General features: G+C 62.3%; 61 protein-coding genes and 1 pseudogene (2 of these 62 running past the window's edge). 25 read left to right on the forward strand and 37 right to left on the reverse strand.

Going from position 1 to position 55305, the window contains the following annotated elements:
• Positions 1-301 carry the 3' end of an FAD/NAD(P)-binding protein gene (locus tag ABRP84_RS08510; RefSeq protein WP_349853338.1) on the forward strand. The gene continues 1679 nt to the left of window position 1, outside the view, so 301 of the gene's 1980 nt are visible here — the last part of the coding sequence; the start codon falls outside the window, past its left edge; the stop codon is at positions 299-301.
• 68 nt (positions 302-369) lie between these two features.
• On the opposite strand, the gene ABRP84_RS08515 is transcribed toward ABRP84_RS08510, so the two are convergent.
• Genes ABRP84_RS08515 through ABRP84_RS08525 form a run of 3 tightly spaced genes read right to left on the reverse strand, consistent with a single transcriptional unit; the run spans position 370 to position 3189 of the window.
• On the reverse strand, positions 370-1134 hold the full coding sequence (locus ABRP84_RS08515) for an ABC transporter ATP-binding protein (RefSeq protein WP_349853339.1): 765 nt from the start codon (positions 1132-1134) through the stop codon (positions 370-372).
• Positions 1127-2005, reverse strand: a complete 879-nt coding sequence (locus tag ABRP84_RS08520; protein ID WP_349853340.1) for an ABC transporter permease — start codon at positions 2003-2005, stop codon at positions 1127-1129. The genes ABRP84_RS08515 and ABRP84_RS08520 overlap by 8 nt, the downstream gene beginning before the upstream one ends.
• A 14-nt stretch (positions 2006-2019) precedes the next feature.
• A complete protein-coding gene (locus tag ABRP84_RS08525; RefSeq protein WP_349853341.1) occupies positions 2020-3189 on the reverse strand; it encodes an ABC transporter substrate-binding protein in 1170 nt (389 codons plus the stop codon).
• Positions 3190-3416: 227 nt separating this feature from the next.
• On the opposite strand from ABRP84_RS08525, the gene ABRP84_RS08530 reads away from it, so the two are divergent.
• A complete protein-coding gene (locus ABRP84_RS08530) occupies positions 3417-3962 on the forward strand; it encodes an OsmC family protein (protein ID WP_349853342.1) in 546 nt (181 codons plus the stop codon).
• 61 nt (positions 3963-4023) lie between these two features.
• Here the strand turns inward: ABRP84_RS08530 and ABRP84_RS08535 are convergent, their stop codons facing one another.
• On the reverse strand, positions 4024-5034 hold the full coding sequence (locus ABRP84_RS08535) for an o-succinylbenzoate synthase (RefSeq protein WP_349853343.1): 1011 nt from the start codon (positions 5032-5034) through the stop codon (positions 4024-4026).
• A gap of 105 nt (positions 5035-5139) precedes the next feature.
• On the opposite strand from ABRP84_RS08535, the gene ABRP84_RS08540 reads away from it, so the two are divergent.
• The 5 genes from ABRP84_RS08540 (at position 5140) to ABRP84_RS08560 (ending at position 9199) form a co-directional block, all read left to right on the forward strand.
• Complete coding sequence (locus ABRP84_RS08540; protein WP_126318209.1) at positions 5140-5601, forward strand: DIP1984 family protein; 462 nt, start codon at positions 5140-5142, stop codon at positions 5599-5601.
• Positions 5602-5904: 303 nt separating this feature from the next.
• On the forward strand, positions 5905-6873 hold the full coding sequence (locus tag ABRP84_RS08545; RefSeq protein ID WP_349853344.1) for a 1,4-dihydroxy-2-naphthoyl-CoA synthase: 969 nt from the start codon (positions 5905-5907) through the stop codon (positions 6871-6873).
• 15 nt (positions 6874-6888) lie between these two features.
• Positions 6889-7029: a hypothetical protein gene (locus ABRP84_RS08550; protein ID WP_023028231.1), complete on the forward strand. Its 141-nt coding sequence runs from the start codon at positions 6889-6891 to the stop codon at positions 7027-7029.
• A gap of 66 nt (positions 7030-7095) precedes the next feature.
• Entirely contained in the window at positions 7096-8232 is a 1137-nt protein-coding gene (menE, locus tag ABRP84_RS08555; RefSeq protein ID WP_349853346.1) for an o-succinylbenzoate--CoA ligase, read from the forward strand.
• A 61-nt stretch (positions 8233-8293) separates the two neighbouring features.
• Complete coding sequence (locus ABRP84_RS08560) at positions 8294-9199, forward strand: 1,4-dihydroxy-2-naphthoate polyprenyltransferase (RefSeq protein WP_349853348.1); 906 nt, start codon at positions 8294-8296, stop codon at positions 9197-9199.
• Between the two features lie 7 nt (positions 9200-9206).
• Here ABRP84_RS08560 and ABRP84_RS08565 read toward each other — a convergent pair whose 3' ends face one another.
• Positions 9207-9530, reverse strand: coding sequence for a DUF4229 domain-containing protein (locus ABRP84_RS08565; RefSeq protein WP_298693946.1), 324 nt, complete (start codon positions 9528-9530; stop codon positions 9207-9209).
• A 38-nt stretch (positions 9531-9568) separates the two neighbouring features.
• Here ABRP84_RS08565 and ABRP84_RS08570 point away from each other — a divergent pair, with 38 nt between their 5' ends.
• Entirely contained in the window at positions 9569-9844 is a 276-nt protein-coding gene (locus ABRP84_RS08570) for a hypothetical protein (RefSeq protein ID WP_349853350.1), read from the forward strand.
• Here the strand turns inward: ABRP84_RS08570 and ABRP84_RS08575 are convergent.
• From ABRP84_RS08575 to hemL, 7 genes are all read right to left on the reverse strand, one after another.
• Positions 9841-10098 carry a helix-turn-helix domain-containing protein gene (locus ABRP84_RS08575; protein ID WP_239268805.1) on the reverse strand — a complete coding sequence of 86 codons (258 nt, stop codon included), beginning with the start codon at positions 10096-10098 and terminating at the stop codon, positions 9841-9843. The genes ABRP84_RS08570 and ABRP84_RS08575 overlap by 4 nt on opposite strands.
• Positions 10099-11193 (reverse strand): c-type cytochrome biogenesis protein CcsB, encoded by a 1095-nt coding sequence (ccsB, locus tag ABRP84_RS08580; RefSeq protein WP_298693952.1) that lies wholly within the window; start codon positions 11191-11193, stop codon positions 10099-10101.
• 82 nt (positions 11194-11275) lie between these two features.
• The gene (locus ABRP84_RS08585; RefSeq protein ID WP_349853352.1) at positions 11276-12907 is read right to left on the reverse strand and encodes a cytochrome c biogenesis protein ResB; all 1632 of its coding nucleotides are present in this window, start codon (positions 12905-12907) and stop codon (positions 11276-11278) included.
• 7 nt (positions 12908-12914) lie between these two features.
• Positions 12915-13718: a cytochrome c biogenesis CcdA family protein gene (locus ABRP84_RS08590; RefSeq protein WP_349853353.1), complete on the reverse strand. Its 804-nt coding sequence runs from the start codon at positions 13716-13718 to the stop codon at positions 12915-12917.
• Positions 13719-14336: a TlpA disulfide reductase family protein gene (locus ABRP84_RS08595; protein ID WP_005276751.1), complete on the reverse strand. Its 618-nt coding sequence runs from the start codon at positions 14334-14336 to the stop codon at positions 13719-13721.
• Complete coding sequence (locus ABRP84_RS08600) at positions 14336-14944, reverse strand: histidine phosphatase family protein (protein WP_349853355.1); 609 nt, start codon at positions 14942-14944, stop codon at positions 14336-14338. The genes ABRP84_RS08595 and ABRP84_RS08600 overlap by 1 nt, the downstream gene beginning before the upstream one ends.
• 64 nt (positions 14945-15008) lie before the next feature.
• On the reverse strand, positions 15009-16319 hold the full coding sequence (hemL, locus tag ABRP84_RS08605) for a glutamate-1-semialdehyde 2,1-aminomutase (protein WP_349853357.1): 1311 nt from the start codon (positions 16317-16319) through the stop codon (positions 15009-15011).
• A 135-nt stretch (positions 16320-16454) separates the two neighbouring features.
• On the opposite strand from hemL, the gene ABRP84_RS08610 reads away from it, so the two are divergent.
• Positions 16455-17294, forward strand: coding sequence for an NAD(P)-dependent oxidoreductase (locus tag ABRP84_RS08610; RefSeq protein ID WP_349853359.1), 840 nt, complete (start codon positions 16455-16457; stop codon positions 17292-17294).
• Between the two features lie 115 nt (positions 17295-17409).
• Positions 17410-18450 carry an HNH endonuclease signature motif containing protein gene (locus ABRP84_RS08615; RefSeq protein ID WP_239268822.1) on the forward strand — a complete coding sequence of 347 codons (1041 nt, stop codon included), beginning with the start codon at positions 17410-17412 and terminating at the stop codon, positions 18448-18450.
• Positions 18451-18882: 432 nt separating this feature from the next.
• Here the strand turns inward: ABRP84_RS08615 and ABRP84_RS08620 are convergent, their stop codons facing one another.
• The 9 genes from ABRP84_RS08620 to ABRP84_RS08660 all read right to left on the reverse strand — a co-directional run bounded on the left by ABRP84_RS08620 (position 18883) and on the right by ABRP84_RS08660 (position 28283).
• Complete coding sequence (locus tag ABRP84_RS08620; RefSeq protein ID WP_349853361.1) at positions 18883-20265, reverse strand: protoporphyrinogen oxidase; 1383 nt, start codon at positions 20263-20265, stop codon at positions 18883-18885.
• The gene (hemE, locus tag ABRP84_RS08625) at positions 20266-21300 is read right to left on the reverse strand and encodes a uroporphyrinogen decarboxylase (protein ID WP_349853363.1); all 1035 of its coding nucleotides are present in this window, start codon (positions 21298-21300) and stop codon (positions 20266-20268) included. It abuts the gene before it with no gap.
• A gap of 85 nt (positions 21301-21385) precedes the next feature.
• Positions 21386-21940: a tellurium resistance protein TerC gene (locus tag ABRP84_RS08630; protein ID WP_349853365.1), complete on the reverse strand. Its 555-nt coding sequence runs from the start codon at positions 21938-21940 to the stop codon at positions 21386-21388.
• Entirely contained in the window at positions 21937-22836 is a 900-nt protein-coding gene (locus ABRP84_RS08635) for a hypothetical protein (protein ID WP_349853367.1), read from the reverse strand. The genes ABRP84_RS08630 and ABRP84_RS08635 overlap by 4 nt, the downstream gene beginning before the upstream one ends.
• A gap of 9 nt (positions 22837-22845) precedes the next feature.
• Positions 22846-23829: a porphobilinogen synthase gene (hemB, locus tag ABRP84_RS08640; protein ID WP_349853369.1), complete on the reverse strand. Its 984-nt coding sequence runs from the start codon at positions 23827-23829 to the stop codon at positions 22846-22848.
• Between the two features lie 29 nt (positions 23830-23858).
• Positions 23859-25535: a bifunctional uroporphyrinogen-III C-methyltransferase/uroporphyrinogen-III synthase gene (locus tag ABRP84_RS08645; RefSeq protein ID WP_232208540.1), complete on the reverse strand. Its 1677-nt coding sequence runs from the start codon at positions 25533-25535 to the stop codon at positions 23859-23861.
• A 209-nt stretch (positions 25536-25744) separates the two neighbouring features.
• A complete protein-coding gene (hemC, locus tag ABRP84_RS08650) occupies positions 25745-26632 on the reverse strand; it encodes a hydroxymethylbilane synthase (protein WP_023025101.1) in 888 nt (295 codons plus the stop codon).
• Positions 26633-27967, reverse strand: a complete 1335-nt coding sequence (locus ABRP84_RS08655; RefSeq protein WP_023025100.1) for a glutamyl-tRNA reductase — start codon at positions 27965-27967, stop codon at positions 26633-26635.
• Positions 27968-28043: 76 nt separating this feature from the next.
• Positions 28044-28283, reverse strand: coding sequence for a glutaredoxin family protein (locus tag ABRP84_RS08660; RefSeq protein ID WP_023025099.1), 240 nt, complete (start codon positions 28281-28283; stop codon positions 28044-28046).
• A gap of 97 nt (positions 28284-28380) precedes the next feature.
• On the opposite strand from ABRP84_RS08660, the gene ABRP84_RS08665 reads away from it, so the two are divergent.
• On the forward strand, positions 28381-29418 hold the full coding sequence (locus ABRP84_RS08665) for an HAD family hydrolase (RefSeq protein WP_349853372.1): 1038 nt from the start codon (positions 28381-28383) through the stop codon (positions 29416-29418).
• Positions 29419-29528: 110 nt separating this feature from the next.
• Here ABRP84_RS08665 and ABRP84_RS08670 read toward each other — a convergent pair whose 3' ends face one another.
• The 5 genes from ABRP84_RS08670 to ABRP84_RS08690 form a co-directional block, all read right to left on the reverse strand.
• The gene (locus ABRP84_RS08670) at positions 29529-29630 is read right to left on the reverse strand and encodes a 30S ribosomal protein bS22 (RefSeq protein ID WP_003855542.1); all 102 of its coding nucleotides are present in this window, start codon (positions 29628-29630) and stop codon (positions 29529-29531) included.
• A 276-nt stretch (positions 29631-29906) separates the two neighbouring features.
• Positions 29907-30095: a helix-turn-helix domain-containing protein gene (locus ABRP84_RS08675; RefSeq protein WP_005276651.1), complete on the reverse strand. Its 189-nt coding sequence runs from the start codon at positions 30093-30095 to the stop codon at positions 29907-29909.
• A gap of 251 nt (positions 30096-30346) precedes the next feature.
• Positions 30347-31138 carry a pyrroline-5-carboxylate reductase gene (proC, locus tag ABRP84_RS08680; RefSeq protein ID WP_023025097.1) on the reverse strand — a complete coding sequence of 264 codons (792 nt, stop codon included), beginning with the start codon at positions 31136-31138 and terminating at the stop codon, positions 30347-30349.
• Between the two features lie 81 nt (positions 31139-31219).
• Positions 31220-32548 (reverse strand): Rv0497 family membrane protein, encoded by a 1329-nt coding sequence (locus ABRP84_RS08685; protein ID WP_349853375.1) that lies wholly within the window; start codon positions 32546-32548, stop codon positions 31220-31222.
• A 9-nt stretch (positions 32549-32557) separates the two neighbouring features.
• Entirely contained in the window at positions 32558-33487 is a 930-nt protein-coding gene (locus ABRP84_RS08690; RefSeq protein ID WP_349853376.1) for a Ppx/GppA family phosphatase, read from the reverse strand.
• A gap of 33 nt (positions 33488-33520) precedes the next feature.
• On the opposite strand from ABRP84_RS08690, the gene ABRP84_RS08695 reads away from it, so the two are divergent.
• A complete protein-coding gene (locus tag ABRP84_RS08695; RefSeq protein WP_349853378.1) occupies positions 33521-34420 on the forward strand; it encodes a DUF3109 family protein in 900 nt (299 codons plus the stop codon).
• Here ABRP84_RS08695 and ABRP84_RS08700 read toward each other — a convergent pair.
• The 4 genes from ABRP84_RS08700 to mshA form a co-directional block, all read right to left on the reverse strand.
• Positions 34417-35127, reverse strand: a complete 711-nt coding sequence (locus tag ABRP84_RS08700; protein ID WP_349853379.1) for a response regulator transcription factor — start codon at positions 35125-35127, stop codon at positions 34417-34419. The genes ABRP84_RS08695 and ABRP84_RS08700 overlap by 4 nt on opposite strands.
• Positions 35124-36386 (reverse strand): sensor histidine kinase, encoded by a 1263-nt coding sequence (locus tag ABRP84_RS08705; RefSeq protein WP_411702844.1) that lies wholly within the window; start codon positions 36384-36386, stop codon positions 35124-35126. The genes ABRP84_RS08700 and ABRP84_RS08705 overlap by 4 nt, the downstream gene beginning before the upstream one ends.
• A 68-nt stretch (positions 36387-36454) precedes the next feature.
• Positions 36455-37201 (reverse strand): phosphoglyceromutase, encoded by a 747-nt coding sequence (locus tag ABRP84_RS08710; RefSeq protein ID WP_349853382.1) that lies wholly within the window; start codon positions 37199-37201, stop codon positions 36455-36457.
• Between the two features lie 41 nt (positions 37202-37242).
• Positions 37243-38508: a D-inositol-3-phosphate glycosyltransferase gene (gene mshA, locus ABRP84_RS08715; protein WP_349853384.1), complete on the reverse strand. Its 1266-nt coding sequence runs from the start codon at positions 38506-38508 to the stop codon at positions 37243-37245.
• A 66-nt stretch (positions 38509-38574) separates the two neighbouring features.
• Between mshA and ABRP84_RS08720 the strand changes: the two genes are divergently transcribed.
• The 4 genes from ABRP84_RS08720 to ABRP84_RS08735 all read left to right on the forward strand — a co-directional run bounded on the left by ABRP84_RS08720 (position 38575) and on the right by ABRP84_RS08735 (position 44188).
• Positions 38575-40293, forward strand: coding sequence for a long-chain-fatty-acid--CoA ligase (locus tag ABRP84_RS08720; protein ID WP_349853385.1), 1719 nt, complete (start codon positions 38575-38577; stop codon positions 40291-40293).
• A 22-nt stretch (positions 40294-40315) separates the two neighbouring features.
• On the forward strand, positions 40316-40843 hold the full coding sequence (locus ABRP84_RS08725; protein ID WP_349853386.1) for a methylated-DNA--[protein]-cysteine S-methyltransferase: 528 nt from the start codon (positions 40316-40318) through the stop codon (positions 40841-40843).
• A gap of 70 nt (positions 40844-40913) precedes the next feature.
• Complete coding sequence (locus ABRP84_RS08730) at positions 40914-42623, forward strand: long-chain-fatty-acid--CoA ligase (RefSeq protein ID WP_349853388.1); 1710 nt, start codon at positions 40914-40916, stop codon at positions 42621-42623.
• 11 nt (positions 42624-42634) lie between these two features.
• Positions 42635-44188 (forward strand): AMP-binding protein, encoded by a 1554-nt coding sequence (locus ABRP84_RS08735; protein ID WP_349853390.1) that lies wholly within the window; start codon positions 42635-42637, stop codon positions 44186-44188.
• A 65-nt stretch (positions 44189-44253) separates the two neighbouring features.
• Here ABRP84_RS08735 and ABRP84_RS08740 read toward each other — a convergent pair whose 3' ends face one another.
• On the reverse strand, positions 44254-45423 hold the full coding sequence (locus tag ABRP84_RS08740) for a YihY/virulence factor BrkB family protein (RefSeq protein WP_349853392.1): 1170 nt from the start codon (positions 45421-45423) through the stop codon (positions 44254-44256).
• 70 nt (positions 45424-45493) lie between these two features.
• Here ABRP84_RS08740 and ABRP84_RS08745 point away from each other — a divergent pair, with 70 nt between their 5' ends.
• Entirely contained in the window at positions 45494-45970 is a 477-nt protein-coding gene (locus tag ABRP84_RS08745) for an S-ribosylhomocysteine lyase (RefSeq protein WP_023025084.1), read from the forward strand.
• Between the two features lie 160 nt (positions 45971-46130).
• On the opposite strand, the gene ABRP84_RS08750 is transcribed toward ABRP84_RS08745, so the two are convergent.
• Positions 46131-47252 (reverse strand): UDP-N-acetylmuramate dehydrogenase, encoded by a 1122-nt coding sequence (locus ABRP84_RS08750; protein WP_349853393.1) that lies wholly within the window; start codon positions 47250-47252, stop codon positions 46131-46133.
• 24 nt (positions 47253-47276) lie between these two features.
• On the opposite strand from ABRP84_RS08750, the gene ABRP84_RS08755 reads away from it, so the two are divergent.
• From ABRP84_RS08755 to ABRP84_RS08765, 3 genes are read left to right on the forward strand one after another with little or no spacing between them, the layout of a single operon-like run.
• Positions 47277-47768 carry a DUF2505 domain-containing protein gene (locus ABRP84_RS08755; protein WP_284853626.1) on the forward strand — a complete coding sequence of 164 codons (492 nt, stop codon included), beginning with the start codon at positions 47277-47279 and terminating at the stop codon, positions 47766-47768.
• Between the two features lie 32 nt (positions 47769-47800).
• The gene (locus tag ABRP84_RS08760) at positions 47801-48610 is read left to right on the forward strand and encodes a class I SAM-dependent methyltransferase (protein ID WP_349853394.1); all 810 of its coding nucleotides are present in this window, start codon (positions 47801-47803) and stop codon (positions 48608-48610) included.
• A 49-nt stretch (positions 48611-48659) separates the two neighbouring features.
• Positions 48660-49463: an LmeA family phospholipid-binding protein gene (locus ABRP84_RS08765; RefSeq protein WP_349853395.1), complete on the forward strand. Its 804-nt coding sequence runs from the start codon at positions 48660-48662 to the stop codon at positions 49461-49463.
• A 69-nt stretch (positions 49464-49532) separates the two neighbouring features.
• Here ABRP84_RS08765 and ABRP84_RS08770 read toward each other — a convergent pair whose 3' ends face one another.
• The 4 genes from ABRP84_RS08770 to ABRP84_RS08785 are packed head-to-tail and all read right to left on the reverse strand — an operon-like array spanning position 49533 to position 52074.
• On the reverse strand, positions 49533-49976 hold the full coding sequence (locus ABRP84_RS08770) for a deoxyribose-phosphate aldolase (protein WP_349853396.1): 444 nt from the start codon (positions 49974-49976) through the stop codon (positions 49533-49535).
• Positions 49977-49978: 2 nt separating this feature from the next.
• On the reverse strand, positions 49979-50269 hold the full coding sequence (locus ABRP84_RS08775; RefSeq protein ID WP_005280977.1) for a DUF2516 family protein: 291 nt from the start codon (positions 50267-50269) through the stop codon (positions 49979-49981).
• 5 nt (positions 50270-50274) lie between these two features.
• A complete protein-coding gene (locus ABRP84_RS08780) occupies positions 50275-50709 on the reverse strand; it encodes a CGLAU_01105 family protein (RefSeq protein WP_349853397.1) in 435 nt (144 codons plus the stop codon).
• Between the two features lie 33 nt (positions 50710-50742).
• Complete coding sequence (locus ABRP84_RS08785) at positions 50743-52074, reverse strand: DUF445 domain-containing protein (RefSeq protein ID WP_349853398.1); 1332 nt, start codon at positions 52072-52074, stop codon at positions 50743-50745.
• A 212-nt stretch (positions 52075-52286) separates the two neighbouring features.
• Between ABRP84_RS08785 and ABRP84_RS08790 the strand changes: the two are divergent.
• From ABRP84_RS08790 to ABRP84_RS08810, 5 genes and pseudogenes are all read left to right on the forward strand, one after another.
• Positions 52287-52506, forward strand: a pseudogene (locus ABRP84_RS08790) (hypothetical protein).
• A 338-nt stretch (positions 52507-52844) separates the two neighbouring features.
• Complete coding sequence (locus ABRP84_RS08795) at positions 52845-53006, forward strand: hypothetical protein (protein ID WP_349853399.1); 162 nt, start codon at positions 52845-52847, stop codon at positions 53004-53006.
• Positions 53003-53278: a DDE-type integrase/transposase/recombinase gene (locus ABRP84_RS08800; protein ID WP_349853400.1), complete on the forward strand. Its 276-nt coding sequence runs from the start codon at positions 53003-53005 to the stop codon at positions 53276-53278. The genes ABRP84_RS08795 and ABRP84_RS08800 overlap by 4 nt, the downstream gene beginning before the upstream one ends.
• Positions 53279-53370: 92 nt before the next feature.
• Positions 53371-53553, forward strand: coding sequence for an integrase core domain-containing protein (locus tag ABRP84_RS08805; protein ID WP_349853405.1), 183 nt, complete (start codon positions 53371-53373; stop codon positions 53551-53553).
• Between the two features lie 109 nt (positions 53554-53662).
• Positions 53663-54331, forward strand: coding sequence for a hypothetical protein (locus tag ABRP84_RS08810; RefSeq protein WP_349853401.1), 669 nt, complete (start codon positions 53663-53665; stop codon positions 54329-54331).
• A 52-nt stretch (positions 54332-54383) separates the two neighbouring features.
• Here ABRP84_RS08810 and ABRP84_RS08815 read toward each other — a convergent pair whose 3' ends face one another.
• A protein-coding gene (locus ABRP84_RS08815; protein ID WP_349853403.1) for a DNA methyltransferase crosses the window boundary here: on the reverse strand, positions 54384-55305 show its 3' portion. It continues 1925 nt past the right edge of the window; 922 of the gene's 2847 nt are visible here — the last part of the coding sequence; its start codon lies off the right edge, out of view; the stop codon is at positions 54384-54386.

Genomic DNA, 55305 nt, shown 5'->3' on the forward strand with positions numbered 1-55305 from the left:
GCACGATTCCTTCATGCACTCCCTCGTGGAATCCGGGCGCGTGCGCGCCTTTACGGAAACCGCCAGCGATGGCATCGAGGTACCCACCGGCTCGCCCGCCGAGGACCCCGATACCCGCCAGGTCCACAACGCCGACGGCACCGTGGATGAGCGCCTGCACCTCGTGGGAATCCCCGCCCACGCCGAGTACCCGGATACCACCCTGGCCCCGCCGATTCCCGGCACCGATTCGTGGTTTATCCAGGAAGCCGATAAGGCCGCCGTGCACGCGGCCCAGGTAGCGCTCGGGGCCGCCGGATAACCGGCATCCGGGCAGCTAACAGCCCGGGCGGGCAAAGCCAAGAAGCGGGGCAGCCAGCCTGCCCCGCTTTAGCCGTTTTCTAGCAGCCCGAGTAACCTCTCGCGCAGCTCATTCTTCCGCTCCACCACAGCGGAGTCATCGCTGCCGCTGCGCGGGCGCGGCAACCCCACCTCGATGTCCTCGATGATGGTGGCTTCTGGCCCTGGCGACATCACCAAGATGCGGTCCGAGAGCAATACCGCCTCATCCACGTCGTGGGTGACCATGACCACCGTGCGGCGGTTTTCTTCCCACACGCTTAGCAATAGCGACTGCAGCTGACGGCGGGTGAGCGCATCCAGTGCGCCGAAGGGCTCATCGAGCAATAAAATATCCGAGCCGATGGCAAAGGCGCGCGCCAACCCGACGCGCTGCTGCATGCCACCGGATAGCCGCGACGGGCGCCTATCTGCAGCATGGCCCAGGCTAACCTCGTCAAGGAAGTCCTGCGCAATCTGGGTTCGCTCTGCCTTGGATAGCTCGGGGCGGGCTGAACGCAGCCCGAATTCGATATTCCCGCGCGCCGTCATCCACGGCAGGAGCGCGTGATTTTGAAATACCACGCCGCGGTCTGGACCTGGGCCGGTCACGGCCTCGCCTCGCGCGCGCACCTCACCGGTAGAGGGACATGCCAGGCCCGCGATCATATTCAGCATGGTGGACTTGCCGGAACCCGAGGGCCCCAGCAGGGATACGAACTCGCCTTCCCCAATGGAAACTGAGGTATCCCCAATGATCTTGGTTGGGCCGTAGCTTTTGGTAATACCAGCAAATTCGATATGGGCATTAGTCATAGCGCACCACTTTCTGCAGGGAAGCAACGAGGTAATCCAGGGCCAATCCGATGACACCGATAAGTACGATGACCACGACGATGGCGTCAATATCGAGGCGGTTCCACATATTCCAGACAAAGAAACCGACGCCTTGGCCGCCGACGAGCATTTCCGCGGCAACGATGACCAACCAGGCGGTCGATAGTGATTGCCGCATGCCGGTGATAATCCCTGGAAGCGCAGCCGGCCCGACGATATAGAGGAGCTGCTGCATCCGGTTCGTCCCGAGTGTGGCCGCCAAGTTCTTATACGTGGGGTGAATCCCGCGGACGGCCTCGATGGTATTGAGCAGCGTCGGCCATAAAGCGGAGAGGATGATGACGAAGACGGCGGTATTCTCGGCATCGCGAAGCAGCGCCAATCCTAGTGGCAGCCATGCCAGCGGGGAGACGGGGCGCAGGATCTGGACAAAGGGATCCGTCGCGCGGCGGAAGGTAGCAGAAGACCCCAGCCAAAAGCCCAGCGGAATGGCTATCACCATGGCGATGGCAAAGCCAATGAGCACGCGGCGCAGGGAGGCCACCATATGCCAAAAGATACCCACCGAGGCCGGCCCATCCCGGTAGAAGGGATCCGAAAGGATTTCTACGGCCCTATCCCAGGTGCGCGCGGGGGTGGGGGCGATATCGGAAAGCCAGCCAGCAGCCACGACCGCCTGCCATATGGCGATGAAGGCAATAAAAAGCGCAATACCCAGGCCCATCGCCTTCCACGGGCTCTCCCGCCGTTTCTTCCGGCCGGCGGTTCGGCCTCGGTGGGGCGCTGCGGTGTGGGTGCCAGTGGAGTGCGCTGTGCTGGTGCTAGCGCTCTGATTTTTCAGTGTGGTCATAAGCGTGGAAATCCTTAACGCTGGTATCCGGCGGTGGGGTGCAGGGGATCGAAGGTATGGCCGTTGATCTCCACTGGGTCAGTTGCGAGATCTGCCTCGCGCGGCAAGACGGAATTCGTGACGTCTATGAGCGCTTGATCATCCATCGGCATTGCCTTTCCGCCTAGATCCCAGCGGGCCATTTGGGCTGCCATCCACGTAATTGCGGTGGCGGAGGTGCGGCCGCCGAACTTAATCATCTGTGGATCCACCATGTCCTTGCCGTCCCAGGTGGTGTAATTTCCGGCCAAGGCGCGCGAAATCAGCTCTTCCTTCTGGTTCAGGTACTTCTCCTTGGCCAGCATGGAGGCCGATTCGTGGACGTGGTGCGGGCTATCGACGTACTGGGCGCCTTCGTGCAACGCCGCGACCACGCGGTCGCGCACGCCCCGGTCCACTTCCTTCGCCACGGCCACCGAGCAGCACGGATGGTTATCCCACATCTGGCGGGTAGGCACAAAGGCCCGGCCCGAGCCGGTAGTCAGGGCGCGCTGGTTGAAGGGCTCTGGGCCAATGAAACCGTCGATGGTACCGACTGAAAGTTGCGCCACCATATCGGCTGGGCGCAACAGGCGCAGCTCCACATCGGAAACCGGGTCAACCCCGCCGGCCACGAGGTAATCGCGCAGCAAGAGGGCATGCACGGAGTATTCAAAAGGAATTCCCAGCACCATGCCCTTCAGATCCGCGGGCCGCGACACGGTATCCAAGTGGGAAGTGGACAAGGTCAGTGCCTGCCCATTGGTGTTTTGCGTAAAGGCCAACTCGGTAGGCCGGGAGGCATTGGTGGCACCGGCATCGATGGCTAGCGGCATGGGCGAGAGCATGTGCGCTACGTCTAAGGCGCCGGTGGCATAGGCGGTCCAGAGATCCGCCCATCCCGCGAATTTGCGCAGCTCAACGTTGAGTCCCTGCTTTGTAAAGGCGCCCAGGCCGTCGGCCGCGACCAATGGTGACGCGCACGCGATGGGCACGAATCCGATGGTGAGGGATTCCCCGCCCTGCCCGGATTTCCCGGACTGAGCGTTGTCCTCCTGTCGCGCCGAGGAGCATGCAGATAGCACCTGCGAGCCGAGTGCTACCCCGCCCATTGCCATCGCGCTGCGCAGTATCTGCCGTCGCGACAGGTTCCGGTTATGCACCATACGTTCTTTCTTAACTAGACCAAGTGGTTTGTTCAGAATGAACCTAGGCTAGGTGTACCAAGGTGTCAATTTCTAAATTCACAGGTCAGCAAATGCGGTGCACACATTTATATTCACTCTAGACCTGCCTTTCTCCACAAAATAGACCCCTTGTTCTAGATTTATATGTGCCTTCGCGTTACGATGGCGCCATCAGTTAATAAACATCTGATACAAGGAGCAATTTAATGTCTGATCTCACCCCGAACCACAAAGAAGGCGACGCTCTCGAGCCCATCGACGGCGAGAAGCTCAACGACCTAGCACAGAAGAACATCGACAACCCTGAGGGTGCTAAGAAGCACGTCCGCACCCACACCGAGGCTGACGGTTTCTTCCGCAATAACACCACCGTGCGCGACCACACCATCAAGGTGGGCGAGCCTTTGCCGCTGCTTGGCGATGACTCCGCACCCAACCCCACCGAGGTCGCCCAGGCTGGTCTTGGCGCCTGCATTAACGTTGGTATCCAGGCCATCGCCCAGCACCGCGGCGTTACCCTGACCAAGCTGGAGCTCGACATCGTTGGCGACATCGACCTCTCCCCAACCTGGGGCGTTGGTGACTTGGGCGAGGACAAGCGCCCGGGCGTTTCTGACGTCAACGTTAAGGTCAACATCGACGGCGACGCCGACAAGGAGACCCTACAGAAGATCGTGGACGACGCCATCAAGTGGTCCCCGGTTGTTAATACCTACACCCGCCCGGCCAACCTCACCCACGAGTTGGTCTAAGGTTTAGATAGATAAAAGCGCCTGGCAAGTGCCAGGCGCTTTTCTTATGCTTTAGGCGCAACTACAGGAATTGCCACGATTCCCGCAGGCGCTCGAACCACCAGTCGCGGCGGTTGGCCGGGGCGGCCAAGGCGGACAGGCGGTCCGGTTCAGGGGCGAGGATCTCGGCGCGCAGGTGCCCGTCGTGTAGCTGACGCGGCGCGGTGACGTCTTCCTCGAAAAGGCTTCCCGTGGCCAGGCCCGCCGCAGCCGGGGTGACGTCGATGTCCTCGTCATCATAGATTTGCGGCAACGCCGCCACCGCCGCCAAACCCATATTGATGCCAATGGAAGTATCCAGTGCCGATGCTACCGTAATATCCATGTGCCGTTCGCGCAGGTGCTGTGCCACCTTGAGGACGCGGCGCACCCCGCCTAGCGGAGCGGGTTTAACCACCGCTACATCTGCCGCCTGCAGATCCGCCACGCGGTACGGATCCTCAACCTTGCGAATGGATTCATCTGCGGCCACGCGCACAAAAAGCCCGTTGCGCATGAGCTGCCTGCGCACCTCCACGAGTTCCTCCGCGCTGGCGCAGGGTTGCTCCATATAGTCCAGCGGCATGAGTGCCTGGGCGGCCTCTACCGCCTCGGCTACGCTCCAGCCGCCATTGGCATCCACGCGCAGCACCGGGATAACGCCCCGGGCACTCACGTGTTCGCGGACGGCATGGACGCGCGCGATGTCATCGGCAAGCGTCTGGCCCTTCTCCGCCACCTTGATCTTGAACGTCCGGCAGCCTGGATAGCGATCCACGATCGCGGGTACCTCGCTGGCGGGAACGGCGGGAATGGTGGCGTTGACCTCTACCCACTCTCGGACCGGCTCCGGAAATCCCTCGTAAGCGGCCTCCAGCCCGGCGCGCAGCCACGCGGCCGATTCCGCGGGCCCGTATTCCAGGAACGGCGCAAATTCACCCCAACCGGCAGGCCCATCAATGAGCAACGCCTCCCGCGTGGTGATGCCGCGAAACTTCACGGCCAGCGGGAGGGAGACTACGTGGGCGCGGTCGACAACGTCATCGATGTTCATAGGCTCATGGTAGCTGGCACGCCGCTCGCGCTGCGGACCACAACCCATTGACCCCAGCCCCCGGCCCCGGCTACGTTGGTTCCTACCTACCATGAAGGAGGAACCATGTTACTGGCAGAGGCATTAGCAGAGCGCGCGCAGGCGCAGGACCGGCTCAATGAGCTGCGCGAGCGCCTGCTTTCCGTCGTGCGCGTGCAGGAGGGCGATACCCCGGATGAGGATCCGGCCGAGCTTTTGCGCGAGTTGGAGGGCATTACCGGGCGCATCGATAAGCTCGTGCAGGCCATCAATGCCACGAACGTGGCCACCGATTTTGATGGCGAGAAGAACCTGATGCAGGCACTTGCGCTTCGCGATGGCCTCGTGCGCACCCGCCGCATCTACCACGACCTCGCCCAGGCCGCGGGCGCGCGGCAGGATCGCTACTCCCGCGCGGAGATTAAGTTCGTGGCCACGCTGCCGGTAGCAGAGCTGCGCAAGCGGGTTGATGACCTGTCCAAGCAGTACCGGGAGCTTGATACCCGCATCCAGCAGTTGAACTGGAATACGGAACTAATAACTCCATAGCGAAGCTTTAGTCATGCCACGCCGCGCGCGTGGCGGTAGCCTTTATGCACTTGCAGCGAGTATGCCCCCCGCCTTCGAGGGGAAATTCGAGGATATCTAGGCACCCTTTGGCGTTAAAGGGTTGAGGAAGTTCGAGTCTTCCCACCGTATTGATGACCGCGCCGGCATAGGGTACACGGGTACATTGCGGGATAACCCCTCGCAGTTATTGAGTATCGATTATTACCAGCATACTGGGCAGTGCGTAGAGGTGAGGGTTGGGAATGGGGACTAAACTTTGTCGCGCCCACTATGCTGGGCGCTATGAGCGAGCAAAAGAAAAACAGCACCGAAAATCCGTTCCGCGAGGAATTGTGGCGCCCGGTTGAGGGCTTTGGGGATCTCACGGACGTCACCTATCACCGGCTGGCGGCGGACGGTCGGAAGAATGGCATCGTGCGCATCGCCATCGACAGGCCGGGGGTGCGCAATGCCTTCCGGCCGCACACCGTGGATGAGCTGTATCGCACCTTGGATCACGCCCGCCGCACCCCGGACGTGGGCACGATCTTGCTCACCGGCAATGGGCCTTCGCAAAAGGATGGCGGCTGGGCGTTTTGTTCCGGCGGCGACCAGCGCATTCGCGGCCGTTCCGGATACCGTTACGCCACCGAGCACGCCCACGATGATGCGACGGCGGATGAATCCAGCGTCGATGAGGCCCGCGCCAAGGTCGAAGGCGGTCGCCTGCACATCCTGGAGGTCCAGCGCCTCATCCGCACCATGCCCAAGGTGGTTATCGCCGTGGTCAATGGATGGGCCGCCGGCGGTGGGCACTCGCTGCACGTGGTCTGCGACATGACCGTGGCCTCCCGCCAGGAGGCGCGCTTTAAGCAGACGGATGCGGACGTCGGATCCTTCGATGCGGGCTATGGCTCGGCCTACCTGGCCAAGATGGTGGGCCAGAAATTTGCCCGCGAGATCTTCTTTTTGGGCCGCACCTACGATGCCCAGCGCATGTATGAGATGGGCGCGGTCAATGAGGTGGCAGACCACGGCGAGCTCGAGGACGCCGCCATCCGCATGGGCCAGGAAATCAATATGAAGTCCCCCACTGCCCAGCGCATGCTGAAATTCGCGTTCAATCTCACCGATGATGGCCTGATGGGCCAGCAGGTCTTCGCCGGCGAGGCCACCCGCCTGGCCTATATGACCGACGAGGCCGTCGAGGGCAAGCAGTCCTTCCTGGACAAGCGCGAGCCTAACTGGGACGAGTTCCCTTACTACTACTAAGGAGTACCCCGCACCGTGCTCATCGCATTTTGTATCCTGCTCGCGGTCCTCGCCGTCGCGGGCGTTCTCGGCTCCCGCGTGTGGATGCTGCGCCGCATTAAAGAGGCCGAGGCCAATAACGAGCGGCCCTTTGATCAGGAGGACACGTACCGCTGATTCCTGCATCGACTCACCCCGGCCGCAACCGGGGTTTGTCCCGCTGTGGCCTTAAGATCTAGTACCGTGACTATCCTCGCCCCCTTGCCCGTCGACCCGCACGATCCCGCGGCCATCCTGCCGGACCTCGAATCCGCCATTGCCGGTAGGTCCTGCTTTTTGCCGCTGCCGCTTGCCGATGCCACCCGCGCCACCCTCCTGCGCAATTCCCAACGCGCCGGTGAACCCATCGCCGAGGACATCGCGCTCGTGGTCTCCACCTCCGGGTCCACCGGCACCCCAAAGGGTGCGCAATTAACGCCGGCCAACCTGGTGGCCAGCGCCGATGCCACCCACCAGGTCCTCGGCGGCCCTGGGCAATGGCTCTTGGCGATGCCCGCCCACCATATCGCCGGCATCCAAGTCCTCGTCCGATCCCTTGTGGCCGGGGTGGATCCGCTCTGCCTCGATCTCAGCGCGGGCTTTAATATCTCTGCCTTCGCCCGCGCCGCCGCGGAGCTTTCCCGCACTGGCGACCGCACCTACACTGCGCTGACCCCGCTGCAGCTGGCCAAGGCCATGGATGTGGCGGAGGGCATCGATGCGCTCCAGAGTTTCGATGCCATCTTGGTGGGCGGTGCCGCCATCCACCCGCGCCTGCACGCCGCGGCCACGGACCGGGGCATTCATATCACCACCACCTACGGTTCCTCCGAGACCGCCGGCGGCTGCGTCTACGATGGCCGCCCCCTGCCCGGTACGACGGCCCGCGTCCAGGACGGCCGCATTTTACTGGGCGGGCCCACCATCGCGCGGGGCTACCGCAATGCCCCGAGCCACGAGGCGTTTCCCGGAAACGGGTGGTTTGCCACTTCCGATGCCGGCGTCATCAAAGACGGCATCCTCACCGTCACCGGGCGCCTCGATAATGTCATCGACTCCGGCGGGCTGAAGCTGCACCCAGAGGTCTTGGAACGCGAGATCCTTCGGGTGCCCGGTGTTGCCGAGGCGTGCGTCGTCGGCATCCCGCACCCGCGGCTGGGCCAGGCCATCGTGGCCGCCTATACCGGTGATGCCGAGCTTGGCGATATCTTCGAGGCCCTCGAAGACGCCGAGCTCCCCCGCTGGCAGCTACCTAAAGACTTAAAGCACCTTGCGGAATTTCCCACCATCGGCCCCGGCAAGGTCGACCGCCAGGCCGTCGCCACCCTCTTTAACGCCTAAGCCCACCGCGGGCCCCAGCCTCGGCTTCCTGATTGCTGCACGCCCACTACGCAGTGGCACAATGGTGGCTATGACTTCATCAGCCGGTAATTATTCCGCTACCGCACAGGATTGGATCAATGGCGCCCGCCCGCATACGTGGGCCAATGCCTTCGCACCCGTAATCGCAGGTACGGGCGCGGCCTTCGGCATTAATAGCGGGCATATCGGCCGCGCGCTGCTCGCACTCATCGTGGCGTGGACGCTAATCATCGGCGTGAACTATGCCAACGACTATTCCGATGGCATCCGCGGCACCGATGCTGACCGCACCGGCCCGCAACGGCTGACCGGCAGCGGCCTCGCGCAGCCTAGCCACGTGAAATACGCCGCCTTTGGCTGCTTCGCCGTCGCTGGCTTGGCCGGAATCATCCTGTCCCTGGCCGCTGGTGCCTGGTGGCTCATCCTCATCGGTGCGCTGTGCATCGCCGGCGCGTGGTTTTATACCGGCGGCAAGAACCCCTACGGTTACCGCGGCCTGGGCGAGGTCGCCGTCTTCGTCTTCTTTGGCCTCGTCGCCGTGCTCGGCACCGAATTTACCCAAGCCGGCCACATTTCCTGGACGGGCCTAGCCCTGGCCATCGGCATCGGCGCCATGAGCTCCGGGGTGAACCTGGTCAATAATATCCGCGATATCCCCTCCGATGCCGAGGCCGGCAAGATCACCCTCGCGGTGCGGCTGGGCAATAAGAACGCCCGCCTGCTCTTTACCGGCCTGCTGCTTTTGCCCTTCATGCTCACCATCGCGGTTGCCTTCGGCAGCTGGCTCGCGCTCGCCGGTCTGGTCTACTTCCCGTTTGCACTCCGCGCGGTGCGCACCGTCAATCGCGGCGCCACTGGGCCCCAGCTCATCCCCGTGCTGGGGCTGACCGGGCGCGCCATGCTCATCTGGGCAGTGATCGAAGCCATCGCCGTCGCCCTGGTCTAGTCCGCGCCTAGGCCTCCGCGCGGCCTTCCAATTCGGCCTGCACCCACCGCTTGTGCGCCTTGCGCTGCGCGGAGTATTCCGCCAGCGTCTGCGTGGCCTCGATGCGCCAGTTTTTAAAGATCAGCATCGATAGCGGCAGGGCGACAAAGAGCGCCAGGAGCGCTGCCATGAGGATAGGGATGGGGAAACCAATCGCTACCGCCAGCAGCTCGATGACCGCGGTGAGCGCGATAAAAAGCACCACGCGCGCGAGCCCGTATTTCCATAGCGCCTTGCGGGAGCGACGGCGCAGTTCGGGGTCCGGTTTCGGTGGCTCAGGGTTGTGCGTCATGGGGGTCGATTGTACGCCGTACAGGTAGAATAATCTGCATGGGTCGACTAATCCTCCTACTGCTTTTTGTCCTCGCCGCCTACCTGGTGTGGAAGGCCTTTGGGCCATCATCCTGGAAGTCCCGCCAGGTTGAAGAACAACCGCGTTCCATCAAGGGCCCCGATGATGACGAGGAATTCCTGTGGAACCTGGAAAAGGAGCGCTTCAAGCAGCGCCGCAGGCAGGAGGCCGAGGAAGAAAAACGCCGCCAGCGCCGCACTCGCGACGCCGACGGCAACAATGGTTCAAAGGGCCCGAACGACAACCAGGATTAATCCTTTGGCACGAAACGCATCTCAAGTCCCAGCGCTTCTGCCACGGCGGTAACCTTTTCCCACCGCACGCCTGCCCCACCGTGTTCGATGGTGTGGAGGGTGGAGCGGGAGATGTGGGCGGCATCGGCAAGCTGCTGCTGGACGATGCCCAACTCACGCCGCCGCTGCGCAATCTGCGCGCCCAAGCCCAGGATGAGCTCGTTATCGCCGGCGGGCTTACCCTGCTTATTGCGCGGGCTATGGTTCGTGGCCATTTAGTTCAGCCCCGCATAGGAGTGCAGGCCGGAGACCACCATATTGATGAAGAAGAGGTTGAATACCATCGCCGCCATGGCCAAAACGTTGATCCACGGCGCCGCCTTGCGGAAGGCCGGGGTCGCCCGCGCGTGCAGGTAGGCCGCATAGAGAATCCAGGTGGCAAAGGACATGGTTTCCTTCGGATCCCAGCCCCAAAAGCGACCCCACGCGGATTCGGCCCAGATGGCGCCCAAGATGATGCCCAGGCCCAAGGTGGGCAGGGTGATAACGGCCAAGCGGTACGCCAAGCGGTCAATCTTGGCCGCGGATGGCAGCGGATAAGCCAGAGCACCAAAGATGCCACGCTCCGCGTTTTTTGGCTGCCATTGGCGCAACAGGGTCAATAGCGAGATGATGCCGGAAATGATGCCGATGGACGCGCCCAAGGACACCACCGTGACGTGAATGGGCAGCCAGTGCGATTGCAGGGCCGGCACCACAGGTGCGGACTCCGCATATAGCTTGGTGGAGCCGTAAAACATCAGCGCCAGCACAGGGGTAAGGATCCACGGCCAGACCGTGCGCCATTCCTTGCGCTGCATGGCGATATTGCCCACCAAGAGCACGCCGAAGGACACCATCAACACGTACTCGTAAAGGTTGCCAAACGGGAAACGGCCCGTGGCCAGCCCGCGCAGCACGATGGCCGCGGCGTGCAGGGCAATGCCAACCCACATCAGTGAGCTGGTCATGCCGCCGAGCTTATCCAGCTTGCGTTCCTTCTCCGCGACTTCTTCCTCGCTCAAGGTTGCGGCCGCAGACGCCGCCTCAGCCTCGTAGTCGGTGCCTACATCCGTTGCGCCCGTGCCGGTTGCAGCGTCAGCACCGGTATCGCCGCCGCCAGCCCCGGCGGCGGGAGCAGCCGCGGCAGCCTCGGCCCCGGCGCCGACCAATACCTTGGACGCCTCCGAGCGGTTGACGCGACGCGCCTCGATGAGGCTACGTATGCGGCCGTAGTACAACAGCGACATAAGAAGCGCGACGCAGTACACCACGAATGCGGTCTGCACCGCGAGATCCGAGAAGTTCGACAGATTCTGATCGATCTGCAAGGGAGTCCACCTAGCCTTCACACGTGCGGGATGATGCTGATTACCTTACTCATGCAAGCAGCGGGATCCAACTATAGTTGGATCAATCATCAGTATAGAGTTTGTCTTCTTCCACCTCATCTGGATCCGGAAGCTCCAAGAGCGCGCGGTGCAGCTCGTGGAATTCCTCGGACCAGCCGGCGCGGTCGGTGCGGGCGAGACCACCCATCTCGATGGCGGTACCGCCAGCGGAATCCGGCCGCAGGCGAATATAGACGCGGCGGCGCTTAATCATCAACGAGGCCACGAGGGATACCAGCATGACAAGTGCTGACACCAGCACCCACTTCTGGAATGGGTCATAGGAGACCTGATAATTGGCAAACTCATTGGCACCGTTAAAGGTGATCTTGGTGCCGTCATCAAGCGTGACGTCATCGCCCTGGCTCAGGTTCACGCGGTCGATCTTCTGCAGCTGCCCGGAGTGCACGAGGCTTGAATCCAGCGAAAAGAGCGACTGCGGGGTACCTGTATCGAGGCCGGCATCGCCGCGGTAAATATCGACCGCCAGCGCCGGATCATTCAGGCCCGGGTGGGAGGACTGCAAAAGCTTGCCGTTTTCACCGCTCCACTCGGCCGTCGGGGCGAAGAGGCCTTGGATGGCCAGCTGGTTTTGGCGGCGCTCGAAAAGATCCGGGTACATGCCCGCCGGCGGGTCAAAGCGCAGCACGCCCGAAGACAGGAAGAAGGTCGTGTCAGTGGGCTGGAATTGGATGGTCTGCGTGCGCTTTTCACCATCCGGCCACTCCACCGTCACCGTCGGCGCATAGCCATGCCCCTGCAGGTAGACGCGGTTTTGCGCCAGCCGCAGCGGGTGGTTGACCTTGAGCTCATAGTCCTTCCATTCGGAAGAATCCTTATAAATATCGTCGCCCTCTGCGTAAGAAACGTTGGAAGTAAACATCTCCGCCTGGCCATTGGGCAGGTACTTCGCGGTAAAGTCGTGCGCGGTCATGCAGAAGGGGTGGAGCCCGGTGCCATCGAAAAGCGGTCCTGCCCGGAAGGAGTCAAAGTTCGAGGTGGAAGTATTACAAAACTCCGTGGACTGCTCCAGCGAAGTATTGCCGCCCTGCGAACCGGACTCTGTAACCACGATGACCTGGCCCTCGTAGTTGACCAGGCGGCCGGCGGCCACGGTGACCAGGATCGCCACCAACGCGACGTGGAAAATGAGGTTGGCCAGCTCGCGGCCGTAGCCGCGCTCGGCGGAAAAGGCGTGCACCCCGGCGCGGTCCTCATCCGGGGTGTATTCGGCCACGCGCCACTTTTTCAGGCGCTTGTGGATCTCCGCGCTGAGTTCTTCCTCGCTCTTTCCCGAATGCCCCTCGGCGCTGAGCGGTAGGCGGTGCAGGTACTTCGGCGCGCGCGTGGGCTGCGTGCGCCACGCCTTGTAGTGATCGATGGAGCGCGGAATGATGCAGCCAATGAGCGAGACCGTCAACAGCAGAAAGATGGCTTGGAACCAGATGGAGGAAAAGACATCAAAAAGCTGCAGCTTATCGTAGATTTCCGCCACGGTGCCATTGGATTCGATGAACTCCTGCACGTTCTGCTCGTTCAGATCGCGCTGCGGCAAGAGGGAGCCGGGGATGGCGGCGAGCGCCAGCAGGAAAAGCAGGGCCAGCGCGGTGCGCATGCTGGTAAGCCAGCGCCAGGCTTTGCGGATATATTTCACGTTTCTCCTAAATGAGGGTTGCGCCGTAGTCCACGGTCCATTTCTGGATATAGGAAATAAACTCGCCCCACAGGCCGGTAATCAGGGCAAAGCCTACGAGGATCATCGCCACGCCGCCGATAATCTGAATGGTGCGCGAGTGCTTGCGGGCCCACGAGATGGTGCGCATCGCCCGCGCGGACCCCAGCGCCACCAGCAGAAACGGCAGGCCAAGGCCCAGACAATAACCCACGATGAGCAAGGCGCCGCGGGCTGCGGTCACGCCTTCGGTGCCGGCGGAAATGGACACAATCGCCGCCAGCGTGGGTCCCAGGCACGGCGTCCAGCCCAGCGCGAAAACGCCGCCCAAAAGCGGCGCGCCCAGCCACGTGGTCCAGCGCTTCGGCGCCAGGCGGGTGTCTTTCTGCAGCGCCGGAATCGCACCCAGGAAAACCACGCCCATCAAGATGGTGACGCCGCCGCCCACGCGCATCAGCGTATCGGCGTTGAGCGTGAGCGCAGAAATTGCGCCAAAGACCGAGACCGTCGCCAGCACAAAGACCACGGTAAAGCCCAAGATGAACAGCGCTGCCGCCAGCACGACGGCCCATTGCCTGCGCTTGCCGACGCCCACCCCCAGCTTCTCGTCATAGCTCACCTCACCGCCAACCACGCTGGCGAGGTAGGAGATATAGCCGGGCACCAGCGGGATGACGCAGGGGCTGGCAAAGCTGACAAGACCCGCCAGAGCCGCGGCGAGGATGCCGAGGATCAACGGGCCGGAGGTGGCAGCCTCGGCAAACGAACCGCCGATATTTGCTGCGTAATCCATTTATTCCTTTTCTAACTTATCCACAACATCCATCACGTCATCGGTAGTGATGGACCGCAAGAAAACGGTAGCCGGACGGTGTTGCTTATCCAAGACGATCGTGGTCGGCACCACGGACGTAGGCACGCCGCCGAGCGCCGCGGCCGTCTTAAACGGCGGGTCATAGATGGAGGGGTACTCCAGGCCGTTATCGTCCAAGAAGTCATTGGATACCTGCGGGTTATAGTCGCGCACATTAATGCCTAAGACCGTGCCCAGGTCGCGTTTTTGCAGCTCGGCGTGCACCGCCTGCAGGTCATCGGCCTCGGCGCGGCACGGCGCGCACCACTGGCCCCAGGAATTTAAGACCACGACTTCGCCCTCGTAATCGTCCAAGGAAATGGTCTTATCCGTATCGCGGACGTCCGCGCCGCTAAAGCTGCGCAGCGGTTTCCTATCGGCTTCCTCGTAGTGGATTTCCCGCTCCCCGCCCGGGGAGATGAATTCGAATTCGCCGCCGGTGGCCACCGCGTTCTGCGCGTTCTCGGCGTCCTGCGTGCAGGCGGTCAAGGTCAGGGCGGTTATAGAAAGCGCGGCTGCCACAACGCGCGTTGCCGCACGGGTGCGTGTACGTGCCATTAAATCTCCTGCGCCGGCGAGGAGTAGAAGATATCGGTGACCTGGTTATCCTCAAAAAGCAGCGAGGTTACCGAGGCCAACGCGCACTCGCGGTTCCACGGCGCATGCGGCAGGCGCTGGCCCAGCACCGTGCGCTGCACCATCACGATGGGCAGCTGGTGACTCACCAGCACGGCTTCATGCCCCTCCGCCGCGGTATGCGCGCGGTCGACCGCACCGAGCATGCGCTCGGCGATGCCCTCATACGCCTCACCCCACGACGGCTCCAGCGGGTTGACCATCTTCGGCCAGTGCCGCGGGTTCCACAGCGCCGAGCGCAAACCCTTGGTGCGCAGGCCCTCGAATTGGTTACCGGACTCGATGAGCGTCTTATCGACGTCCACATTTAGCCCCGTCAACTGCGCAATCGGCCGCGCCGTTTCCTGCGCGCGCTGCAGCGGCGAGGCCGCCAAATAGGTCACATCATGATCGCGGAAGCTTTCCGCCGTCCGCGCGGCCATGGAATGCCCGCGCGAGGATAGGTGGTAGCCCGGGATGCGCCCGTACAGAATCTTGCCCGGGTTGTGTACCTCGCCATGGCGCACGAGGTGAACGATGGTGCGTGTCATGTCTCTCCTTGTTGAGCAGGCCTAATTGTGCAGACCTAGTTGCGCAGACCTTGTTGCGCAGATCTTATTGTGCGGGACGCGCTGCGGCCGCGGCCTTCGCGGCGGGCTTGAGGGCGGCGTCGATGCGCTCGAAGTCGGCATCGCCAAGAGCATCAGAGACGAACCAAGTCTCGAACGCGCTCGGTGCCGCGTAGATGCCGTTTTCAAGCAACGCGTGGAAGAACGGGGCAAAGCGGAAGTTCTCCGCGGCCTGCATGTCCGCGAAGTTGCGGCCCTCGCCCTCTGCAAAGCGAATGGAGAACATGGATGCCGCGCGCTGAATGTGGTGCGCCACGCCCTCGGCCTCCAGCGCGGAAGAAATCATCGCGCCGAGCTGGTCGGCCTTTTCTTGCAGGCGGGGGTAGAGGGATTCATCGGCAAGCTGCAGCGACTTCAGGCCCGAGGCCATCGCCACCGGATTACCGGACAAGGTGCCCGCCTGGTAGACCGGACCATCCGGCGCTAGGTAGTCCATGACCTCGGCGCGACCGCCAAAGGCCGCAGCCGGCAGTCCACCAGAGACCACCTTGCCAAAGGTCACCAAGTCCGCCGCCACGCCATCGACGCCGTACCAGCCCTTATACGAGGTGCGGAAGCCGGTCATAACCTCGTCGAGGATGAGCAGGGCGCCATCGGCATGCGCAATTTCCTTCAGCGCCGCGTTGAAGCCCTCATTCGGGGCCACGGTGCCCATATTGCCGGCAGAGGCCTCCGCAATGATGCAGGCAATCTGGCCCTCGTTCTCTGCGAAGGCCTCGCGCACCGCATCCAGATCGTTATAAGGAACGACGATGGTGTCCTTCGCCGTCGCACCCGTAACGCCCGGCGAATCCGGCAGGCCGAACGTCGCCACGCCCGAGCCCGCCGATGCCAACAACGCATCCACGTGCCCGTGGTAGCAACCCTCAAACTTCAGCACCTTTGCGCGGCCGGTGTAACCTCGGGCCAAACGCACCGCCGACATGGTCGCCTCCGTACCGGAGTTAACCATGCGCACCTTATCAGCCGCGGTGCGCTTTACGATTTCCTCCGCCAGCAGCGCCTCACCCTCTGTCGGCGTGCCAAAACTCAGCCCGCCGGTGGCAGCCCGCTGCACGGCCTCGACGATTTCCGGGTGCGCGTTGCCGTGGATCATCGGGCCGTAGGAGCTTACGAGGTCGACGTACTCATTGCCGTCGACATCCCACAGGCGCGATCCCTCGCCCCGCTCAATCACGCGGGCCTGGCCGCCCACGGAGCCGAAAGCGCGCACCGGCGAGTTCACCCCACCCGGGATCACTTTGGAGGAACGCTCGAACCACTGTTGCGACTGGGAAGTATTAGGCATGTCTGTCATTCTAGCGACTCGCGCGCCATACAAAAGTTTGACTGTGCATGTCGGTGGAATTCACAGCAACCCACTAAGCTTTCCCGCGTTTCCGTGATACGTCATAGAAACGGCGTTCCCGCTGAGATGGCACACTGGGGAGGTATGAAGATCGCATTTTTAGGAACCGGACGCATGGGCACCGAGCTTGCCCGCCACCTACTATCTGAGCACGAGCTGACGGTGTGGAACCGCACCGCTGAGCGCGCGCAACCGCTCGTGGACGAGGGCGCGGCGCGCGCCGATACCCCTGCCGCGGCCATCGAGGGCGCCGAGGTCATCATCACCTCCCTCTTCGGCCCCGACCAGATCCGCGAGGTGATCATCGAGCCGCAGCTTATCCCCGAGGGCATTACCTGGATCGACACCACCACCGTCTCGCCTGACGATGCCCGCGAGTTCGCCGCCGCCGTCAACTCCTACGTCCACTCCCCCGTCGTGGGCTCGCTGGGCCCGGCGCGCGAGGGCAACCTGGGCGTTTATGTCGGCACGCCCGACGATGACCGCCGCGAGGTCGCCCTCGGCCTTGCCGAGGCCTGGGCTGGCGAAGAGAAGCTGATTGGGGTGGAAACGGCGGCAACGGCGGCCATCGGCAAGCTGCTGGCCAACCTTGCCTTGGCCGTGACCGCCGAAGGCCTGCTCGAGGCCCTGCAGCTCGGCGAATCCGAGGGGCTCGATTCCGAGGTCATCCTGCAGATGCTCGACATCACCGGCCTGTCGTTCATGTCGAATATGAAAGGCCCCTTCATCACCGGCGAACGCAATACCGACCCCGGCGATTTCACCGTCGACGCCCTGGCCAAGGACGCCAAGCTCATGGAGAAGACCTCCGATAAGCCCCTGCCCGCCGTATCCGCTGCCATCGAGCGCTTCGCCGAGATGCAGGACATGGGCCACGGGAATCAGGACTTCTCGTCCATCTTCGTTTTCCGCAATAAGGGCTAGTTATTCACATGTCGCGTCAACGAACCGCGGCCTTTTAGCGCTTTTCGGGCGAGTTATCCACAGGCTGCGCTCGCGCGCCGCGCTTTAGTTGCGCTATCACCTTAAGCTGCGGGGCATGACAGCACTTCAGGCATACCTCGCGGCCCTGGCGCCCGGCATCGACATCGTCGCCGGGTGCACAGGCATGTCCGCCCGCGAGCTGCGCGCGGCCGGTGCGCCGAATCGTACGGCGCGCACGCTGCTCACGCTTGCCGATGCCTTCTTCTCCCCCACCTCCTTTTCCCGGCAACAACGCCGCGCCGTGGCCGCCGCTCGCGAACGCGCCCACGCGCTGCCAACGCTCGAGGTCATCGAGCGCTACGCCACTCGCGCCAAGACCAAGCGCCAGGCATGGCAGCTGCGGGTGGAGCTCTGCCGCACCGCCGCGGATACCGATGAGATGGAAAAGCTCGCGCGCAAGAAGCTGCGCGAGATTAATCCGCCCACCCCGCCGCGCCCCGGCGTGCGCATTCGACGCCGCAAGGATGCGCCGTGGACGCTCGCGATTACCGGGCCCTCCGCCCTCATCGCTGACTTGGAGTCCAACCTGGACGAAAATGCACCCTTAGACTCCGTCGCGGGGCTTTTCTCCGGCTCCGCCGCCCCGCACCCCACGGTGACGACCAATGCGATCATCACGCTCGACGAGCTCGACCGCATCATCGATGGCGACGGCGAAGAAATCACCATCCAACTCACCAACGGCGCGCGGCTCACCGGCGCCGAATTGGTCGCGCGCACCCTTTCCGAGCGCGGCCTTATCACCCTCGTGCATCCCTTCGAGGGCGCGGTAAACCTCTACCGCACCGAGCGCATGGCCAACGAGAAACAGCGGCTCATGGCCGCCGCCGAAAATCCCGTCTGCCCGTGGCCGCGGTGCAACTATCCCGCGGATAAGTGCCAAATCCACCACCTGGAAGCCTGGCAGCGCGGCGGCGATACCAATATGGCCAACCTTGCAGCCTGCTGCCCGTACCACAACGGCGTCAACGACGACGACCCGAATGCACCGCCGCGCCGCGGTCGCCTCGCCCGCAGGCGCGGGCGGGTGGTGTGGCAACCACCCTGGGCCGACACCGTGCCCGAAGCCGTGCCCGACCCGAGCGCCGAAACCTAGTGCTCGCACCTAGCATAGGCCCCAGCACGGACTTCCGTCACTGCCCCATAGCGCTGGTTTCTAGCACCGGTTCTTAGCACCGGTTCCCAGCACTGGAACCTCGCGCCCAGGTCCCGCCACCATTCCCGGCCGAGGGACAGGCCCTCACACATGCCAATTATCTGCGCGCATGTCAGGTTTCCGCACGCGCGGAATCGGCCGCAAACGCCTGTTCAGGCAGCAGTAACCCTGCTGCCTGTTTAGGCATGCCCAAAACCGTCGCGCTCCAGCTCCGGACCGCGACACGGTTCAAGTACGGGACCGCCGGGGATTCTTAATCACCGGTAGCGCCAGCCACCGACTGCGTTAGCTACAACCGACGCCAGTTGCAGCCGGCGCTAGTTGCAGCCGAGACCAGGTTCTGATGCTAAATGCGGGTGCCAACCACGCGAGCTAACTGCCAGCGATGCGGGCGGCAGCAGCGCGCGCATCCGCGATGACCGCAGGAACGCCCACGCCGCCGGCCCAAGCCCCCGTGACGTCGACACCTGGGGACTGGGACAAGGCATCGCGCACGGCTGCCACGGTGTCGAGGTGGGTGGCATCAAAGCGCGGCAGGCCGCCGAACCAGCGCTGGGTGAAGATTTCGGCAACGCCAGCCGCGCGGCCGTCAAAGCCAGTCAGGTGTTGCAGGTCATCGAGGGCGTAGTCCACGAGGTCGTCTTCCTCGGCGCGGACGATGGCGTCATCGCCGAACCGGCCGAACGAGGCACGCACCAGCGCCCCGCCGCGCTCTGCCAGGTGGGGCCACTTGCGCGATGACAACGTAAACGCCTTTGCATGCACGTCATCCTGGTCGGTGGCGACGAGGATGCCGGAGTTCTGCGGCAGCGCGGTGCCGGAGGGATCGGTGTCGGAGTCAAATTTGAGGCCCACGACTGCCGATGCCGCCAGCTTCACCCCCTTCAACCGCGTCGCCGCGTCCGGAGCCACCTTGGGCAGCAGCCGCGCGGCAGTCGGTGCCGGGGTAGCTACCAGCACGCGGTCGAAGGGCTCGGTATCGCCCGGCGCGCCGGTCAGGCGGAACTTATCGCCATCGCGCGTGATGCCAGAAATGAACGTGTCAACGAAAATCTTCGCATCGGATTTTTCCGCCAGGGTCTCGTAAACCTCGGCGTAGCCGCCGCGGAAGGTTTGGAAAACGGGCCCGCCGGCGCTGGGGTTCTCTGCACGGGCTTCCTCGAGGGAGCGCACGGCCGCAGAGAGGGTGACGGGACCGGAGGTGGCGAGGGTATCGAGGGCATCGGCAAGCGTGGGGATGGTGGCGCGCAGTCCCAGGTCATCGGCGGTGCATGAGTACACTCCGCCCAGCAGCGCGGAAACCACGCGGTCCACTAGGTCGCCGCCGTATTGTTGACGCACCAACTCACCGACCGAAACGTCGCCGCCCACGGTCCACTCGAAGGGCTGCTCGTTATCGATGCGCCGCGCCGTCTCCTCCGAAACCAGGTGCGCGACCGGCGCGGAATGCGACGGAATGCCCATCACCCCGCCCTGCGGCAGGGCCTTGAGCTCCCCGCTGTAGACCAACGAGCGCAAACCTGACGGGTCAACTAAACTGCCGGCAAGGCCGAGGGAGTGGAAGAACTCCACCGCATCGCGCCGCCGGGCGAGGAAGGCCTCGGCGCCCATGTCGGTGGGGCCGTCATTAAATGGCACGGAATACAGCTTCCCGCCGATGCGCCCGGCGGCCTCGAAAACCTCGACGTCGTGATCGCGCAGTTCGTAGGCGGCGGTAAGGCCGGCGAGACCGGCACCGATGATGGCAATACGCATTTAGCCCTCCTCGTGAATGATGGATACGGCGCGGGTAATGGCCTCCGCGTCGGTGGTGGGCAGCACCCCGTGCCCAAGGTTCCAGATATGGGTGTCGATATCTCCGCGCTGCTGGGCGCGCTCGACCTCGCCGCGGATGGTGCGCACGGCCTGGCGCACGGCATCGTCGCCGGCAAAAAGCAGCGCCGGGTCGAGGTTGCCCTGCAGCACTCGCGAGTTCACGCGCTGGGCGGCGTCGTCCATGGCCACGCGGTAGTCCACGCCCATGACCTCGGAGCCGGCTTCGGACATCGCCTGTAGCAGCTCGCCGGTGCCCACGCCGAAGTGGATACGCGGAATATCGACGCTGGCGAGGATTTCCTGCGAATACGGCAGCACGAACTCGCGGTAGTCGCGCTCGTTGAGGTAGCCGGCCCAGGAATCGAAAAGCTGCATGGCGTCGATGCCGGCATCAACCTGCACCCGCAGGAAATTAATGATGGTGGGCACGAGCCGGCGCATGAGCATGTGCCACGTCTCGGGCTCGGCGTGCATGAGCGCCTTGGTGCGCTCGTGGTTCTTGGAAGGACCGCCCTCGATAAGGTAGCTGGCCAGGGTAAATGGCGCGCCGACGAAGCCGATGAGCGCTTGGGTTTCGGTCAGCTCGCCGAGGATGCCCGCAATGCCTTTGGCAACTTCGGGCACGTCAGCTTCCAGAATAGGCAGCTTGCCGATGTCCCCCTTCTCCCTCACCGCCTTCTCCATCACCGGCCCGCGCCCAGGCACGATGTCAACGTTGACGCCGGCGGCCTTGAGCGGGACCACGATATCGGAAAAGAGAATGGCAGCGTCCACGTCGTGGCGGCGCACCGGCTGCAGGGTGATTTCTGCCAGGAGTTCCGGCATGAAGCAAGAATCCAGCATGCTGATGCCCTCGCGGGCGGCGCGGTATTCCGGCAGGGAGCGACCAGCTTGACGCATCAACCACACTGGCGGACGGGAGGGGGTGCGGCCGAGCGCGGCATCAATAATGGGGGCGCGGTTAAGTCGAGACATACTCCTCATTATGAATCAAAAGTTGGAGCAGGGGCTAATTTGCCGCGCCTTTGCCCTCGCGCGTCAACCGTACGATCAGCGCCCGTCAGCCCCGCCCGTGGAGGCTGCGGTGGGCAATGAACCGGTTGGACTGGGGTCGGAAGAGCAGAACCACCGCGATAAGCAGCGTCACGGCGATAAGCAGCAGGCCGAGCCCGCCGATACCAAGCGCCAAGGCTGCAATGTTGAAGAAAAGGGCAATCGCGATGACGAGGGAGATAATGCGGCGCGCCCACTTCGATCCGTTGGCGAGTTGGGCAGAAAAGAGCGCCAGAATGATCGCGCCGATGATATTAAATACCGAGACGAAAAGGCGGTTCGACTGCACATACTCGGCGATGCGCGAATCCGAAGGCTCCATCTGCTCGCCGCTTCCGCCGAAGATGCCGACCATGCCGCTGACCAGCATGATGACGGCGGCAACAACGAGTACCCAGTACGCCCACTGGAGCGGGCGCGGCCACACGGACAGGTCTTGATTCTGGGTGGTGTTCTGCACGGGGCGGTTATAATCGCGAGGCCCTGGGCGATGATTCTTGTCCGCAGAACCGCCGTTCTGGTCATCATCGCGCCGGCCGTGACCGGGGAACATGCTGGTCATCGGTTGTCCTTGTGGTCATCGCCAAGCGATTGCTGGGAGGACTTGTCCCTGCCGCCCTTCTCCTTGGCCTCCTGCTTTTCGCGTTTCTCGCGCTCCTTATCCCGTCGCGCCTGCTCGAGTTCCTTCTCCAGCTCGCGCATCTGCTCCAGCTCGCCGGTGTAGTCGAGGGTGTCGGGCTTAACGGAGAATATGAGCCCCAGTACGGCGGCGACGCCGACCAAGATTTGCACCATGCCGTCGGCGGCAAAGAGCCAGTCGGGGACGTCAGCGCCCGCGGGCGTGACCATGAAGGTCAGCAGGATGCGGAAACCGAAGTAAATGGAAAAGGCAAACCAGATGCGGCGCGAGGTGCCCGCGCGTTTTGATGGCCCCGCCAGCGACTTCAGCAAAAAGAGCAGCAGCACCAACACGCCGACGGCAATGGCGGCCGACAGAGCCACCGATCCATAGGCGGCCATTTCGATAAAGGAATCCGATACTTCCTCGCCGTCTTCGCCACCCGAGGTGCTTTCGACCATCTGCTTGGCCTGCGCCATGAGCACATCGTGGTTGAGCAGGGTCAGCACCACGTTGAGGATCTGGTGGACGGTCTCGCCGGCGACGACGCCCAACCAGAGCCACAGCATGTAGACCACAGTCTCGGGGCGCTTGGCGCCGCCCTGCGAGCCCTTGCCGCGCTGGTCACGCGGGTCACCGGGCTGCGGCGGCCCAGGCTGCAGCTTAGGCCGCGATTCTCGTTGAGGCTCTCGCTGCTTATCGCGCTGTGGCCCCGGGCGGCCGGCCTGCGGCGACCCTGCCTGCGGCGACCCTGCCTGCGGCGACCCAGGCTGCGGCCCCGGATCGCCCGGCTCCGGCGAAGCGGGCTGCGGCGACGGACGAGAAGAAGGCTGTGTCACAAGAATCCTTTACTTGAGCAGGCGTGCGGCTTCGGTGGCGAAGTACGTCAGGATCTGGTCGGCGCCGGCACGCTTGAAGGCGGTGAGAGACTCGAGCATGATGGCCTCGCCATCGACCCAGCCGTTGGCGGCGCCGGCCTTGATCATCGCGTACTCGCCGGAGACTTGGTACACGGCGACGGGCACCGAGGAGGTCTCCGCGATTGCGGACAAGACATCCAAGTACGGCAGGCCCGGCTTGACCATGACGAAGTCGGCGCCTTCCTCGATATCAAGCTCGGCCTCCAACAGGGATTCGCGGAAGTTGCGCGGGTCCTGCTGGTAGGTGCGGCGGTCGCCCTCTAGGGAGGAGCCGACGGCGTCGCGGAAAGGCCCGAAGAAGGCGGAGGCGTACTTCGCGGAGTAGGCCATGATGGATACGTCATCGCGCCCGGCTTCATCGAGATCGGCGCGGAGGGCGGCAACCTGACCGTCCATCATGCCCGACGGCGAAATGATCTGCGCGCCGGCTTCGGCCTGGGAGCGGGCCATTTTTTGGTAGAGCTGGACGGATTCATCGTTAAGCACGCGGCCCTGGTCATCCAGGACGCCGCAGTGCCCGTGCGAGGTGAACTCGTCGAGGCAGGTATCGGCCATGATGATGAGGTCATCGCCAAATTCCTCGCGCAGGGCGGAAATGCCGCGGTTCAAAATGCCCTCGGGATTCCAGGCCACGGAACCGGTGGCGTCCTTGTCCTTGTCCAGCGGAACGCCGAAGAGATCCACGCAGGTAACACCGGCCTCGAGGGCCTCCTCGGTCGCGCGGCGCAGCGAGTCAAAGGTGTGCTGGTACACGCCGGGCATGGAAGAAATCTCGTTCGGCTCATCGAGGCCGTCTGCGATGAACATCGGCAGAATTAAGTCCGATGGGCGCAGCGTGGTTTCGGCCACGAGGTTGCGCATCTGCGGCGTGGAGCGCAGGCGGCGGGGGCGGCGGGCAGGAAATGAGCTCATTGGGTACTCCTTAGAGCGAGACTAAAAACTTATGCCTTCTCGACCTTAGTAGTCTTCTTGCGCGCGCGACGTTTCTTGCGGGGCGCGGGAAGGTTACCGGCGGCGCGAAGGGCGGCGACGTGGCTGGCGAGGGCATCGACAAGCGCGGGCACGTCCGCAACATCCGGCACGACATCGACGCGCAGGCCCAGCTCTTCTGCTGCTGCGCTTGCCGATGGCCCGATGCACGCAATGATCGTCCGCTGGTGCGGCTTGCCGGCAATGCCCACTAGGTTGCGCACGGTGGATCCGGAGGTAAAGGCCACAGCATCGAAGCCACCGGTCTTGATCATGTCGCGGATTTCGGCCGAGGGCGGGGCCGCGCGCACGGTGCGGTAGGCCACGACGTCATCGACGTCCCACTGGAGGGCCTGGAGGCCATCGACAAGCGTATCGGCGGCGATATCTGTGCGCGGCAGGAGCACGCGGCTGACGGCGTCGATGTCTTCGACGTAATTGGGAAAGACCTCGAGCAGCCCCTCGGCGTTTTGCTTCTTCTTGTGCGGCAAAAGCTCCGGCACCATGCCCTTGGCGCGGATGGCATCGGCGGTCTTGGTGCCCACGGCGGCAAGATGCACGCCGGCAAAATCGCGCGCGTCCAGGCCGAGCTGGGAAATCTTATCCCACACGGCGGTCACGGCGTTGACGGAGGTAAAGACGATCCACTTGTAGCGGCCCTCGACGATGCCCTTGATGGCGCGGTCCATCTGCGCCGGGTTGCGCGGCGGCTCGATGGAAATCGTCGGCACGTTCTGCGGGATGGCGCCGTAGCCGGCCAGGCGCGCGGACATGGGCCCGGCCTGTTCCTTGGTGCGCGGCACCAGCACGCGCCAGCCGTAGAGCGGGCGGTTTTCCCACCACGAGTACTTGGTGCGGTCATCGATGCTGCGGCCGAGCGTGACCACCAACGGGCCGGACAAATCCGCGTCCAGCTTGGCGATGGTCCCCAGCGTCGTCTCGTACGTGCGCTGCAGGCGCGTGGTGCCGTGGACGGTCACGAAAGCCTCGGTTTCCGCCGGCATGCCGCGCTGCTGCAGCTCGGTGGAAATCTCCGCCAAATCTTCCTTGGTGGCCTGCAAGACGATGGGCTGGGTGGCATTGGCGAGCGCGTCCCAGTCGGCGCCATCGGTGACATCGGCTTCGGTGTACGTCGATCCGAGCGCCAGCCCGGCAAAGGACGGCACAGTTGAGGGCAGGGACATGCCCGGCACGACCTGGAATTCCAGGCCGGCGGAGGCCACGGCGTTGATCTCGGTCTTGATGGATTCGCGGTTGAGCGGGTTGCCGGTCACGAGGCGGATGACGTCCTCGCCATCGGCCTCCGCAAGGCACTCGCGCAGCTGGCTTACGATGTCCTCGCCCGGTGTATAGAGCACCGCGGCGGTCGGTGCCGGCGGGCGGGGCGGCTTGCGGCGCGCGCCCTTGGCCTTGGCATCTGCGCACATCTGCGCGTATTCCTCTTCCGCGGCATCCAGCAGCTCTTGCGGGACGGGCAGCGCGGTGGCGACTGCATCGCGCACGCCCTGCATGACCTGCGGATCGGCCACGGCGATAGCGTTATTGGCCAGAACTTCGCGGGCGCGGACGGTCAGCAGGTCTGGGTTTCCCGGACCAGCGCCCACGAAGACGATCTTGCCCAACTGGGTGTCTGACACAGCATTGCTCATAAAGTTCTTTTCTAGATCTGGGCCCGCGGCACCGCACACGGACATGATCGCCTGCAGTGTTTCTCCCCGCGCCGTCGGTGGGTATCAAGGTCATAACGGCCAAAATCCCAGGCGCTACGTCCTGGGATGCCCTTAAAGGGGGCCGGGTATCATTGCAAAAAATGATCTATGGTATCTACACCATAAATTATTAGCGCTTAAAGTAGAAATTACTGACCTAGCAGATCGGCCGCGCCTTGGGCGAAAAGCTCATCAGAGACCCGCGCGCCCAACTCCGCAGCTTCCGCCGCGGTGCCAGAGGCGGTGGCGGTCAATTGGCGGGAACCGTCCAGCGCAAAGACGCCACCGCGCACCGTCAATTGATCGCCGTTCCAGCGGGACGTAGCGGCCACGGGCGCGGTGCAGCCGGCCTCGAGCCGGGCGAGAACGGCGCGCTCGGCGAGGGCAGCGGAGGTGGCTTGATCATCAACAACGGCGTCTAATGCCGCGGCCGCCTCAGTGCCAGCGACGGCCTCGATGGCCAGTGCACCCTGGGCTGGGGCGGGCATGAATAATTCTGGATCGAAGATATCGCTCGCCCGGTCCTCGTAGCCGCCGCGCAGCAAGCCAGCATAGGCCAGCACCACGGCATCGAGCTCGCCGTCGGTCACCTTGGACATGCGCGTATCGATATTGCCGCGCAGCGGGCGGATATCCAGGTCCGGGCGCAGGGCGGCCAGCTGGGAGATGCGGCGCGGCGCTGAGGTTCCCACCCGCGCGCCTTCCGGCAGCTGCATCAAGGTCATCCCGTCACGGGCGACCAGCACCTCGCGGCTGTCCTGGCGCTGCGGAATGACCAAGCGGAAGCGGTCATCCTCGGCCGTGGGAAGGTCCTTGAAAGAGTGCACGGCGATATCGCATTCGCCGCGGTACAGCGCCTCACGCAGCGCCTGGGTGAATACGCCCACGCCGATGCGCTCGACCGGGGCCATATTGGTATCGCCCGCGGTGGTGACGATGTGGAGCTCGGAATCGAATCCGGCATCGATAAGCCAGTCGCGGACGTGTCCTGCCTGGGTGGTGGCGAGCTTGGAGCCTCGGGTACCAATCTGGAACATTTACGCCTCCTTGTTCAGCGTGGGCAATTCATTGACGGCCACGGCAACGCCGGAGCCTTCCAGCTGCAGGCCAAAGAGTTCCTGCAGGGCATTTTCGCTGCTAAAGCTGCTATCCGATGCCGCCAGCTTCTTCGCCCGCACCGTCGGTTCATGCAGCAGCTTGTCGGCGACGCGCTTGAGGGCACCTTGGACATCGGCAAGCTGCTTGCCCTCTAGCTCCGGGTGCTTTTGCTGCAGGCGGGCCGCCTCACACTCCACGAGGTCCGCCGCGCGGCGGTGCAGGGCGCTAACAGCCGGTGCCACATCGCGCACGCGCTGGGCGGAGGTATAGGCGGCAAGCTCCTCGTCCACAATGGTGCGAGCCTGCTCGTGCGGGTCCGTGCCGGCCGCGACATCGGTGGCTGCCGCAGACAGGGACTTGCTGAGGCGCTCGATATTCACCAGGTCCACGTCATCGATTTTCGTTGCTGCGTCATCGATATCGCGTGGGAGGGAAAGATCAATGAGCATCAACGGGTGCGCGGGCGGAATGTCGGACGCGGTGATGGTAAAGCCCTCGGCGCCGGTGGCGGAGATGGCGAGGTCGACATCGGCAAGCGCGGCGGCGCGATCCTCAAAATCCACCACGCGGGTGTGGACCCCGGCCTCCTCAGCGTGGCCGGCAAGGCGCTCGGCGCGCTCGCGGGTGCGGTTGGCAATCACCAGCTCGCCGATGCCCAGCCGGCCTGCGTGGGTGGCCGCGAGCGAGGCCATCGCCCCGGCGCCCAGCACGAGCGCGGACTTGCCCTGCAGGTCCTCCGTATTAAGGCGCTGCAGCGCCTGGTCAAAGGCGAAAGTCACCATCGAGACGCCGGCCTTGTCGATTTCCGTTTCCGAGTGCACGCGCTTGCCGGCACGCAGCGCGGACTGCGCCAAAGCGTGGATGCGTGGGCCGACCGTGCCCTGCTCGGAGGCGGACTGGTAGGCGGAACGCACCTGGCCGATGATCTGCTGCTCGCCCACCACCATCGAATCCAGGCCGGAGGTAACGGACATGAGGTGTTCCGCGGCAGCATCGGCATAGCGCACGTAGAGGTAATTGCGCAGCTCTTCCTCATCGACGTGGGAGACATCCTTGAGCACCCGGATGACGTCCTGCACTCCGGTGTGGAAGGAATTGGTCACCGTATAGACCTCAAGGCGGTTGCACGTGGAAATGATCATCGCCTCAGTAAGGGACTCGGCGTCAACCAACTGCCCGCAGGCGGAATGCTGCACCACATCGTCCATGCTCAATTTTTCCAGCAACGCCACGGGTGCCGATTGGTGGGACATTCCCACTACAAGCACGCTCATGCTCCACACTCCTCAACCTTTTGATTGACCGCAATGGTTCCAAAGACTACCCCGCATGGGCGCGGAACCCGAATCGTCAGCGCAGCTCCGCGGCCAACTCTTCGTTATCAACTTCCCAGCAGGCGAATTCTTCTCCGTCTATCACTACAACGGGAACGCGGTCACCGAATTCCATCTCGAGCTCGCGGCTATCTTCCACGTTGCGCACTTCAAGCTGGGCACCGGCTGCCTGGATAACGGGGGTAATCTGCTCTTTTACCCGTTTACAGGAACCGCAGGTGGGGCGCACCATGAGCTCGACTACATGCTGGGACATAGGGGCGGGATTCTCCTCATAAGGACGCAGACAGGGGAAACGTTTACTATGGACATGTTAGTCCACCCCGCGTTTGCGAAAGCTGTTTATCCCACTCGTGTCCGCTATACCTCCCCCCGGATTCCCCGAATCTCCCCGCGACTTTTTGGCCAATTGGACGGCCTCGCGCGGTAATCTGCGCAACTTCTTAGAAAATCAGGCGCTGGCCCCCTTGGGCGAGGAAGAACAGCGCGCCGCAGGTGAAGCGGCCGCTGCCGCAGCTTTGGAGGAGTTTGGGCTCGAGCTCGAGGACTTCGCCTCCGGCATCGCCTCCGTCTCCGGTTCTTATGACGCCGCAGGTTCCCAGCGCATTACGGACCAGGATCCGGACGTCCCCGTCGATGTCGGCGCCGCCGCCTTTTTCGACCTAGACAATACCCTCGTTCAGGGTTCCTCCTTGGTGGAATTCGGCTTTGGGCTCGCCCGTCGGCGCTATATCCGCATCTCTGAGATACTCCCAGTGGCCTGGAAACAACTAAAATTCCGCCTCTCTGGCGCGGAGAATGCAAAAGACGTTGCCGATGGCCGCGCGCAGGCGTTGGAGTTTGTCAAAGGCCGCAGCGTGGACGAGCTCATCAATCTCTGCGAGGAAATCGTCGAAGCCTCGCTCGCCCGCCGCGCGTACCCCGGCACCACGCAGCTCGCTGAGATGCACCTGGCCGCCGGCCAACAGGTGTGGCTGGTTACCGCTACCCCAGTCCAGCTCGCGCAGGTCTTGGCGCGTCGCTTCGGTTTTACCGGCGCCCTCGGTACCGTCGCGGAGGTAGAAGACGGCAAATTCACCGGCCGCTTGGTGGGCGATATCCTCCACGGCCCAGGCAAGAAGCACGCCGTGGCCGCCCTCGCTACCATCGAGGGCCTCGATTTGGATCGGTGTACCGCCTACTCCGACTCCGCCAATGACATACCCATGCTCACCATGGTGGGCACCCCCGTGGCCATCAACCCGGACCGCAAGCTGCGCCGCATCGCAGAGGAGCGCGGCTGGATCGTCCGCGACTACCGCTCCATCCGCCGCGCCATCCGCGCCTTTGGCCTCCCAGCGCTTGTCACGGCCGCCTTTTCCTATGGCGGCTGGCGCTATTTCCGGAAGTAACGGCTTCCGGGGCGGAGTGCTCTCAGCGTAGACGCAGCTCCGGTCCTAAAACCAGAAAGCCTCCGCCGCCGCGCTAAGGCACGGTGCGGAGGATCCCTAGGCTGTTGGGTTTACTTACCCAACTTACGACGCTGCACGCGGGTGCGGCGCAGCATCTTGCGGTGCTTCTTCTTGGACATGCGCTTGCGGCGCTTCTTGATGACAGAACCCATAACAGGCGTCCTCACTTTCTTTTAGTACGTACTGTGAACCTGCCGGCGCCTGAAACGACAAAGGTGCACTCTTTGCCACCTTGGCCGCACATATGCGGGCCATCACGGCGAGCCGACACGAATGCGGTCTATCTTACCTAGTCCCCAGCGCGTCTCCAAAAGTGACCCCGATGGCGACGCCGGCAAAAGGGAGCGCGCGGGAAAACGCGACAGCGCCCACCACCGCTGACCAAGAGTGGCCAACAGAAGTGGGCGCTGCCTTAAAGGCGCGAGAACCTAAGCTCCGTAAACGGAGGCTTCGAGGTACTCGTTGACGGCGGACTCGTGAACGCGGAAAGAGCGTCCGACGCGCACAGCCGGCATTTCGCCTGCGTGAACCAAACGGTAGACAGTCATCTTAGAGACGCGCATGATTTCGGCGACCTCCGCGATCGTCAGAAAGGTTCCTTTTTCTTCATTTGCCATAATTATCTAACCCTTCAGCTCGTTACGCGCTGTAGGCTTCCCCTCCCACAGGACTTCACGCACGTGCTCGTCCCAGCCTATCGTGAAACATGTGACTAATGCGACCCAAGTGCCAAATTTTTTCACAGCAGTTGTTCAGTTCACCGTCATAAGCGCTGCGTAACAACCGCCCCATGGCTCCCGCACGGCCCCCAAGTGGTGCGAGGTAACTACACCCCCACCACGGGGAACGAGCCGCATTAGGCTGGCTCCTAGCCCAATTCCTTAGCCTTATCGGAGCATGCCTCGGCGGCGCGGTAGAAAGCGCCGCGCAGGCCGGACTCTTCCAGCTCGCGCACGGCCGCGGCGGTGGTGCCGCCTGGCGAGGTTACGCCTGCGCGCAGCTGCGTCGCCGAGCGGCCTGAGTTGGCCAGCATATCGCCGGCGCCGGCAGCCGCCTGTGCGGCGAGCTTTTCGGCGATATCGCGGGGTAGGCCGAGCTGCACTCCGGCATCGACAAGCGCCTCCGCCACGAGGAAGAAGTAGGCCGGGGAAGAACCAGCCAGCGCGGTGGCGGCGTCGATGTTCTTTTCCGGAATGACCGCGACCTCACCAACGGCCTCGAGCAGCTCCGTGACACCGTTCATCTGTGCCTCGGTCACGTGCTCACCGGCAGCACAGGTGCACATGCCGCGGCGCACCAGCATCGGCGTATTGGGCATGACGCGCACGACCGGCACGCCCTCGCCCGCGGCGGCCTGCAAGGCCTCCAGGGTCAGCCCAGCGGCCATAGAGACCACCACGGCGTCCTTGGCCGGGTTAATCTCACTCAGCAGGTCCAGGATGGCATAAGGCTTGACGGACGCGAAGATATAATCCGCGCCGTCGACCGCCGCGGCATTATCCGCCGAGACGTTAACGCCATAGTTGCTCTTGAGTTCTTCACCGCGGGAGGCGGTGCGGTTGGTCACCGTGATATCGGAAGCATTAAAACCCGATTCCACAAGACCCGAGGTCAAAGCCTCACCGATTTGTCCTCCACCTAAAATTGCAATCTTTGTCATAGTCTCCACCATGCCAAAAATAACGACACCCGGCTACCTCCATCTAGGAAGCAGCCGGGTGGTTCTCAGCCAGTCGCTGGTTTAAAGCATAACCAAAAGCAGTGGCCCAAAGGTCAATATGAGGCCGGTAATGCCCGCAAGGGACATGGAGAAGCCATCTCGGGCGGTGCGCAGCGCATGCGTAACGCCGGCCATAATTGCGGTCACGCAGAGCGCCAAGATGGCCACGACGACGCGCGGGAAGTTATCCCAAAGCACTTCAAAGCCCTTGAAGATGACGACCGCCAAGACGATCCCCACAACCACCATGATGACGATGGACATGGGGTTGAGCTTCTCGTGCTCTTCGGTGACTTCCTCGTCCCGCACCTGGGACAGCTCGCCGGTATCGTCGGATTTCTTCGCGGTCGCCGCAGGCTTCTGCGTTGGCGCGGCAGACTTGCCCTTGGTTCCAGCGTCCTTGGTGTCCTTAGCATCCTTGGCGCCTGCTGAGTTCTTCGCGTCGGCCTTCGCTCCCGCTGCGCTCGCTGCAGCAGCACCTGCACCGGCGGCAGCGCCAGCTGCTCCCGCCTTTTCCTTGGCGCTGGATTCAGCGGCGTCAGCAGCGTCCTTGCGCTTGTCCTGCGAGGACTGCGACTTATCGATGCGCTGCATCACCGCAGTGTCATCCGCGGACGGCTGATGAGGCTTCTTCTCAGCGTCCTTAGCGCTCGCCTTGTCCTCTGGCTCCGACTGCGCAGGCTTCTTTGCCGCCTGCGCGTTTGCCTTCTGTCCTGGGGCAGGCTTGGCCGTCGGCCGCGAGGCAGACCCCGCCGCAGGCTTGGGAGAAGCGGTCGGCTCACTCGGCTTCCCGTTCTGCTTCGGGGCCGGGGACGCGGTGGGGGTACCAGCGGAAGGCTTCTCGGCAGCCGGCTTAGGAGAGGCGGATTGGGACTGAGATTGCTTGCTTTGCGCAGGCTTGCCGATGCCCGCCTGCCCCGCGGCCGGCTTGCCTGCAGCGGGCTTGGACTCCGCGGACTTTGACTCGGCGGACTTGGCGCCAGCAGGCTTAGCACCGGCAGGATTGGACCCAGCTGGCTTGGAGCCGGTCGGCTGCGCCGTGGAATTATTCGCCGCGGTCTTTTTCTCAGCGGCGTTTTTCTCAGCGGCGTTTTTCTCAGCGGACTGTTCGTCCTTGGACTTCGGCGCGCGGATGACAGGGGCGTCATCGTCGATGGATACGTTGGTGTGCTTCGCCTCAGGCGGGGTGGACTTTACCTTCTTCAGGCTGCCGGTGAGCTCGGCAACGGATACGCCGCCCTCATCGAGGCTCCGCCGACGGCGGCGAGAGGTCTTCTCGTCTTTATCCGTGCGGTCCTTCTTATTGCGAGCCAGCAGCTCGGCCACGGTCAACTGTTTTTCGTCAGCCATGATCTCTTCCTATTCCAATCCCTTGTCGGTCCGGCGCAAAATAACACCTTCGCGCAGCGCCCATGGGCAGATTTCCAACTTCTCGATTCCAAGAGCTCGCATGCTTGCCTCGGCAACCAAAGCGCCGGCGACGATTTGGTGCGATCGGTTCGAACTTACACCCTCAAGGTCCGCTCTGTCTGCTGCAGTCATGCGCGTGATGAATGAAATCAACTGGCGCAGGCCCGGCGCGGTCAATGTGCGCTTGACGTATGGCCCTGCAGACGAGGGTGCCGCGCCGGTAAGGCGCGAGAGGGTACGGAAGGTTTTCGAGGTACCCACGGCCAGGCCGGCAGGACCCATCGCCTTCATCTGTGTGACGGCATCCTCGAGCTCCGCATCGATGAAATCGCGCAGCGCACTGACCTTCTTTTTCTCCGGCGGATCGGTATCGAACCAGTTGTGGGTAAGCCGCCCTGCGCCCAGATCAAGCGAGAAAGCCAAGTCAGGGTGTTCATCGGTACCGGTGGATAGCTCTAGGGAGCCGCCGCCGATATCCAGGTTGGTGATGCGTCCTGCGGACCAGCCGTACCAGCGGCGAGCAGCGAGGAAGGTGAGCTGCGCTTCCTCCACGCCTGAGAGGATCTGCAGGCGCACGCCGGTCTGCTTTTCCACCTCATCGAGTACCGCTTCAGAGTTAGGGGCAGAGCGGACCGCAGAGGTCGCGAAGGCAATAAATTCGGAGCACCCGAGTTTGTCACCCAGCTCGCTTGCCTCACCCACGGCGGAAACGAGCTTTTTCAAGCCCTTTTCGTGGATGTTTCCCTTCTTATCCAGCTGTTCTACCAGCCGGAGTGGGGTCTTCCAATCGCTCATCGGCGTAGGCCGTCCCCCCATTGCGGCATCGACCGCAACGAGGTGGACGGTATTACTTCCGACGTCTAATACACCTAATCGCACACCCATAGCGTAGTAGGTCTACCGTGGTTAGGTGTGAATCGCCCAAAATCTGACACCGTTTACCTAGGTTTTCCCGCGAGCTCGCCAGCGGCGGCATCGATTAAAGCCGGGCGCGAAGAGGCCCCAGATTTTCCGCGGGAGTGGTTCGAATTTACCAACCCAAATGACCCTTACCACGTCTTTTCCATCGATCTGACGTGGGTGGAATCGCACTACAGCTGCCAATTTGGCACGTCGGCGTGCAGGGGCATCGACAAGAGCCAGCCCGATGTGGGCTGCTGCGTGCACGGTGCATATATGGCCGATGAACAAGACCGGGACCAGCTTTACGATGCCGTCTCCCGCATGCCCGCGCGCTACTGGCAGCTGCGCCCAGCGGGGGTAGATGAGTTCCTGGCGCAAGAAAATACCGATGAGTTAGAGCCCTGGCTGGAATGGGACGAGCTCGATGGCGAGGACGGCGAACCGGAACCGGCATTGAAAACCCCCATCGTGGATGGTGCCTGCATCTTTGCCAACCGCACTGGTTGGGAAACCGGGACCGGCTGCGCGCTACACCAATGGGCCGTCGATAGCGGCGAGGAGCTGACCGTGGTCAAGCCGGAGGTGTGCTGGCAGCTGCCGCTGCGGCGTTACGAGGATTATGAAGAACGCCCCGATGGGCAAGAGATTTTGCGCACCACCATCGGCGAATATGACCGCCGCGGTTGGGGCAATGGCGGCGAAGACTTTGATTGGTACTGCTCTACCGATGGCGCCTGCCACGCCAACCCGCTGCCGATGTGGCAATCGCACGAGGACGAGCTCGTCGCGCTCATGGGGCGCGAAAGCTACGATATCTTGGCCGCACAGTGCCGGGCCCGCGCGGAGGCCGCCGAGCACGGCGTGCAGCTTACCCAGCACCCAGCCAGCATTAAGGCCGGCTGGTACTAGAGCTCAAATTTATAGCCCAGCCCGCGCACCGTCACCAGGTGCTTCGGGCGGGAGGGGTGCTCCTCAATCTTGGTGCGCAGGCGCTTGATGTGCACGTCTAGCGTCTTGGTATCGCCCACGTAATCCGCACCCCAAATGCGATCAATGAGCTGGCCACGGGTCAGCACGCGCCCGGCGTTTCGCAGGAGGTATTCCAGCAGGTCAAACTCCTTGAGCGGCATGGCCACCGGCTCGTCCGCCACGGTGACGATGTGGCGCTCCACATCCATCTTCACGCGGCCACCGGACAGGATCTGCTCGTCTTCTGCCTCGGCACCCTCCGCAGCGTCCGCGTGAGAGGAGTGATCGTTGCCGCGGCGCAGCACGGCGCGGATGCGGGCGATGAGCTCGCGGGAGGAATACGGCTTGGTGACGTAATCATCCGCACCCAGCTCTAGGCCCACGACCTTATCGATTTCCGCATCGCGCGCGGTCACCATAATGACCGGCACAGAGGAGGTGGCGCGCAGCTGCTTGCACACGTCGGTGCCAGACATGCCGGGCAGCATGAGGTCAAGCAGCACGATATCGATGTCATTATCGGCGAATTTCTCCAGCGCGGACGGGCCATCGAGGGCGATAATCGGCTCGAAGCCTTCCTTGCGGAGTAAAAATGCCAGCGGATCAGCCAGCGACTCTTCATCTTCCACGATGAGAATGGTGGTCATTGTGCTTTATCCTTTCGACGTGCTGCAACGCGTGCTACCGCACGCTGGAGCCCAGGAGCCGCCGCATCGACGGATTCCTTGTCTTCATTATCCTGCAAGTCAGCCTCGTGCGCTGGCTTTTCTTCCTTATATATGGGCAACTCGATGGTAAAAGTAGAGCCCGTGCCCGGGCGCGACCACAGCTTGATATTGCCCCCGTGGTTGGCCACCACGTGTTTGACAATTGCTAATCCTAGGCCAGTGCCTCCCGTCTGCCGCGACCGGGCTTGGTCTACGCGGAAAAAGCGCTCGAAGACGCGCTTTTGATGCTCCGGCGGGATGCCGATGCCACGGTCCGTGACGCGGATGAGCACGACGTCATCTCCCACCACTTTCTGCGAGACGGAGACCGGCAGTTCCTCTGGCGAATAATTAATCGCGTTAGAAATCAGGTTGGATAGCGCCGTTACCAAGAGGGAGTGGTCGCCCTTGACCTGCACGCCTTCTGAGGCTCCTCGAGTCAACCTTATAGAGCGCGCGTCCGCAGCAAGCTGATTGCGCGAAATCGCCTCATCAATGAGATCGTCCACGTAGAGCGGTTCCATCTCCGGCAGCGCTTCGGCACCTTGCAACTTGGACAGCGAAATGAGCTCGCTGACCATATCCGCCATGCGGTTGGCCTCTTTTTGCACCTTGGTGCCGAAGTACTTCACGTGCTCCGGATCCTCGGGGTCTTGGAGGAGGGCCTCGGCCAGCAGCGCGATGCCACCCACTGGGGTTTTCAACTCGTGGGAGACGTTGGCCACGAAATCGCGGCGCGCGGATTCCATGCGCACGTTTTCGCTCTCATCGGTGCCGTAGATGATGATAAAGCGGCCATCGTTTAGCGTCAGCGGCTTGATAACGGCCTTGATCTGCGTGACGCGGTGCCCGGTGCGGCGCTTAGGGATGGCCAGGTCCACGGTGCGGGTTTCCTTATCCTCAAAGACCTGCTCCGCGGTCTTCCAAATCTCCGGATTAACGGCGCGATCGTGGACCACGGACATCTCGTGCGCCGCGGGATTGGACAGGATGATTTCCTGATTTCTATCGAGCACCGTCAGCGCCGTGGGAGAGCCTTGAACCGCAAGATGCAGGCCTTGGCTCACGGTAGTGACCTGGTTTGCCTGGGCATCGCTGGCGCGATGGCGGCGTGCCATGCGCTCGCGCACCCGGGAAATTAATGGCAGCGCCACCGCGCAGGCGAGCACCCCCGCGAGAAAGACAAAAATTAATTCCACGTCTTTAAGCCTAACCATTAGAAAGTCCCCAGGGAGCACCTCCCCAGGGACTTATATGCAGCGGTAGGTTACTTGCCACCCTGCGCGGCGACGGCAGCGGCCCCGGCCTCGGCGGCCTCTGGGTCCAGGTAGGTGCCGCCGGAGTTGACCACGGAGCCATCCTCCGCAATCTCGTAGACCAGCGGGATACCGGTCGGAATATTCAGCCCGGCGATGTCATCATCGGAAATGCCATCGAGGTGCTTGACCAACGCGCGCAGGGAGTTGCCGTGCGCTGCGATCATGACGGACTCGCCCTTCTTAGCCCGCGGCAGGATCTCTTCCTCGAAGTAGGGCACGAAGCGCTCGACGACGTCCTTCAGGCACTCCGTCTGTGGGACCTTGTCCAAGTCCGCGTAGCGGGGGTCGTTGGCCTGGGAGTACTCGGCGTCATCGGCAAGCTCGGGCGGGCGCGTGTCATAGGAACGGCGCCATGCCATGAACTGGTCCTCGCCATATTCTTCCTTGGTCTCAGCCTTGTTCAGGCCCTGCAGCGCACCGTAGTGGCGCTCATTGAGGCGCCAGTTGCGGATGACCGGGATCCAGTGGCGGTCGGCCGCGTCCAGCGCGATATTGGCGGTGCGGATGGCGCGGCGCAGCAACGAGGTGTACAGCACGTTGGGCAGGATGCCTTCTTGCGCGAGCAGCTCGCCGCCGCGCTTGGCCTCTGCCTCGCCCTTTTCTGTCAGATCAACATCGACCCAACCGGTAAATTGGTTGGATTCATTCCAGGTGGATTGGCCGTGACGAAGAAGAATCAGTTTTCCGTTAGTCATGCCTCCAGCATGCCACGAAACCGCCCGGCGCGTCAGTGAAGCTAATCTCCCATCGCCCGGCGTTGGTGGCAGTCAGGCACGGGAATCTGCTGGGCTTCGGCATAAATCTCCGTCAACTCTCGGGCCGTATTGGTCCAGCTAAAGCGCGCGGCATGCGCGACGGCGGCCTCGCCCATGGCGATGCGCCGGGCGTCATCATCAAGCAGCTGGCTCAAGGAATCCGCCCACTCCTGCGGGTCGTGGGACGGTACCAGCAGGCCGGTCTCACCATCGACGACGGCGATGGGCAACCCACCCACGGCCGCAGCGACGACCGGCGTGCCAGAAGCCTGGGCCTCGAGCGCCACCAGGCCAAAGGACTCGTTGTAGCTGGGCACCGCCACAATATCGGCGGCGCGGTACACGCCCACCAGCTCTTCGGGCGGGCGGGGGCCTAAAAAGCGCACGCGCTTTTCGACGCCCAACTCCCGCGCCAGTTCCCTATACGCCTCCGGTGAGGCATTGGCTCCAGATGGTCCACCGCAGATGAGCACCCGAAAATCGCGGGTGGGCTCACGGCGGCAGAGCTCCGCGGCGGTGCGGATGAGCACCTCCGGCCCCTTGAATTTCTGCAGGCGCCCCACAAAGGCCACGACCTTAGTGTGCAACGGGATACCCAGCTCACGGCGGGAACGCTCCGTATTGCGGTCGGTGCCGGGGGTAAAAAGCCCCACGTCCGCGCCTGGTGAAACCACGCGGATAATGTCGCGCTCGGCATCGTAGTGCTCGGCCAGGTCACGGGCTTCCTGATCGGTATTGACCACGAGGAGATCGGCATTATCTACCAGTTGCTGTTCGCAGATGCGCCGCGCCTCTGATTCCACGGTGTCCTCGGCGGTGCGGTAGGCGTTTTTCACCGCGGCCAAGGTGTGGGCGGTATGAACAAGGGGGATGCCCCATAGATCGCGCAGCAGCCACCCCACCTGGCCGGAAAGCCAGTAGTGGGAATGAATGAGATCATATTTTTTGCCCTGCCATTTAGCGAATTGCATCACTCCGCCGGAAAAGGCCGCGAGCTGGGTGGGCAGATCTTCCTTTTCTAGTCCCTCAAAGGGGCCTGCCACGATGTTAATCACCCGCAAGTTGGGGGCCACGTCCACGATTTCTTTGTGGCTGGGGCGGGTAGCGCGGGTATAGACATCCACCTCGACGCCAAGCTGGGCTAATTGGCAGGCAATATTTAAAACGTAGACGTTCATTCCGCCGGCATCCCCGGAGCCAGGCTGCTCAATGGGGGAGGTATGCATAGAAATCATGGCGATGCGCATGTTGTCCCATTTTAGCGGCGCTATACTGGCCCCTGCCAACAACCTACGCTACCGAAAGGTCACGCATTGTCCGCTTATGAATCAAAGGCATGGCTCCAGTATTACCCGGAGTGGACGCCGCACAGCCTCGAATACGGCAACACCACCCTGTTAGACCTGTATGACAATAACCTCGAGGTCAATGGCGATAAGTCAGCCACGTATTTCTTTGGGCGTACCCAAAACTATTCCGAGCTGGACCGCCAAGTGCGCGCCGCCGCTGCGGGACTTAAGGCCTTCGGCGTGCGCCCCGGTGACCGCGTAGCCATCGTCGCCCCCAATAGCCCGCAGTACATCGCGGCCTTTTACGCCATTTTGAAACTCGGCGCCCAGGTAGTGCTACACAACCCGCTTTATACCGCCCACGAGTTGGAAGGCCTGTTCCAAGACCACGGCGCGCGCATCGCCATCGCCTGGGACAAGGCCGCCCCCACCCTGGAGAAGCTGCGGGCTACCACCAACCTGGAAACGGTCGTGTCCATCAACATGATCAACGCCATGCCCACCCTGCAGCGCGCCGCGCTGCGCTTGCCGCTTCCCCCGCTCAAGGCCAAGCGCGAGCAGCTTTCTGCCCCCGCGCCAAATACCGTGCCGTGGGAGGCGCTGATTGGTGATGCCATCGGTGGCAACGGCAGCGATATCAAAACGCCGGAGGACATTGATAAGGACACCATCGCGCTGGTGATGTACACCTCCGGCACCACCGGCGCACCCAAGGGTGCGATGCTTTCGCACGGCAACCTCGTGTCCAACCTACTCCAGGGCAAGGCCTGGGTTCCGGGCTTGGGCGATAAGCCAGAGCGCATGCTCGCCGCCCTGCCCTTCTTCCACGCGTACGGCCTGACCATGAACGTCACCTTGGCCCAGCTCATCGGCGGAGAATTGGTCATCTTGCCCGTGCCGCAGATCCCGCTCATCATGCAGCTGATGAAGAAGCACACCCCGACCTGGGTCCCGGGCGTTCCTACCTTGTACGAGCGCATCGTCAAGGCCGCCGAGGAGCAAGAGGTTCCCATCAAGGGCGTGCGCGCAGCTTTCTCCGGCGCATCCACCCTGCCTTCTGAGACCGTTAATAAGTGGGAACACTCCACCGGCGGCTTGCTCGTAGAGGGCTACGGCCTAACCGAATGCTCGCCGATTATCGTGGGCAACCCCATGAGCACCGACCGCCGCCCCGGCTACGTGGGCATTCCCTTCCCGGATACCGAGGTGCGCATCGCCAACCCCGATAACCTGGATGAAACCCAGCCGGACGGCGTTGAGGGCGAAGTGCTGGCCCGCGGCCCGCAGATTTTCAAGGGCTACCTCAATAACCAGGAAGCCACCGATGCCGCCTTCCACGGTGACTGGTTCCGCACCGGTGACATGGGCATCATGGAAGAAGACGGCTTCATCCGCCTGGTCAGCCGCATCAAGGAAATCATCATCACCGGCGGCTTCAACGTCTACCCGGGCGAGGTCGAAGAAATCCTGCGCGAGCACCCCAGCGTCGACGACGCCGCCGTGGTGGGCCGCCCGCGCGAGGACGGCTCCGAAGACGTCGTTGCCTGCCTCGATCTTGCCGATGGCGCCGCGCTCGACCCTGAAGGCCTCAAGGAGTACTGCCGCGAGCGCTTGACCCGCTACAAGGTCCCGCGCACCTTCTACCACTTCGAGGAACTGGCCAAGGACCAGATGGGCAAGATCCGCCGCCGCGAGGTACAAGAAGACCTCATCAACCGCCTCGAAGCAGAGAAGAACTCCTAAAACACCTAGAGTTCCCACCACCATGCTGCGCACCATCGATACCCCTATCGGCCCGCTGCTGCTCACCGCAGATGCAGACGGGCTGTCCCGCGTTGAATTCGTTACGGTCCAGTTGGGCCGCAACGGAACAGGCAGAGGTCGCGACGGAACAAGCAAGGACCGCAACGAGGTCAGTGGCGGGGACAATGGGGGCATCGACAAGCGCGGTGCAGGCATCTTAGACGCAACACAGGAACAGCTCGCGGAGTATTTCGCTGGGCACCGCCGCGAATTCGACCTGCCACTTAACCCGGCACCGACGACCGAATTTCGCGCCCAAATTCACGCGCAGCTAGACACCATTGGCTACGGCGAGGTCTCAAGCTATGGCGAGCTCGCCGCCGCCGCGGGGCGCCCCGCTGCTACCCGGGCGGTCGGCACCGCCTGCGGCGCCAATCCCCTGCCGATCATTCGGCCCTGTCACCGCGTGCTGCGCGGCGATGGAACGCTTGGCGGTTATGCCGGCGGCCTCGATATCAAGCGTTTTTTGCTGACACTCGAAGAAAACTAGAGGATTTCCTCATGTTCTGGGTATACTCGCCCTTTGTAATATTTTTCTTTAGCAAACGAAAGGGTAGCGCGTGTCTACATACGAATCCCGGGCCTGGATTAAGCACTACAGCGACTGGACCCCCGCCGCGCTGGATTACGGCGATAAAACCATCGTTGACTACTACGTCAACAACCTCCGCATCAATGCGAATAAGTCCGCTACCTACTTCTTCGGTAATACGCAGAACTACGCGGAATTAGACGCACAGGTGCGCGCCGCCGCAGCGGGCCTTAAGGCCTTTGGCATCCGGCCTGGCGATAGGGTCGCCATCGTCATGCCCAACTGCCCCCAACACGTCGTGGCGTTTTATGCCGTCCAGTTGCTGGGGGCCACCGCGGTGGAGCACAACCCCCTCTACACCGCCCACGAGCTCGAGGGGCTTTTCCAGGACCACGGTGCGCGCGTGGCCATCGCGTGGGATAAGACGGCTCCGACGCTGAATAAGCTGCGCGCCACCACCCCGCTAGAGACCATCGTCTCCGTCAACATGATCGACGCGATGCCGCCGCTAAAGCGCCTCGCGCTCCGGATTCCCCTGCCACCGCTGGCCGCCAAGCGCGAGCAGTTGACCGGCGCGGCCCCGAATACCGTGGCCTGGTCCACGCTTATCGGTTCTGCCATCGGCGGTGACGGCAAGGACCTCGAGATTGCCAAGGTCACGCAGGACGATATCGCGCTTATCCTCTACACCTCCGGCACCACCGGAAAACCCAAGGGCGCGCTGCTTTCGCACGGCAACCTCATCAACAACTGCGTGCAGGGCGAGGCCTGGCTGCCGAATATGGATACCACCGAGCAGCGCTTCCTCGCCGCCTTGCCACTCTTCCACGCCTACGGCATGACCACGTTGTGCGTGCTCAGCATCTACTTCGGCGCCGAGCTCATCTTGGTTCCGTCCCCGCAGATGCCGCTCATCATGGACATCGTTAAGAAGCACACCCCCACCTGGCTGCCGGGCGTGCCTACGCTGTACGAGAAGATAATGGACGCCGCCGAGGACAAGGGCGTGGATCTCACCGGCATCAGCAATGCCTTCTCTGGCGCCGCTACCCTGCCGGTTGATGTGATGGAGCGCTGGGAATCCATGACCGGCGGCCGCCTCGTAGAAGGCTTTGGCATGACGGAGACCTCACCCGTTCTCATTGGCAACCCCATGAACGGCAACCGTCGCCCGGGCTATGTGGGCCTGCCCTTCCCCGATACCGAGGTGCGCATTGGCAATCCGGATAATCTCGATGAAACCCAGCCGGATGGCGAGCCGGGAGAGATGCTGGCTCGCGGGCCGCAGATCTTCCAGGGCTATTTCAATAACGAAAAGGCCACCGAGGAGTCCTTCCACAACGGTTGGTTCCGCACCGGCGATATGGCCACCATGGATGAGGACGGCTGGGTCAAGCTGGTCAGCCGCATCAAGGAAATCATCATCACCGGCGGTTTTAATGTCTACCCGGCCGAGGTCGAAGAAGTGGTGCGCAAGCACCCAGACGTCAAGGAGGTCGCCGTGGTGGGACGCCCGCGCAAGGATGGCTCCGAGGACGTCGTCGCCTGCGTCATCCTGCGCGATGGCGCCGTCCTGGACCCAGAAGGCCTCAAGGAGTACTGCCGCGAACGCCTGACCCGCTACAAGGTTCCGCGCACCTTCTACCACTTTGAGGAGCTGGCTTCGGACCAGCTGGGCAAGGTCCGCCGCCGCATGGTACAGCAGGATCTCCTCGATCTCCTCAAGCAGAAGGCTTAGTATTAACCACCATGTCAGACCTCGAGTACGACGCCACGCTGACGGATTTCCTCGCCACCGTCGTAGCCAACTTCCCCCAACGTCCCGCCACCTATTTCGGCGGCGAGACCTTAAGCTACGCGGAGCTTGATACCCGCATCGCCGCTGCCGCCGGCGCCCTACGGGAGATGGGAATCCGCCCCGGCGACCGAGTAGCGCTGATCTTGCCCAACTCCCCGCAGCACCTCATTGCCTTTTTCGCGGTGCTGCGCCTAGGCGCGGTCGTGGTCGAACATAACCCTCAGTACACCGCCCACGAGCTGGCCCCGCTCTTTGCCCACCACGGCGCCCGCATCGCCCTGGTCTGGGATGAGGTCGCTGCCGTGGTCGATGGCCTGGCCAGCACGGTGATCCCCGTGTCCTTGGAGGAGCCCTTTCCCCTCTCCGGTGCCCCGGTTCCGCACCGCCAGGCCGCGCTTGCCGATGCCGCCCTCATCCTCTACACCTCCGGCACCACCGGCCAGCCCAAGGGCGTGGTGCTCACGCACGGCAACCTCGCCGCGAACTGTATCCAATTGGAAGCCCAGGCCGATCTGCGCCCGGGCCACGAGCGTTTCCTCGCCACGCTGCCGATGTTCCACTCTTATGGATTGACCATGAGCGTCTTGCTCGCGGTGCGCTGTGCCGCCGAGATCATCCTGCTGCCCGCCCCGCGCCCAGCGGCCGTGGTCAGCGCCTTGGCACAGCGCCGCCCGACGTGGATGCCGGGTGTGCCCACCATTTATGAGCGCGCCATGGGCGAGCTGGCGGCAGAATCTGCCTCCGGGGTGGCCGCTGAGCAGGCCGCCGAGCAGGCTGCAGACCTGGGCGGGGTGCGCTACGCCATTTCCGGGGCGGCATCGCTGCCCGCGCGCATCATCGAGCCCTGGCAGGACCGCACCGGCGGCATGCTCGTCGAGGGCTACGGGCTCACCGAGGCCTCCCCCGTGCTGACCATTAACCCGCTTGGTGAGGGTCGGCGCGTGGGGACCATCGGCAAGCCACTTGCCGATACCGACCTGCGCATCGGGGATCCCGCTGACCTTGACCGCAGCCAACCCGATGGAACCCCCGGTGAGATTCTTGCCCGCGGGCCCCAGGTTTTTGGAGGCTACCTCAATAATCCCGCCGCCACGCAGGAGGCATTCCACGGCGATTGGCTGCGCACCGGCGATATGGGGGTGCGCGAGGCCGATGGCCATTTCCGGCTGGTGGGCCGGATTAAAGAGGTCATCATCACCGGTGGCTTTAACGTCTTTCCCAGCGAGGTGGAACATGCATTGTTGAGCCACCCCGCGATAAGCCAAGCCGCGGTGGCCGGCGTCCCGCGCGCCGATGGTTCCGAGGATGTCGCCGCCTGCCTGGTGCTCCGCCCCGGCGCCACCTTCGACGCGGAAGCGCTGCGCGAGCACTGCCGCGGCCTCTTGGCGCGCTATAAGGTCCCGCGCCATTTCGTGGTGCAAGAAGAATTGCCCACCGATCAGCTAGGCAAGCTGCGCCGCCGCCAGGTACAGGAAATCTTGGTGGCGGAAGTGTCCTCCCGCTAATCCTCGGCAGCGGTGGTGTCCCGGCGCGGGCTACGTCCCGGTGGGAGCTACTCCCCGATGAGGGGCTACTGCCCGCCGCGGGCGGCACCTGCAAAGATGCGCCCCGAGCGTTCTTCTAGTTTCTTCTTCGCCCGAACCTGCTGCTGCGCCGCGAATTCGGAGCGCGGTGGGGCTTGAATATAGCGCTCTGCGTGCAATCCAAGTTGCAGCTCCTTGGCGCGCAGGACCTCCGCATCGATCTTGATGCCCAAGATCAGCATCGTATTAGACAGCCAAACGGTCATAAATACCGCCATGACCGTACCGAATGCCCCGTAAATGCTCACCCCTGCCAGGTACTTGATGTAGAGGGAAAATGCGCCCCACACCACCAGGTTCGTCACTAGCGCTACCACCGAGCCCAAGGTGATCCAGCGAAAACGGCTGGGCCGAACGTTCGGTGCAAAGTGGTACCACACGGCAATAAGCGCCAGCGCCACCACGACAGTTATGGGAAAGCGCAGCCAATTCCACACCGGCATAAAAATGCCACCGAAAAAATCCACGGTCTCGTGCAACCCTAGGCGGAGTGCCACGGGTTCGATGACGCTGTCCACGACGGTATCGCGCAATAAATTGGCGCACAGCACCACCACCGCGCCGATGACGAGGACCACGGTAATGGCCCACATCAACGCCCATGTGCGGATGGTGCCGCGTCCCTCCACCCGGCCGTAGACAGTATTGGCGGTGCGCGAGAAGGCACGCACATACGCCGAAGCGGCGAAGAGTGAAATCAGGACGGAGACCACCAACGCAAACGTGCCCTCCCTTGTGGATCCGATAATGGAGCTGACGATGTTGCCGGCCTCCTCCGCCATGGAACGGGGCACGTACGTATCGATAAACTGCGCGGTCAGCGCCTCCACTTCGCCCTGGCGCGAGGAAAAGACCAGCGTGGCAATGGAATACGCCGCCAGGACGGTGGGCGCGAAGGCCATAAGGGTGAAGTAGGTCATCGCGGCTGCGCGGTCCATTAAGGCATCGTGGAAGAAATCGGCCCACACGCGTCGCATCACCAAGCCCCAGCTGTCCTTGCGCAGGCGGTTGCCGCGCGCCCACGGATCAACATCGGCGGCGGGGCTTTCCACGGTGACCAGGGTGGTAACGGTGCTTGGCACGATCTTTTGCTGTAGGGCAGTCTGCTTCCGGGCTTGCTTGCTGCCGGTTGCGGGGGCATCGTCCAAGGCACTCATAGTTACGCAGCGTATGCGGCCTAAGAATCTATTCTGTGAAGTGACACTCGCAGCGATTAGGCTGGGGAGTATGACTGAACAGAACCAAGAAAAGATTAACGTCAAGTCCTTCGAGCTCGACCACCGCCTCGTCAGCGCGCCTTATATCCGCGTGGCTGACCGCACCGATTTGGGCGGCGGCGTCGAGATTATCAAGTATGACCTGCGCTTCTGCCAGCCCAATAAGGAGCACTTGGACACGGAGGCGCTGCACTCCGTGGAGCACATGATGGCCAACTTTATGCGCAACTACACCGATAAGCTCATCGGCTTTGCCCCTATGGGCTGCCGCACCGGCTTCTACGCCATCACCAACGGCATGGAGCAGGATGAATTGCTGCGCGCCGTTGAGGGTGCGCTGAACGATATCCTCACCGCCACCGAGGTTCCCGCCGCCAACGAAGAGCAGTGCGGTTGGGGCGCGCACCACAGCTTGAAGGGCGCGCAGGATGCGGCCCGCAAGTTCTTGGACGCCAAGCCGGAGTGGCTCGAGGTTATGGCTGCCTAGGAGCCCGCAAGCAACACTTCCGTCCAAAACAACCGCGTTTCGCCACAAATGAGGGCGAATTTTAGAAGAACGCGGTTGTTTTGGACGTTTTTATGTGAGCGCAGGCCTAAAACCCGCGCGAACCTAGTGTCTGCGGCCCCGTCGCGCCGAGAGGCGCGGCCTAGTCCTCGTCCATGGATAGGCCCAGCCACACGGGCTCGGGCACGAGCTCGACGCCGAAGGCTTCGCAGACGCCATCGCGAATAGTGCGAGCCAGCGCGACGATATCGGCGGCGGTCGCGGTGCCGCGGTTAGTCAGCGCCAGGGTGTGCTTGGTGGATAGCGTTGCCGGTCCTGAGCCGGGGTAGCCCTTTGTGAAGCCGGCGTTATCGATAAGCCAGGCGGCCGAAAGCTTCTCGTGCGGGGACGGTTCGCCCTGTGCGGTGGCGGGGTGGCGGGGCATGCGGTCGGCGGGGGCATCGCCAAGCGTGGCGCGCACCTTGTCCTGGATGGCGTCGGCGACGCTGGATTCGACCACGGGGTTGGTGAAGAAAGAGCCGGCGGACCAGGTGTCATGGTCGGCGGCATCGAGCACCATGCCCTTGCCGCGGCGCAGCGCGAGGACCTCCTCGCGGACTTGGGCAACGGGGCGGCGCTCGCCGGGGGCATCGGTAAGCTGCCCAAAGCGCAGGGGGCGAGAGAGCCCATCCGTGGTCAATTGCAATTCGACCTCGAGTACCACCGCGCGGCCGGTGAATTTCAGGTTGGAGTAACGGTAGGCCAGATCGAGATCGGAGACGGGAACCCACTCATCGGCATCGGTGCGCAGGTTATACAGGCGCACGCGGGTCAAGACCTCAGAAATCTCGGCGCCATAGGCACCCACGTTTTGCACGGGCACCGCGCCCACCGTGCCGGGGATGCCGGACAGGCACTCGATGCCGCCCAGGGACTGCGTCACGGATTCCGCCACGACCTCGTCCCATACCGCACCGGCTTGGGCGCGCACGAGGCCAGTTTCGGTATCCATGTCCACCGCGGCAAAGTCGAGGACGACGGCGACCACGTCTACCTCACCATCAGAAACCAGCAGGTTGGAGCCGCCGCCAACCACAATGAAAGGAACTTTTTCTTTCTCGAGGTACCGCAGTGCCGCAACTGCCGCTTCAGGCAGCGAGCAACGCAACGTGACCCGTGGCTTTCCCCCCACGCGCAAGGTGGTGAGATCGGCAAAGCTCGCCGTGGGATCCACGTCTACGCCGTCGATTGCTGTGAGTTGTTGCGTCAAAAATTTATCAAGCACGTATACCAAGGTAGTCTGTTAAGCATGTCAACTCGTAGTGAAAACACCGTAACCATCAATCAGCCTATCGACATGGTTCACAAGGCGCTGCTCACCCAGGGGTACTGGGAGTACATCGTGGCAAACCTTTCCCCGGAGGCAGGCCAGGTTCACGATTTCTCCGATAACGTAGCAACGCTCTACGAGGTCCTGCCGACCACCCTTTTGCCAGAGGCAGTGCGCGCCATGGTCTCGCAGGACCTCAAGGTCAAGCGCGTGGTCACCGTGGGCGAGCTCAACGGCCAGGCCGCTGACGTCAACTACACCGCTGACGTCAAGGGCACCCCGGTGGACTTCAAGGGCGATATTTCCCTGGCCGGCGAGGGTGAGATGACCAAGCTGACCTACACCAACGAGATTTCCGTCAAGATCCCGATGATGGGCGCAGCCATCGAGCCGAAGGTGGGCGAATCCCTCTCGGAGCTCTTTGATAACGAGGGCAAGCTCACCGAACAGTGGATCTCTGAAAACTCCTAAGGCACTCCCAACCTTAGAATCCACCGACTCCCATGGCCGACCACGCTCATAACCTGCGCGCCAGCGCAGCAGCGGGTCGGCCTTTTGGCGTTATTACCCGCGGCACCACCAACTACAACCGCCTGCGGCGCTGCGATCGGTGGATGGTGGCGCACCCGGAGATTTCGGCGCTGCTGCGCCATGTGCGCACCCCGCTCGCCCTCGACGTGGGCTATGGCGCCTCCCATACCACCACCGTGGAGTGGGCGCGGTGGCTGCGCCGCATCAATCCCCGCGTGGATGTGCGCGGGCTAGAAATCCACCCGGACAGGGTGCTGCCGCCGCGCGATGGCGTGCGCTTTGAGCTGGGCGGATTTGAGCTCGCGGGCTACCGGCCGCAGGTAGTGCGCGCCTTTAATGTCCTGCGCCAATACGACGTGGACCAGGTTGCGGAGGCCTGGCAGACGGTGTGCTCGCGCTTGGCACCTGGCGGGTTCTTTGTGGAGGGCACCTGCGATGAGCTGGGGCGACGCGCGGCGTGGGTCCTGCTCGATCAGCATGGGCCGAAGACGCTGACGCTCGCGTGGGATCCCTTCGACGTGGCCCGCCCCTCCGATGTGGCCGAGCGCCTGCCCAAGGTGCTCATCCACCGCAACGTGCCCGGCGAGCCCATCCACGAGCTCCTGCAGGCCGCCGATAGGGCTTGGGATCGCGCCGCCGGGTGGGCCCCGCACGGCCCGCGGGTGCGGTGGCGCATGGCGCAGGCCCTGCTTGCCGATGCCCCCTTCAACCTCCACCCTCCCCGCCGCCGGCTGCGCGATAATACGCTCACTGTGAGCTGGGAGAGCATCGCGCCCCGCTAATATCCAGCACACATTGCCACCGGCCGCCTCATGCGCCACACTGGTAGTCATGGCTGCAAAGAAATCGGGCGGATCGCTCGCTTGGAAAATTGTCGTAGGCGTCCTCGTAGCGCTGCTTGTTTTAATCCTCATCGCCGAGTTTGGCCTGCGCTGGTTCATTGGTAATCAGATGACCGAGGAGTTTAAAAATAGCGCCAAAGAAGAAGGCATCGAGGTCACGGAGGATCCCTCGGTAAGCTTTGGCGGCAGCCCCCTCCTCTTTGGGCTTATGCGCGGCTCGATTTCCCAGATGGATATGACCACGCCCTCGACCCTGCAGATCGAAGGATCTCAGATCAAGGGCCAACCCGCCTCTGAAATCCACGTGGAAGACATGTCCACGGATGCAGATAACCCCGTGGCCGGCTTCCTCCGCGCCACCACCACCGTTCCGGATGATTACCTGCTGGCGAGCTTCCAGAAGGGAATCTCGGACCAATCCGGCAGCGAAACCATTGGGAATATGGTGGTCACTGAAATCACCGCGAATGACCAAAGAGACGAGCTGGAGGTGAAATTCGGCGGCGGCTTGGCCAGCCTTTCGCTCAAGCCCACCGCCCGTGACGGCAAGCTGGAGATCAATGCCACCGAGGCCGCCATCTTTGGCCTCTCCCTGCCAGAGCAAGCCACCAGCGCCATTTCTGATGCCTTGCAGGACGGCATGTCTGAGCAGCTCGTTGCCAATGACATGCAGGTCGAATCCGTGGACGTGGGCGATGGCAAGCTCACGCTGACCATCACCGGCACCGATGTCCCGATGAACGATATGGACCACTTCTCCGCCGAGAGCGGCGAGCAGAAGAAGGCCGCCTAACAGCGCCGTCCTAGGGCGGGGTCGGCCGCAGAAGCGGCCGACCTAGGGAGTGGCGGCTTAGGGCGCGACTTAGGCGGCGGGAAATTCCACGACGGGCAGTGAGCTGGACAGCTCGCTGCCTTTTTCTATGACGAGCTTGTGAAATCCCGCCTGGGCGGCGGCGGTTTCCGCGAGGGACCGCGCCGGTTCCGCCTCCGGCAGGATGAGGCCCACGCGGGCCGGGTCTGGGCAGGCCTCGCGGATGGCGACGAGCTCGGAGAGGATGGGGGTGGCATCGGCAAGCGTGGCGTCCACGCTGACCCACACCTCGTCCGCGCCGGACTGGATGGCCAGGCGGGCCTCAGAGGCCTTGATGAGCGTGTGGTGCCGGCCGGTGGGATAGCCCGCCACGGCGGTAATGCCCGCCGGCTCTGCTGCAGCCGCCACCGTCACGTGGTGCGGCGAGACCAGCACATGCTGCCCGGCGGACTGCTCCCTGACTTCGGCGGCGGAAGCGTGCAGGAGATTTTTCATGCTTAGTAGCTGTAGTCGCCGTTGATGATGGCCTTGAGCTGCGGGCGCACGTCAAACCAGTAGATGCCGGTGATGACCGTGCCAATCCACGCCAAAAATTGCAGGCCGGTAGCCATCGCCACCGCCGAGCCCGCAAGCAGGCCTACCCATACCCATTTACCTTTGCGGTCGCCGGCCCGAAACGCATCCTCGCGCGTCGATGCCGCGAGTACGGCCCCGATGATGGCGGTAATGGTCAGGACCTGGAAGAAGTAGATGGGAAACTTATAGGCAATGTCAAGTAAGAGGTACATGCAGATTAATTCGTGGGTTCGTCGGTATCGATAACTTCGCCATCGATAATATTATCGTCCTTGTCCGCAGCAGCGGAATTACCGTTCTTGGGCGCGTTCTTCTTCTCGTTCACGCGTTCCTGGGCATAGTCATACGCTTCCTTCACGCCCTCGCGGGTTTCCTGGTACGCATCCGCAAACTTATCCTTCGCCGCAGAGAAAGCCTCCGAGTCGCGGGTTTCTTCCGCAGCCTTCTTAATGGACGCACCCCACTGCTTAGCGGTGTTAGTAGCCTTATCCAGCATGCCGTCCTTATCACCCTGTGGGTCCTGCGCACCCGTGCCCTGCGCGCCCTGGTTCTCGCGCTCTTCCTGCAGGCGGCCACCGAAGTCCTTGGCGGTATTTAGCGCGGACGCGCCAGCTTCCTTCAGGGAATCAAAAAGCTTCTTCTTCTCAGTCATGAAATCCTCCGTGTGATGGTTTAGTCCGGTGCATTAAGCGCCGAAAATGAGATGATTAACAGCATATATGGCCAAGCCTGCCAGGGAGCCGACGATCGTGCCGTTAAGGCGAATAAATTGCAGATCCTTGCCCACCATCAGCTCGATATTCTGCGAGGCCTCCTGCGCATCCCAGCGCTTAATGGTCTCCGGAATGATCGCGATGATCTCCGGGGCGAATTTCTCCACCGCATAGCGCGCGGCCTTGTCCACGAGGTCATTGGCTTGGGCCAAGAACTCGGAATCCTCGAGCAAACGGTGCGCTAGTTCCTTCACCTTGGCCATCATCTTCTGCCGCAGGAAAGACTCCGGATCATTGAATTGATCAATCAACGTGGTAGAAATCGTGCGCCACATCGCTGCCGGCGCCTGTTGCACTTGATCGGAGGCGAGCATCTCTTGCTTGATGTTCTCAATGCGCTCGCGCATATCCGCATCCCATTGCAGGTCCGCAGCCAGCTTGGATAGGTTGCGGCGAATGGCCAGGCGGGCCTCATGGTTGCCATCGCGGCGGACCTCGTCGGCGAAACTAACGAGCTCGCTATAGACCTTGTCCCCCACCATCTCGCGGGCAAAGCGCGGCGCCCACCCAGGCATGCGCTCATCGATGGCCGTGACCACCGTCGATTCCATGCCAAGAATCTTCTTGTGTGCCCAATCAATGAGGTCATCCTCCAGCGGACGCGCTTTGCCGTCCGCGATATAGCCCTCCAGCAACCGGCCCAATGGCGGCCCCCACTCGGGCTCAGCCAGGCGGTCCATGACCTGGGTGCGGATGAACTGCTCCGCCTCAGCCGGGTCGAGGTCCTCCACCACGCTGGCGGCGCGCTGGCCAATCCATTCGGAGACCTCCTCCGCCTTACCGGGTTCTGCCCCCTGGCGCGCCAGCCACAGCGGCAGCTCCGCATCCCGCACCTTGGCACTCAGCGCATCCGCGGTGAGGAAGTTCTCCTCCACGAAGTCACTCAACGCATCACCCACGCGGTCCTTATTATTCGGGATCAGCGCCGTGTGTGGGATGGGCAGGCCCATCGGCCGGCGGAACAGTGCGGTCACCGCGAACCAGTCCGCCAGGCCACCGACCATGCCAGCTTCCGCCGCCGCACGCACGTAGCCGACCCACACCGGCGCCCCGCTTTCCGATGCCTGCCACCACGAGCATCCCAAAAAGATCACCGCCGCCAGCAAAAGCAGCGACAGCGCAATCGCCTTCCACCGCCGCAGGTCCGCCCGGCGCGCCTCCTGGTTGCCGGCCTGCGGCACACCGGTGCCTGACGATGCCGGCTCCCTAGCCGTATCGAGCTCTGCGTCCGAGCGGTGCGTCATGTGTTCTCCTTGGGGATTGTGAAGGTGCATGTGAGCTTCGGTCTATAACACTAGTGGGCATTGCGGGGGCGCAAGGTAGCTGGCTTGGCTAAAATCGATCTTTAGCTTTAATGAGAACAAAAAGCTGCCTGCAGAGCGCTATTCCTAAAACCGGTGGAGCAAGCACTGCGTAATGCTTTCAACGAGGTGAAGTGTTCCAGGTTTTGTTCCGTTTGAGTAGATGGGAAAATCTGGAATATGCCAAGAAAGTTTGACCAGGATGCGAAGGACCGTGTGGTCCGTCTTGTAGAGGACCGCATCTTGGCGGAAAATATGTCGATGTACCCCGTGTGCCAGGCAGTAGCTCCAAAGTTGGGGGTTTCATGGCACACGGCTTGTCAATGGACTTCAGCCTGCTCGCCGTACGGGAAACACCCCAGAACCTGTTCCTGAAGATTTGGCCGCCGAAAACGCGAGGCTACGCCGTGAAAATCACCAGCTTCGAGATACCAACGAGTTGCTGAAGGCTGCGTCAGCTTTTTCGCCTCACGACCAGGCCCCAAGCCTCGGTTATGATCCGGTTCATCGATAAATACCGGAATCATTTCTCTGTCGAGTTCATCTGCATCGGCGTTAAAAGAATAACCGGGCTGGTGGGTTCATCACCTTGCGTGGTTATCGCCAGTCCAAAGCCCGTGGGTTAAGCGCTCGTCGCCTTCGTGACGGTTGTTCTAGTTGAACGCATTAGTGCTGTTCATCGGGATAATGACGGTGTCTTAGGCGTGCGGACAATGTGGCATGCGCTTCACCGTGACGGAATAGATATCGGTCGTGAACAAACCGCCCGGCTGATGCGCCTGGCCGGTGTTTCTGGCACAGGCACAGGCGGATCACCAATCACAACGCGCTCACCTCAACGTGCCGGATCTGCGCCCGGATGTGGTCGAGCGTGAATTCAAAGCCCAAGGCCTTAAACACGCTGTGGGTGGCCGACATTACCTACGTGCGCACGAAGAAAGGCTTTGTGTACACCGCGTTTGTCACTGACGTTTACTCCCGGCGGATCGTCGGATGGGCATTATCGGACTCGATGCGCACCGAGGCATTGCCGCTGCAAGCACTCAACCAAGCGATTGTGAGTGCGAAGGAAACAACAGGCCTTATTCACCATTCGGATCACGGCTTAGAGTATGTCAGCGTTGTCTACAACGAGCGCCTTTCCTAACACGGGATCACTGCTTCTACTGGGACTGTCGGTGACTCCTACGACAATGCTCTAGCTGAAAACGTTAACGGCCCCTCACAAGAGGTGAGCTGATCCATACTCGCAGGTGGAATGACGTTGTCGAGGTAGAAATCGCCACGTTTGAGTGGGTGTCATGGTGGAACGAGGTAAGGCTCCACCGAAGCCTGGGATATCGAACCCCGGCCGAGGTGGAAACCGAATTGTGGAAGAAGAACCCGCAACAGGGAATAATAGAAATCAAGGCAAATGCCTAGGAACAAAGCTCGGGACACTTCACTCCTCATTCTAAACGGGCTGGATACCAAATGTCCGTCATACCGAGACCAGGTTCTATTAAAAACCGAATGCCCCTATGCTTGCCTTATGCAAGCGTTTCTTTCTTGGCTCACGTCTCAGAGTGGCGTCTCGTTGTTGGTTGCCGTTATAACCCTAGTTGGAGTGCTAGTTACGACCTGGTGGAATAACAAGGCAGCAGACAAGCGGCGCCGTGCAGACCAAGCGACAGCCGACCAACGGCGTAAGGACGATCAAGCGGCCGAGGACGCTAGACGTAAAGCTGACGATGACCGACGTGAGCGGGAACGGCTGGAACAACTACAACGTGAGGATTGGGCACGACAGCGAAAGGCGGTAGCCGAGTGTACGGGCTCAATTTTCACGGCAGCGCAAAGCGTGCATGACACCATAATTCAGGTGCAGCGGGATAATTCCATGATGCCGTTCAATAGGGTGCTAGCGGAAAAGGCAATGGCACTTGGCCGGTTCTATCGTGAAGCCACAGCGCTCCTTAACCAATGTGACCTTGAGGTAATTCAACCGGACGTTAGCAACCAGATTGCAAAGGTCTGGGCCTGTATCGAACATGATCAAAAGGAACTAGACGGCAACGGGGAATCTCGCCCCGATGAGGCATGGCTCGCCGTGGTCAAGAAGCTGCAACCACTTAGCGACCAAACGCTAAAAGAATTGCGGGAGCTAACAATTCTGGCACGCTTGTCGTTACTTGAACATCCCCAGCACATGGATGAGTAACCCATAAATCTGTCTGTCGATAACGCCTGCTAACAGCAAAACCTAGGACAATTCAGTTCGAGATGAGTTTTTCATAGTTAGAAAACAACAGCTCCTGGCGCTGGCGCTCCGTGGTGAGCTTGCGGGGAGCACCAAACGCTTTATCTACTTCCCGATCGAGTCCATCGTGCGCCTTTAGCAGTTCGGGTGCCATAGCGAGCGGGTTATAGTGCTCGGCTAGTGAGCGTTCTGGGTGCAGTGCACGGGCGTCGAGCACCCTCTGGCCCGCTTTAATGATTCGCTGCCGAGTCTTCTCGTCCAATTCCGGAACGGGGAAGGTGTTCCATGTAAGCGTGCCTGAAAAACTCAAATCAGATTTGAGCTGCCCGCCGATGGAGCGCTGCCAACCGATGAACATCGACGAAGACGCTAGAGCAAAAAGGAAACCATCTTTGTCTTCGACTGCGTACACTCTATTACTGCAAATGACTTCTTTAGGTAGATAATCAACTGTGTAGAAACGGCGGTTAGTCGAAACCACAATTGGAATACATAAGTAGTCAGTTTGCGGTTGGCGGATTTGCACAAACAGATGTGGGAAAGCCTCTGCTCTCTTGGTCGCTGTTTGCTTCGCAGCACGTCTCATGCCGCGAACTAAGTCCAAACGTTTCTTTAGCTCAGCTGATTTAGAAATATCGTTTGGGTCAAGATCGGTAAGCCACAGACACCATCGCTTGGTGCCACGTACTAATTCAGCCCCAGCAACGAACGGTCGAAGGTATTTACTCAGAATCGGATCGTCGTCTAGCTCAGGAAACTCTTCTCGAGTGACCATTAAGTGGCCACCCTCTCGCGGCTCAGAGCCATTTGTAATAGCAGGAAGTACGGGAGAAATTGGCTGGCGTCGAGACTCTACAAGAATCCAAGCTCCGTCCACTAAGTATCCGTTAATTTGCCTGTTCACAGGAACATTTCTCGGTTCTCCCTTCCCGTTC

This window comes from Corynebacterium sp. KPL2861 (assembly GCF_040225475.1).
Taxonomy (GTDB): domain Bacteria; phylum Actinomycetota; class Actinomycetes; order Mycobacteriales; family Mycobacteriaceae; genus Corynebacterium.

Coding starts and splice junctions, on each gene's coding strand:
- ABRP84_RS08775 (WP_005280977.1), bottom strand. CDS start 50,269: ATGTACCTCTTACTTGACATTGCCTATAAGTTTCCCATCTACTTCTTC.
- ABRP84_RS08515 (WP_349853339.1), bottom strand. CDS start 1,134: ATGACTAATGCCCATATCGAATTTGCTGGTATTACCAAAAGCTACGGC.
- ABRP84_RS08540 (WP_126318209.1), top strand. CDS start 5,140: ATGTTACTGGCAGAGGCATTAGCAGAGCGCGCGCAGGCGCAGGACCGG.
- ABRP84_RS08575 (WP_239268805.1), bottom strand. CDS start 10,098: ATGGCCACGAACCATAGCCCGCGCAATAAGCAGGGTAAGCCCGCCGGC.
- proC (WP_023025097.1), bottom strand. CDS start 31,138: ATGACAAAGATTGCAATTTTAGGTGGAGGACAAATCGGTGAGGCTTTG.
- hemE (WP_349853363.1), bottom strand. CDS start 21,300: ATGTCTCGACTTAACCGCGCCCCCATTATTGATGCCGCGCTCGGCCGC.
- ABRP84_RS08755 (WP_284853626.1), top strand. CDS start 47,277: ATGTCAACTCGTAGTGAAAACACCGTAACCATCAATCAGCCTATCGAC.
- ABRP84_RS08700 (WP_349853379.1), bottom strand. CDS start 35,127: ATGACCACCATTCTCATCGTGGAAGATGAAGAGTCGCTGGCTGATCCG.
- hemL (WP_349853357.1), bottom strand. CDS start 16,319: ATGACAGACATGCCTAATACTTCCCAGTCGCAACAGTGGTTCGAGCGT.
- ABRP84_RS08565 (WP_298693946.1), bottom strand. CDS start 9,530: ATGACGCACAACCCTGAGCCACCGAAACCGGACCCCGAACTGCGCCGT.
- ABRP84_RS08760 (WP_349853394.1), top strand. CDS start 47,801: ATGGCCGACCACGCTCATAACCTGCGCGCCAGCGCAGCAGCGGGTCGG.
- ABRP84_RS08810 (WP_349853401.1), top strand. CDS start 53,663: ATGCAAGCGTTTCTTTCTTGGCTCACGTCTCAGAGTGGCGTCTCGTTG.
- ABRP84_RS08740 (WP_349853392.1), bottom strand. CDS start 45,423: ATGAGTGCCTTGGACGATGCCCCCGCAACCGGCAGCAAGCAAGCCCGG.
- hemC (WP_023025101.1), bottom strand. CDS start 26,632: ATGTTCCAGATTGGTACCCGAGGCTCCAAGCTCGCCACCACCCAGGCA.
- ABRP84_RS08525 (WP_349853341.1), bottom strand. CDS start 3,189: ATGGTGCATAACCGGAACCTGTCGCGACGGCAGATACTGCGCAGCGCG.
- ABRP84_RS08765 (WP_349853395.1), top strand. CDS start 48,660: ATGGCTGCAAAGAAATCGGGCGGATCGCTCGCTTGGAAAATTGTCGTA.
- ABRP84_RS08600 (WP_349853355.1), bottom strand. CDS start 14,944: ATGACACGCACCATCGTTCACCTCGTGCGCCATGGCGAGGTACACAAC.
- ABRP84_RS08745 (WP_023025084.1), top strand. CDS start 45,494: ATGACTGAACAGAACCAAGAAAAGATTAACGTCAAGTCCTTCGAGCTC.
- ABRP84_RS08615 (WP_239268822.1), top strand. CDS start 17,410: ATGACAGCACTTCAGGCATACCTCGCGGCCCTGGCGCCCGGCATCGAC.
- ABRP84_RS08595 (WP_005276751.1), bottom strand. CDS start 14,336: ATGGCACGTACACGCACCCGTGCGGCAACGCGCGTTGTGGCAGCCGCG.
- mshA (WP_349853384.1), bottom strand. CDS start 38,508: ATGCGCATCGCCATGATTTCTATGCATACCTCCCCCATTGAGCAGCCT.
- ABRP84_RS08685 (WP_349853375.1), bottom strand. CDS start 32,548: ATGGCTGACGAAAAACAGTTGACCGTGGCCGAGCTGCTGGCTCGCAAT.
- ABRP84_RS08545 (WP_349853344.1), top strand. CDS start 5,905: ATGAGCGAGCAAAAGAAAAACAGCACCGAAAATCCGTTCCGCGAGGAA.
- ABRP84_RS08735 (WP_349853390.1), top strand. CDS start 42,635: ATGTCAGACCTCGAGTACGACGCCACGCTGACGGATTTCCTCGCCACC.
- hemB (WP_349853369.1), bottom strand. CDS start 23,829: ATGAGCTCATTTCCTGCCCGCCGCCCCCGCCGCCTGCGCTCCACGCCG.
- ABRP84_RS08660 (WP_023025099.1), bottom strand. CDS start 28,283: ATGTCCCAGCATGTAGTCGAGCTCATGGTGCGCCCCACCTGCGGTTCC.
- ABRP84_RS08725 (WP_349853386.1), top strand. CDS start 40,316: ATGCTGCGCACCATCGATACCCCTATCGGCCCGCTGCTGCTCACCGCA.
- ABRP84_RS08770 (WP_349853396.1), bottom strand. CDS start 49,976: ATGAAAAATCTCCTGCACGCTTCCGCCGCCGAAGTCAGGGAGCAGTCC.
- ABRP84_RS08560 (WP_349853348.1), top strand. CDS start 8,294: ATGGTGGCTATGACTTCATCAGCCGGTAATTATTCCGCTACCGCACAG.
- ABRP84_RS08710 (WP_349853382.1), bottom strand. CDS start 37,201: ATGACTAACGGAAAACTGATTCTTCTTCGTCACGGCCAATCCACCTGG.
- ABRP84_RS08655 (WP_023025100.1), bottom strand. CDS start 27,967: ATGAGCGTGCTTGTAGTGGGAATGTCCCACCAATCGGCACCCGTGGCG.
- ABRP84_RS08785 (WP_349853398.1), bottom strand. CDS start 52,074: ATGACGCACCGCTCGGACGCAGAGCTCGATACGGCTAGGGAGCCGGCA.
- ABRP84_RS08530 (WP_349853342.1), top strand. CDS start 3,417: ATGTCTGATCTCACCCCGAACCACAAAGAAGGCGACGCTCTCGAGCCC.
- ABRP84_RS08795 (WP_349853399.1), top strand. CDS start 52,845: ATGTGGCATGCGCTTCACCGTGACGGAATAGATATCGGTCGTGAACAA.
- ABRP84_RS08570 (WP_349853350.1), top strand. CDS start 9,569: ATGGGTCGACTAATCCTCCTACTGCTTTTTGTCCTCGCCGCCTACCTG.
- ABRP84_RS08610 (WP_349853359.1), top strand. CDS start 16,455: ATGAAGATCGCATTTTTAGGAACCGGACGCATGGGCACCGAGCTTGCC.
- ABRP84_RS08520 (WP_349853340.1), bottom strand. CDS start 2,005: ATGACCACACTGAAAAATCAGAGCGCTAGCACCAGCACAGCGCACTCC.
- ABRP84_RS08780 (WP_349853397.1), bottom strand. CDS start 50,709: ATGACTGAGAAGAAGAAGCTTTTTGATTCCCTGAAGGAAGCTGGCGCG.
- ABRP84_RS08675 (WP_005276651.1), bottom strand. CDS start 30,095: ATGGCAAATGAAGAAAAAGGAACCTTTCTGACGATCGCGGAGGTCGCC.
- ABRP84_RS08645 (WP_232208540.1), bottom strand. CDS start 25,535: ATGAGCAATGCTGTGTCAGACACCCAGTTGGGCAAGATCGTCTTCGTG.
- ABRP84_RS08590 (WP_349853353.1), bottom strand. CDS start 13,718: ATGGATTACGCAGCAAATATCGGCGGTTCGTTTGCCGAGGCTGCCACC.
- ABRP84_RS08620 (WP_349853361.1), bottom strand. CDS start 20,265: ATGCGTATTGCCATCATCGGTGCCGGTCTCGCCGGCCTTACCGCCGCC.
- ABRP84_RS08535 (WP_349853343.1), bottom strand. CDS start 5,034: ATGAACATCGATGACGTTGTCGACCGCGCCCACGTAGTCTCCCTCCCG.
- ABRP84_RS08630 (WP_349853365.1), bottom strand. CDS start 21,940: ATGACCAGCATGTTCCCCGGTCACGGCCGGCGCGATGATGACCAGAAC.
- ABRP84_RS08670 (WP_003855542.1), bottom strand. CDS start 29,630: ATGGGTTCTGTCATCAAGAAGCGCCGCAAGCGCATGTCCAAGAAGAAG.